The organism is Candidatus Eremiobacterota bacterium (assembly GCA_031082125.1).
Classification (GTDB): Bacteria; Vulcanimicrobiota; CADAWZ01; order CADAWZ01; family Ess09-12; genus Ess09-12.
The window spans coordinates 137,336-187,585 of sequence record JAVHLM010000012.1 but is presented as its reverse complement, the minus strand read 5'-3'; the positions used below and the strand labels follow the sequence as shown (position 1 = coordinate 187,585).

The 50,250-nt window shown below is 56.4% G+C and carries 41 protein-coding genes; 20 read left to right on the top strand and 21 right to left on the bottom strand.

Translation table 11 applies throughout. From position 1 onward, the window contains the following. Positions 1-164: 164 nt before the first annotated feature. The 4 genes from RDV48_15200 to RDV48_15185 all read right to left on the bottom strand — a co-directional run bounded on the left by RDV48_15200 (position 165) and on the right by RDV48_15185 (position 4,615). Entirely contained in the window at positions 165-1,223 is a 1,059-nt protein-coding gene (locus RDV48_15200) for a hypothetical protein (protein MDQ7824147.1), read from the bottom strand. Positions 1,224-1,273: 50 nt separating this feature from the next. Next, complete coding sequence (locus RDV48_15195; GenBank protein ID MDQ7824146.1) at positions 1,274-2,443, bottom strand: aldo/keto reductase; 1,170 nt, start codon at positions 2,441-2,443, stop codon at positions 1,274-1,276. 112 nt (positions 2,444-2,555) lie between these two features. Beyond that, the gene (locus RDV48_15190; protein ID MDQ7824145.1) at positions 2,556-3,272 is read right to left on the bottom strand and encodes an ankyrin repeat domain-containing protein; all 717 of its coding nucleotides are present in this window, start codon (positions 3,270-3,272) and stop codon (positions 2,556-2,558) included. Between the two features lie 188 nt (positions 3,273-3,460). Continuing rightward, positions 3,461-4,615 (bottom strand): DUF5009 domain-containing protein, encoded by a 1,155-nt coding sequence (locus tag RDV48_15185; GenBank protein ID MDQ7824144.1) that lies wholly within the window; start codon positions 4,613-4,615, stop codon positions 3,461-3,463. Positions 4,616-4,866: 251 nt separating this feature from the next. Here RDV48_15185 and RDV48_15180 point away from each other — a divergent pair, with 251 nt between their 5' ends. Together RDV48_15180 and RDV48_15175 are read left to right on the top strand one after the other, a co-directional pair. Beyond that, on the top strand, positions 4,867-6,369 hold the full coding sequence (locus tag RDV48_15180; protein ID MDQ7824143.1) for a D-alanyl-D-alanine carboxypeptidase family protein: 1,503 nt from the start codon (positions 4,867-4,869) through the stop codon (positions 6,367-6,369). A gap of 124 nt (positions 6,370-6,493) precedes the next feature. After that, a complete protein-coding gene (locus RDV48_15175; GenBank protein ID MDQ7824142.1) occupies positions 6,494-7,219 on the top strand; it encodes a hypothetical protein in 726 nt (241 codons plus the stop codon). Positions 7,220-7,292: 73 nt separating this feature from the next. On the opposite strand, the gene RDV48_15170 is transcribed toward RDV48_15175, so the two are convergent. Then, positions 7,293-8,147, bottom strand: a complete 855-nt coding sequence (locus RDV48_15170; protein MDQ7824141.1) for an ABC transporter permease subunit — start codon at positions 8,145-8,147, stop codon at positions 7,293-7,295. Next, a complete protein-coding gene (locus RDV48_15165; protein MDQ7824140.1) occupies positions 8,134-8,874 on the bottom strand; it encodes an ABC transporter ATP-binding protein in 741 nt (246 codons plus the stop codon). The genes RDV48_15170 and RDV48_15165 overlap by 14 nt, the downstream gene beginning before the upstream one ends. 293 nt (positions 8,875-9,167) lie before the next feature. Between RDV48_15165 and RDV48_15160 the strand changes: the two genes are divergently transcribed. Together RDV48_15160 and RDV48_15155 are read left to right on the top strand one after the other, a co-directional pair. Then, complete coding sequence (locus RDV48_15160; GenBank protein ID MDQ7824139.1) at positions 9,168-10,790, top strand: hypothetical protein; 1,623 nt, start codon at positions 9,168-9,170, stop codon at positions 10,788-10,790. 171 nt (positions 10,791-10,961) lie between these two features. Then, complete coding sequence (locus RDV48_15155; GenBank protein MDQ7824138.1) at positions 10,962-11,945, top strand: hypothetical protein; 984 nt, start codon at positions 10,962-10,964, stop codon at positions 11,943-11,945. Here the strand turns inward: RDV48_15155 and waaF are convergent. Continuing rightward, positions 11,923-13,029, bottom strand: a complete 1,107-nt coding sequence (gene waaF / locus RDV48_15150) for a lipopolysaccharide heptosyltransferase II (GenBank protein ID MDQ7824137.1) — start codon at positions 13,027-13,029, stop codon at positions 11,923-11,925. The genes RDV48_15155 and waaF overlap by 23 nt on opposite strands. Positions 13,030-13,262: 233 nt before the next feature. On the opposite strand from waaF, the gene RDV48_15145 reads away from it, so the two are divergent. The 3 genes from RDV48_15145 to RDV48_15135 all read left to right on the top strand — a co-directional run bounded on the left by RDV48_15145 (position 13,263) and on the right by RDV48_15135 (position 16,395). Continuing rightward, positions 13,263-13,871, top strand: a complete 609-nt coding sequence (locus RDV48_15145; GenBank protein MDQ7824136.1) for a DUF2490 domain-containing protein — start codon at positions 13,263-13,265, stop codon at positions 13,869-13,871. A gap of 76 nt (positions 13,872-13,947) precedes the next feature. Then, positions 13,948-14,892, top strand: coding sequence for an ankyrin repeat domain-containing protein (locus RDV48_15140; GenBank protein MDQ7824135.1), 945 nt, complete (start codon positions 13,948-13,950; stop codon positions 14,890-14,892). 135 nt (positions 14,893-15,027) lie between these two features. Further along, positions 15,028-16,395, top strand: coding sequence for an esterase-like activity of phytase family protein (locus tag RDV48_15135; GenBank protein MDQ7824134.1), 1,368 nt, complete (start codon positions 15,028-15,030; stop codon positions 16,393-16,395). A gap of 137 nt (positions 16,396-16,532) precedes the next feature. Here RDV48_15135 and RDV48_15130 read toward each other — a convergent pair whose 3' ends face one another. From RDV48_15130 to RDV48_15120, 3 genes are all read right to left on the bottom strand, one after another. Further along, positions 16,533-16,880 (bottom strand): hypothetical protein, encoded by a 348-nt coding sequence (locus RDV48_15130; protein ID MDQ7824133.1) that lies wholly within the window; start codon positions 16,878-16,880, stop codon positions 16,533-16,535. 40 nt (positions 16,881-16,920) lie between these two features. After that, positions 16,921-17,451, bottom strand: coding sequence for a hypothetical protein (locus tag RDV48_15125; GenBank protein MDQ7824132.1), 531 nt, complete (start codon positions 17,449-17,451; stop codon positions 16,921-16,923). Positions 17,452-17,545: 94 nt separating this feature from the next. Then, complete coding sequence (locus tag RDV48_15120; protein MDQ7824131.1) at positions 17,546-19,093, bottom strand: hypothetical protein; 1,548 nt, start codon at positions 19,091-19,093, stop codon at positions 17,546-17,548. Positions 19,094-19,338: 245 nt separating this feature from the next. On the opposite strand from RDV48_15120, the gene RDV48_15115 reads away from it, so the two are divergent. Next, a complete protein-coding gene (locus tag RDV48_15115; GenBank protein ID MDQ7824130.1) occupies positions 19,339-22,407 on the top strand; it encodes a DUF2339 domain-containing protein in 3,069 nt (1,022 codons plus the stop codon). Between the two features lie 7 nt (positions 22,408-22,414). Here RDV48_15115 and RDV48_15110 read toward each other — a convergent pair whose 3' ends face one another. Both RDV48_15110 and RDV48_15105 read right to left on the bottom strand, forming a co-directional pair. Continuing rightward, positions 22,415-25,687, bottom strand: a complete 3,273-nt coding sequence (locus RDV48_15110; protein ID MDQ7824129.1) for a hypothetical protein — start codon at positions 25,685-25,687, stop codon at positions 22,415-22,417. Positions 25,688-26,091: 404 nt separating this feature from the next. Continuing rightward, complete coding sequence (locus RDV48_15105) at positions 26,092-26,853, bottom strand: hypothetical protein (protein MDQ7824128.1); 762 nt, start codon at positions 26,851-26,853, stop codon at positions 26,092-26,094. A 290-nt stretch (positions 26,854-27,143) separates the two neighbouring features. Between RDV48_15105 and RDV48_15100 the strand changes: the two genes are divergently transcribed. From RDV48_15100 to RDV48_15070, 7 genes are all read left to right on the top strand, one after another. Then, the gene (locus RDV48_15100; GenBank protein ID MDQ7824127.1) at positions 27,144-28,889 is read left to right on the top strand and encodes a YkgJ family cysteine cluster protein; all 1,746 of its coding nucleotides are present in this window, start codon (positions 27,144-27,146) and stop codon (positions 28,887-28,889) included. After that, positions 28,889-30,511 carry a YkgJ family cysteine cluster protein gene (locus RDV48_15095; GenBank protein ID MDQ7824126.1) on the top strand — a complete coding sequence of 541 codons (1,623 nt, stop codon included), beginning with the start codon at positions 28,889-28,891 and terminating at the stop codon, positions 30,509-30,511. Before RDV48_15100 ends, RDV48_15095 begins: the two co-directional genes overlap by 1 nt. A 34-nt stretch (positions 30,512-30,545) precedes the next feature. After that, the gene (locus RDV48_15090) at positions 30,546-33,347 is read left to right on the top strand and encodes a response regulator (GenBank protein ID MDQ7824125.1); all 2,802 of its coding nucleotides are present in this window, start codon (positions 30,546-30,548) and stop codon (positions 33,345-33,347) included. Positions 33,348-33,370: 23 nt separating this feature from the next. Then, on the top strand, positions 33,371-33,745 hold the full coding sequence (locus RDV48_15085; protein MDQ7824124.1) for a response regulator: 375 nt from the start codon (positions 33,371-33,373) through the stop codon (positions 33,743-33,745). Then, positions 33,742-35,199 carry a SpoIIE family protein phosphatase gene (locus RDV48_15080; protein MDQ7824123.1) on the top strand — a complete coding sequence of 486 codons (1,458 nt, stop codon included), beginning with the start codon at positions 33,742-33,744 and terminating at the stop codon, positions 35,197-35,199. The genes RDV48_15085 and RDV48_15080 overlap by 4 nt, the downstream gene beginning before the upstream one ends. A gap of 81 nt (positions 35,200-35,280) precedes the next feature. After that, on the top strand, positions 35,281-36,162 hold the full coding sequence (locus RDV48_15075; protein ID MDQ7824122.1) for a hypothetical protein: 882 nt from the start codon (positions 35,281-35,283) through the stop codon (positions 36,160-36,162). Between the two features lie 11 nt (positions 36,163-36,173). Continuing rightward, positions 36,174-36,989 (top strand): hypothetical protein, encoded by an 816-nt coding sequence (locus RDV48_15070; GenBank protein ID MDQ7824121.1) that lies wholly within the window; start codon positions 36,174-36,176, stop codon positions 36,987-36,989. Here RDV48_15070 and RDV48_15065 read toward each other — a convergent pair. The 4 genes from RDV48_15065 to RDV48_15050 form a co-directional block, all read right to left on the bottom strand. Then, positions 36,986-38,212, bottom strand: coding sequence for a TIGR04013 family B12-binding domain/radical SAM domain-containing protein (locus tag RDV48_15065; protein MDQ7824120.1), 1,227 nt, complete (start codon positions 38,210-38,212; stop codon positions 36,986-36,988). The genes RDV48_15070 and RDV48_15065 overlap by 4 nt on opposite strands. 90 nt (positions 38,213-38,302) lie before the next feature. Next, the gene (locus RDV48_15060) at positions 38,303-39,811 is read right to left on the bottom strand and encodes a S41 family peptidase (GenBank protein ID MDQ7824119.1); all 1,509 of its coding nucleotides are present in this window, start codon (positions 39,809-39,811) and stop codon (positions 38,303-38,305) included. Positions 39,812-39,850: 39 nt separating this feature from the next. Further along, positions 39,851-40,951: a M56 family metallopeptidase gene (locus RDV48_15055; GenBank protein ID MDQ7824118.1), complete on the bottom strand. Its 1,101-nt coding sequence runs from the start codon at positions 40,949-40,951 to the stop codon at positions 39,851-39,853. Next, entirely contained in the window at positions 40,944-41,339 is a 396-nt protein-coding gene (locus RDV48_15050) for a BlaI/MecI/CopY family transcriptional regulator (GenBank protein ID MDQ7824117.1), read from the bottom strand. Before RDV48_15050 ends, RDV48_15055 begins: the two co-directional genes overlap by 8 nt. Before the next feature lie 225 nt (positions 41,340-41,564). On the opposite strand from RDV48_15050, the gene RDV48_15045 reads away from it, so the two are divergent. Further along, positions 41,565-41,765 carry a hypothetical protein gene (locus RDV48_15045; GenBank protein ID MDQ7824116.1) on the top strand — a complete coding sequence of 67 codons (201 nt, stop codon included), beginning with the start codon at positions 41,565-41,567 and terminating at the stop codon, positions 41,763-41,765. 15 nt (positions 41,766-41,780) lie between these two features. On the opposite strand, the gene RDV48_15040 is transcribed toward RDV48_15045, so the two are convergent. The 4 genes from RDV48_15040 to RDV48_15025 all read right to left on the bottom strand — a co-directional run bounded on the left by RDV48_15040 (position 41,781) and on the right by RDV48_15025 (position 44,609). Continuing rightward, complete coding sequence (locus tag RDV48_15040) at positions 41,781-42,098, bottom strand: hypothetical protein (GenBank protein MDQ7824115.1); 318 nt, start codon at positions 42,096-42,098, stop codon at positions 41,781-41,783. Positions 42,099-42,159: 61 nt separating this feature from the next. Further along, positions 42,160-42,381 (bottom strand): DUF5818 domain-containing protein, encoded by a 222-nt coding sequence (locus RDV48_15035; protein MDQ7824114.1) that lies wholly within the window; start codon positions 42,379-42,381, stop codon positions 42,160-42,162. Between the two features lie 25 nt (positions 42,382-42,406). Continuing rightward, on the bottom strand, positions 42,407-44,224 hold the full coding sequence (locus RDV48_15030) for a S8 family peptidase (GenBank protein MDQ7824113.1): 1,818 nt from the start codon (positions 44,222-44,224) through the stop codon (positions 42,407-42,409). A gap of 184 nt (positions 44,225-44,408) precedes the next feature. Beyond that, positions 44,409-44,609, bottom strand: a complete 201-nt coding sequence (locus RDV48_15025) for a hypothetical protein (protein ID MDQ7824112.1) — start codon at positions 44,607-44,609, stop codon at positions 44,409-44,411. Between the two features lie 242 nt (positions 44,610-44,851). Between RDV48_15025 and RDV48_15020 the strand changes: the two genes are divergently transcribed. The 4 genes from RDV48_15020 to rlmB all read left to right on the top strand — a co-directional run bounded on the left by RDV48_15020 (position 44,852) and on the right by rlmB (position 49,385). Beyond that, a complete protein-coding gene (locus RDV48_15020; protein ID MDQ7824111.1) occupies positions 44,852-46,450 on the top strand; it encodes an FHA domain-containing protein in 1,599 nt (532 codons plus the stop codon). Between the two features lie 164 nt (positions 46,451-46,614). Next, positions 46,615-47,178 (top strand): response regulator, encoded by a 564-nt coding sequence (locus RDV48_15015; GenBank protein MDQ7824110.1) that lies wholly within the window; start codon positions 46,615-46,617, stop codon positions 47,176-47,178. Between the two features lie 63 nt (positions 47,179-47,241). Then, positions 47,242-48,651 carry a cysteine--tRNA ligase gene (gene cysS, locus RDV48_15010; GenBank protein ID MDQ7824109.1) on the top strand — a complete coding sequence of 470 codons (1,410 nt, stop codon included), beginning with the start codon at positions 47,242-47,244 and terminating at the stop codon, positions 48,649-48,651. Then, positions 48,648-49,385, top strand: a complete 738-nt coding sequence (gene rlmB, locus RDV48_15005) for a 23S rRNA (guanosine(2251)-2'-O)-methyltransferase RlmB (protein MDQ7824108.1) — start codon at positions 48,648-48,650, stop codon at positions 49,383-49,385. Before cysS ends, rlmB begins: the two co-directional genes overlap by 4 nt. A gap of 5 nt (positions 49,386-49,390) precedes the next feature. Here rlmB and RDV48_15000 read toward each other — a convergent pair. Then, positions 49,391-50,250: hypothetical protein (locus tag RDV48_15000; protein MDQ7824107.1), on the bottom strand; the 860-nt coding region annotated here is incomplete at its 5' end.

The window sequence follows — 50,250 nt, the reverse complement described above, 5'->3', positions numbered from 1 at the left end:
CGGGTTTCAGACGTGGCTGCCGTTGGGCGGAATGTTTTTTGCGGGGGAAAGATTTTTAAGGCAGCATTCAAGGTGCCCGTCATCAACAGACGCGCGCTGTTACGCAGGTGAGCCCGGGCTGCTTCTGTTTGAGATTCTGCGTTTCAGCAGCGGTCTTGTTCACTTCACCGGTGACATCTGTTCACCTCATGGCGGGATCCTGCCAGGTTTCCCCGTCCAGAGCTTTCTTTCCCCATGGATCCCGGCCGGCGGGGGAGGAGGGAGGCCTTCGGGGCCGCCTTCACCATGCTGATAAAGCGGAGCCCCTCATCAAAGCTTTCGAGCATGAAGGCCCCCATGGTGAGGCTCCCCGAGGCATAGAGGCACAATCCCTCGTTGTACCTGGTTTTGCTATAGTAGGCAGTCCCGCCGGCTGCCGGTTTCTTTTTCAGGGACTTCCTGTCCAGGAGCCCCAGAAGCTTCTCAAAGAGCGCCAAGTTCTTCTTTTCATCAGGTGATGTGATGATGAAGCCTTTGAAGGTGTGGCCCTTATCCTTGTATTCAGCTTCAAGCGCCGCCGGGTGCTCATCGATGCCCAGGAACCCCTTCATCGTAAGTTTCTCTGAATGGGCGACCTTTCCAGCCGCCGGGAGCAGCGAGAGCTCCGCGGGGGGAGAGCGGTCGCCGGGAAGAGAGGCGAAAAGGCTTAGAGCGGCGGCGGTGACCGGGCTCTTGAGGGTTTTCAGTGAGGCGCAGTAGATGCGGACTACGAACTTCCCCTGGTAGCCGTAGAGCGATCCGGAATCTCCGAATGACTCCGTTCCCAGGGGATGGTATGCACTGCCGGAAGAGCGGTACGTCGAATAGAGGCCGAAAGCCATAAGTTTATCGGCCATCTCGAAGATATCCACGGTGAGGAGGCTGTCAGCCTCTCTTTTGTTGGTATAGATGCCTGAGGCGGCATTGAGAAAGCCGAACTGGAAATACTGCTCGGCCTCCCCGTCAATGAGCTCGAAGAGGTCATCCTTTCCATAGAGGCGGGGCTTCTGCGCCTGCACCCAGCCTTCGGAGAAATTGTCGGCCGGGAGGCTTCTGAGGAGGGCGTCGGCTTCCTCGGAAGCAAGGTGCGGGGGTCCTGAGAGGAAAGGCATTTCCTGGGCTGAAGACTCCAGAAGCTCAATGCTGCCCTCCAGCAGAACGAGCGATATAAGCAGCGAAGCAAGAAAGACCGCTGTTTTTTTCATTGCTTTACCTGTTTCTGAGAGCCCACCCCGCGCCGTCATCTCAGGAGAATCTAGGCAAGAAGCCGGTGAGCCTCCCTCATTCTTGACCTTATATCGAGGCTGTGGGCGCACTTTATCATGCACCTCCTGCAAGAGAGGCACCGGGATGCCTTTTCAGAGGCATGGAGCTCGGAATAGCTTTCCCGTGCGAGATCCATTTCGCGGTATCCCTCGGCATACATCAGGAATCTCAGGATATCGGTGCACTGCACGCCATGGGTGCAGCTCCCGTCGCAGCTCCCGCACGAGCTGCAATGAAGCGGGGCTATGTCATGGGCATAGCGGCTCAGCGCTTTCCTGTCGCTGAAGGTCATTTTCGAGCCCATGACGTCGAAGTTCTGGTTGAGCTGATCCATGCTTGTGACGCTCGGAATGGTCGTATCGATGTTTTTATCATTGAGAACCCACCTTAGAGCCGCCTGGAAAGGATTAAGCTTTGAAGATGCCCCCGCCTGATAGCCCCCGCACATGATCTTCATCGCGATAGTCGCCACGCCGGCCTTGCGGGCTTCCGCGACGGCTTCCTTCACGTCCTGGCCCACCTTGAAATTATAGGTCGTGAGCACCGCGTCATAGAACTTCGATTTTGTCACGGCCTTGAGCACCCCGGCCATGTTGCTGTGGGTGCTGACGCCGACGAACCTTGTTTTTCCCTGTTTTTTCAGCTTCGCGAGGAACTGCTGCCATTCTCTGTTCTGCACTTCCTCCTCGCTCTTGAGGGCATGGAGAAGCAGCAGATCAAGGTAGTCAGTTTTCAGGGAGACAAGGCTCTGCTCCACCGTCCTCTCCATCTCATCGATCCTGCCGGGAGGGACTTTCGTGCAGATGATCACGTTTTTTCTCTTTTTCCCCAGCAGATTGCCGATCATCTTCTCGTTGTTGCCCCCCTGGTAGCGGGCTGCCGTGTCGATGTAGTTGATCCCCATCTCGAGGGCCTGCGCCAGCACGGAGGAGTCATTGGTGATCATCGCGCCGAAGCCCACTTCCGAGACTTTCAGGCCTGTCTTTCCAAAGGCCCGGAATATCACCTCTTTCTTTACCGGAGCGGGCTTCGCACCTGATTCCCCGATGCTGCCGGCGGTGATACCGGCAAGGAAGCGGGGATCAGAGCACAGGCCTGCCACTATTCCTGCACCGACAACGCTTTTGCATGCCTCTGTGATAAAGTCTCTTCTGTCCATAGGGAATGCCTCGCTTTTTATCTGGAATTCTGGAGAGTTTTCCGCCAGTATCATAAGTATAGCAGAAAGGAGCCGGCCAGGACAAGAAAAAGGATAAAAATGGCCAGGGCTGTTATTCTTTGGCCCCGCGGGCACGGAGAAAGGCAATGAGCTCCTTCATCTTCTGCTCATCTTTGCTTCTGTCGACACGGTCTATGTGAAGGGACATGCTCTTCAATTTCTCCACCGCGGTGCCGAGCGGTGTTTTTCCCGAGGCGTCCCTTGCGTTGATGGGAGCGCCGTGGGAGATGAGGAGCTCCGCTGTCGCCTTTGCTCCCTCTTCCGCGGCATAGGAGAGGGGCGTTCTGCCTGACTTGTCCCTGGCGTTGACATCGGCGCCGCTTTTGACAAGGGCCGCCGCCAGCTCCCTGTTTCCCAGACCCGATGCCGCATAATGCAGGGAAGACTTTCCCTGCCTGTCCTTTGCGTTCACCGCTGCGCCCCTGGACAGGAAAAGCGCCGCCATCTCAGTTTTGCCGAAGGACGCCGCGTCTATAAGTAATGTTAAACCTTCATCGCTTACCGCGTTGATATCAGCTCCTTTTGAAAGCAGATAGAGGACTATGTCCTTATGGTCAGCCCTCGCTGCGGCCATCAGGGCGGTCCATCCGCCGCTGCTCTTTCCCTTTCCATTGACAAGCTTTGGATTTTTCGCTAGGAGAGCCTTCACTTTTGCCAGGTCCCCCTTGTAGGCCGCGCCAAAAAGATCTTCAGCCTGATCGGCTCCCGCGTGCGCCGTCACAAAGAGCATAAAACAAACAAGAGCCGCTGCCGCGATAAGGCTTTTCATGAGCCTGCCTCCCCTTCGCCTCTTCTCCGCTTTTAATCAATTGTAGCAAAAAGGAGCCCCTGTGGCAAGAATCGTTTTCAGCCGGGCTGCCCGGAAGCCCGGGCGGTCATCGGAGGCACTTTAAGCCACGCGGGCGACCCGGCAGTCACCGCCCTGCCTGCTGCGGGGGAAGATGATGGTGAGGCGGGTCATATCTTCAGGAAAATTCTTTTCTTGTAGAACACGGCCATGATGCCGTACCAGACCATCACAAAGGCAAGGGCATAGCCCAGCGATGCCGCCTTATCAGGCAGCCAGGAAGCAAAAAGGCCGCTGTAGATCACCGCCTTGAGGCTCAGCCCCGAAGCCAGGGGGACCTTTATGAAATCGAGGAAACGGGCAAAGATGCCGGAGAGGACAAAGACCGTGATCGCATTCGATCCATACACAATGAAAAAATGGAGCCCCCGCCTTGCGCCTCTCACATCCACAAGCCAGTAGCAGAAGGCCATTGAGAGAAGGGCGAGCCCCCCGGTGAAGAGCGTGTAGGAGCTTGACCAGATGTTTTTATTCAGCGGAACCCAGAAATTCATCAGGTACCCTGAGAGCGCCCCGAGGGCTCCCATGATGGCCATGCCCCTCACTTTCACCGCGGGGGGAATTTCCCTGAGGATCCAGTACCCGGCAAAGGCCCCGAAAAGTGTCGTGGCAATGGCCGGCAGGGTGCTCAGCACTCCCTCGGGGTCCCAAGGGGCGGAAACCTTCCATACATGGTTCCCGAGCAGGGAGGCATCGACCAGAGCTGCAAGGTTATGGTCTCTCAGCGGAATTCCTGCCTCCCAGATCACTGTGCCGTTCCTTTCCACGGGTACAAAGTTCATCGTGAGTGCATAGCCGAGGATTAGCAGCACGGAGGCGAGGACCTGGGCTTTGGGCTTCAGGTGCAGCACCATCAGGGAGGCAAAGAGGTAACAGATCGCGATCCGCTGCAGTACCCCGGGGATGCGGAGATCGGGCCAGATGGCAAAGGGAGACAGGGTCATTTTTGTCAGCATCACGTTGAGAGAATTCAGCAGGAGGCCCAGGGCAAAGAGGAGGAGGGCGCGCCGGAGTATCTGCAGGTGCAGCTTTTTCATGCCATCTGCCGAGGTTCTGCGGTTGCGAAAGGCAAGGGGGATGGCCATTCCCATGATAAAAAGGAAGAAGGGAAATATCAGGTCGGCGAAAGTGCACCCGTTCCATTCGGCATGCTCCAGCGGAGCGTAGATTGCGCTCCATGTGCCGGGATTGTTGACAAGCAGCATCCCTGCAATAGTCGCCCCGCGGAAGAGATCAAGTGAGATGAGCCGCTTTTTTTCCTCCACGAGGGAAGATTATTCGCCGTCCCCTGCTATTCCTCTCCAACAGGCAAAGCGGTGACAATGCTTTTTGCTTCATCCCGCCCTGGGCAGCTTCAATCCATCGATGATCACCCACCCGTCATCTTCCCGGGAGCCCTCAGGCACCTTGGAAAAAAGCACAGGATTTTTTTAGGAACTTTACCACTTTACTTGACTGTCCCATGTCGTTATATAATATGGGGTACTTTAAGTTCTCATTACCTGGAGGTGTACCTATGGATCCGCTTGCACAGCTCAGAATGACCAATATGATGGCCGTTGACAGCGCCATGTTCATGGCCGGCCCCCAGAGGGCGATAGGCCTGGGGAGCCTGGGAACCGAGATGGGATTGAGCCCCTTCGGCATGGACGGCTCGCTCTTCTCGCAGGATCTCGGCGAGCAGGGCGGCCCCGGCTCCCTTCCCGCCTTCGCGCAGGCAGGGCCCATGATGGGGTTCAATAACGGAATGGGCATGGTGCCGGGGTTCGGCGGCATGATGAACGGCATGGGCGGCAATCAGCAGATGATGCAGCAGATGATGCAGATGCTGATGATGATGATGCAGATGATGATGCAGATGATGGGGCAGAACGGGATGTGCCCCGGGATGGGCAATCCCATGCAGAACGGGGCCTTCGGCACTCCTCTTGGCATGAATCCGCAGTCACCGATGGGCATGGGCTCGCCGATGGGCGCGGGGAATCCCTTCATGCCGATGAGCGGGGGGAGCGGGGCACCCCAGGGCATGGCGAACCCCTATTCACCGATGAGCGGTGGACAGCCCTCCTATCCGTCCCACAGCGGGAACGCCCAGCAGGCTCCCCATGCCGGGGGAACGGAGACCGCTCCCGGCGATAAGGGACAGGGAGGGCCTGAGAGCGCCGACCAGAAGGTCAAAGAGCTCGAGCAGAAAGTAAAGCAGGACAAGCAGGACGTTCAGCAGGCCGATCAGAAGGTTCAGCAGGCCTCGCAGCAGGCCAAGCAGGCCGGCGAGAAGGTGAAGGCGGCGGGGCAGAAAGTCAAGTCAGCCGACAGCAAGGTGCAGAGCGCCGAGCAGAAAGTGCAGCAGGCCGAGCAGCAGAAAGCCCAGCAGTCGAAGGAGACCGGTGAGACGGCGTCTCCGCAGGCTCCTGACAACAGCGCCGTGGAAAGCGCCCAGAACGAGCTCCGGGCGGCCCAGGAGGAGCAGAAAGCCGCAAAGCAGGAGGAAGCCCAGGCCAAGCAGGAAGAGGCCAAGGCCAAGCAGGATGAAGCCCAGGCCAAGCAGGAGCAGGCCAAGGCCAAGGACCAGCTCCAGAAGGATCAGGCCGAGCTCCAGAAGGCAAAAGAAGAGGCCAAGAAGGAAAAAGAGGAGCGCCTCAAGGCCGAAAAGGAGCAGATGAAGGCTCCCGGCACCCCCTCCGGGAAGCTTGAGACCGTCTCGGGCGAAAAGGTCGATTCCAGCATCGCGCCGCGCCTCAGGCAGATGATAGAGGACGCGAAACAGGACGGCGTCAACCTGGACATCATCTCGGGATTCAGGTCAAATTCCGAGCAGTGGGCCCTTTACAACAAGTATGGGCCGGGCCGCGCCGCGTACCCCGGGACCAGCAATCATGAGAAAGGGGTAGCCGTGGATTTCGCCAACACGCCGGGCGCTTACCGGTGGCTCGCCAATAATGTCCAGGACTACGGCCTGAAGACCAATGTCCAGCATGGCGGCTGGGAGCAGTGGCATGTCTCCCCTTCGGGCGCCTGAGCAGAAATCCTCTCAGAAAGACCACAAGGAGCCCGGAGCACCCGGGCTTCTTCTTTTCCGGAAAGGAGTTCCTCTCCTCCCGAATAATATTACTCATCAGATATGAGCACCAGGAGGAGCGACCATGGAGTCACAATCATATGACCTTGAATACGCCTTCAGCCCCGGCTTGATGGCCTGTTACCACGGAGCCTCAAGAACGACGGTGACATCGACGCTGCCTGGCGTGAAAGCCCTGCCCGACCAGGCCCTGGAGATCTCCCTGACCCTCAAGATCCTTTACCAGGACAGGGGAGACCGCCTCCATGTCTTCATCAGCCCGATTCCCGTCAAATCAACAATGGATGACAGGGAGAGGACTCTGCCCCACCTGAAATGCACCTATGCCATGATAGACAGGAGGGGCACCATTCTTGAAGCCACTGACACCTCAATTCTGCTCATTCATCCATTTCCGTCAGAACCTGTTCCCCTCGGGCACAGGTGGGAGCGGGAGGAGTATCTGCAGCCTGCCGACACGGCAGAGCCCCTCCAGACCGCCACGTATTATACCCTTGAAAATGAATGCGAGATTGAGGGAGCGCCCCATCTTCAGATAGCTTTCCGCACGGCCGCCGTGAGCTACCCGGGGTACCCCGGATCGCCGGAGAAAAGAACCATCACCTACCGGAGAGAGGGCCTCCTGTTCTTTGATCCCGCGCTGGGCATCCTTTCAAGAATCGACCAGACTTCAACGTTCTACACGGAGCAGAGGGAAGGATTTGTAGAGACGACGTACTACACCACCACCGAGCTCGGGGAGATCCTTGAGGATCTCTCGATGCTGCCCATGGTGCCGTTATCACAATGACTCTGTCCCGGAGTGCCGCATGATACCCCGCAGCCGGTCAAATACATGGCTGGAGGGGCGGTCGTGCAGGGGCCTACGTGAGATCTTTTCCATTGAACTGCCTGATGGTAAGAAACAGCATTGCGGCGGCATAAAACAGGCCATAGGCACACCGTGCCGCGATGTCGAGAACTGAGAGCTCCGGGACGCTCGCGCCCACGGCGTGGGCCATGGTGTTCCAGAATGAGTGGACAGGAAAGGCAGAATAGTTGGGGAGCAGGTAGGAGAGGGCGACAAAGAGAGGGGACTGGCCGGTGATCCCCGCAAGGAACGCAAATATGTCACCGGAGATAAAGAACGCGAGGACACCGGCAAGTACCGGTGTCATGGCGACCGAGAGGCACATTGCCACCGATCCTCTCATGAGAAGCTTGCAGAAGAGAAAGGGAAAGGTATGGAGTGTATCACCGGTAATTCCCCCGGTGAGATAAAGGCTGCTGAGCGCCTGGAGTAGCGAGGTGCCTGCGCTGTAGCAAAGCAGCACCATGCACCCGGCAGTCCACTTGCCCGCTGCCACTTCGAGCCTGCTCACCGGTTTTGAGATGAGGAACTTGATCGAGCCTCTCTCTATTTCCGCGGGAATAAGGGTCCCGAACATGATGAGCGCGATGAGCGTGCCGAGCACTTCCATGACGAAGGAGAATACGCTTACGAGGATGCCGTATCCCTGTTTCCTGATCTGCATTGACAGCGCCGCGACCTGGTCGGGACTGAGATCCCTGCCGGAGGTCATCCTGTCCACCATCTTCTGCACAGAGGAGGGCTCCACCGCAATAGCGATGACATAGAGGAGCACCGTGAGCGCAACGGCAATCACTATGGCGAGGAGGACCTTCCTTTTTGAAAGCTCCAGAATAGTGTCTCTCGCGATGAGGTTAACTGCCCGCATCTGGTTCTCCTGTCACTGTTCTGTAGAAGAAGTCCTCGAGGGTCGATGAACTGTCGCCGATGAGCTCCGCGATGGTACCGCTCCTGATCAGCCTGCCTTCCTTGAGGATGGCAATCCTGTCGCAGAGCTGCTCGATGTCCGAGAGGATGTGGGAGCTGATGAATATGGTCTTTCGGTGTTCCTTGACATGCATCAGCAGATCCTTCACCTCTTTCCTGCCGATTGGATCCAGATTTGCCGTGGGCTCATCCAGGATGAGCAGATCGGGATCGTTGAGGAGCGCCTGGGCAATCCCGAGCCTCTGGAGCATACCCTTTGAATAGGTGGCAATGTTCTGGTCCATTGCCTTGCTGAGCCCCGCGAGCTCCAGGACCTTCCGGGCTCTCGTTTTCAGGTCCTCGCGGCGCATGTTGAGCAGGGCGCCGTAATAGTGCAGCAGCGACAGGCCTGAATGGTGGAGGTGCATGGTGGCCGATTCGGGAAGAAAGCCGATTCTCTCTTTCGCTTCATTGCTGCCCAGCGGATGCCCGAGAATTCTCCCCTCACCAGACGTGGGCCTGAGGATCCCGAGGAGCATGTAGATTGTCGTCGTCTTTCCGGCGCCGTTAGGGCCCAGGAAGCCGAAGACCTCGCCTGAGGGCACCTTCATCGTCTGATCATCAACGGCCTTCACCTTGCTGTTCCGGTAGATTTTTGTCAGTTTCTCGGTTTCAATCGCGTATTCCATGCATGGAGCATCCTTTCCAGCCCTGCCCGGTCTGTCTTCCCGAGCATCAATTCTGGTAATATTCATTGAGGTGCCAAAGGATTTCCTGCTGCGGGCTCATATGCTCTGAAAGATATTATTTCGCTGATAAGCCCCGGCGACAGGGTGAGAGTGAGGGACAGAAAAGGAAGGTGTCGAAATGTTAATATCTGAGGTCTGTCCCTCTTTAATGATTCTGTGCTATAATAGCATAAACCGGGGTGACAACTCATGGTGTTTCGGGCTGCCCGCGATCCTGAAGAAAGGGCTCACTTATGAGCGATTCGCTTCACAATATTGCCTCGCCTGCCATTCGCACCTTCCATGTGAAGCGTGATGCGGGCCTTTCTGCGCCTTCTCAGGATAAAGGGCCTGGAACGGAGGTGGAGGACGCTGTCACGCTGACCGGTTCCGGAGGCTCTTCGGCCCATACCATCTCTTTTTCGCCTGTTCCCGGCCTTCCCCATATTGCCATGGCGTCGCTCAACGGCACAAAGCCATCCGATGAAGCACAGTGCCGGGCGCTTGAAGAACAGATGACCGGCTATATGCGTGCCTGGCCTTCAGTGACCTCGGTCATCGCTGTCGAGCACACCGGTGAAAATGGATCTGCAGCCCTGGTGAAAAGCCGCCCTGATGCCGTTGCAGGCAGCACGCTCCAGGGGGTCTACGAAGTGGTGGAGCGTCTTTCCAGCAGCCCCTCCATCAAAGAGGCGGCCACGCGGTACCCGTCACAGTTCCACGTGGTGAAATGCCTCCATGAAGATAAGAGCGGGACGCTCCACGAGGTCCACCTTCCCGGAAGCCAGACTGCAGAGTCGGTGAGCCGGGCCCTCGGGGAAGGCGGAGTGCCCAACCGTCTCGACCAGGTGAAGGAGCTCATAGAGAGCCTCCCCAGGGGGAAGCGCGTTGCCCTCATTCTGGCCGGGCCTTCCAGCGGAGGCAAATCCTCCCTCATCGAGCAGGTCAAGGAGTTCGCCGAGCAAGCCGGCCGCAGGGCCGTGGAGCTTCAGGGCGACATGTATTTCAAGGACATTGACGATCCCAACTATCCCAGGACGCCCGACAATCGGTCCCTTTACTGGGACTCCATTGAAGCAGTGGACATAAACCGCTTCAAGGAGGATATCTCCGAGCTCATTCGCAGCGGATCTGCCGATGTGCCGGTATATAACTTCACCGACACAAGGCCGGGCGGGTGGCGCCTGCCCGATGTCAGATTCACCGGCTTCCGTGAAGAAAAGCCCCGGCATATGGAGATCGGAGACGATGACATCCTGGTCATCGATTCCCTCCATGCCGCCAACGAGGAAATCATCTCCCATCTCGACAGGCTTGGCCTTGCCCATGCCACCATATACCTCGACAGCGAGCGCGCTGAAGACCGTCTCCTGCGCCGCATGGTCCGCGACTATTCCAATCGCGGTGGAATTCTCCCCCGCGGCTCGCTTGAGGTGTGGGACAGAACCATATGGCCCGGTGAAAAGCAGTTTGTAAGGCCCACAATTCTGCAGATGGATCCTGCCAGGGACACTTTCCTGGTGACAAAGTTTCCCAAGGACCCGGGCCTTTCCAGGGAAGAGATCGATGCCAGGGTTGAGCTGCTTGACAAGTACGGCCTTGCGCCCACCTATGAAGCGTTGACGGCTCCGCCGGATAAACTTGGTGAGATGGCCCGCGCCGAGGAGCAGCGCCTGCAGGACCTGCTCGGCTCTGACAAAATGCCTGAGCCGCAGCGCGAGAAAGCGGTAAAAGAGCTGGAAAGGCTGCGCTCCGCACCTAATTATCAGGCAAAACAGGAAAGCTCTATAATAGATCTCGCTCCCAGGCTCGATGCACTGTTTCTCCCTCCGCCCCTGTCACTGGCGCTCAGCCACTCGGAGCCCCCGAGGAAATAACGAAATCCCTTCCATTCCCCTGTCACAGTATGCTCACGGAAAAAGAAAAGATGTGAAAGATTCGTGTCTCAATGTAAACAGGGGGCACACTCTCTGGTGCCGAACATGGACGAGCGTTTCATCATGGCAGTGACAGGTCTTTTCGCCGTATTATAAGAAGGGGGTGCCGTCTTGGAGAAGAAGCCGCCGGATTACCTGAAATCCGCTCTGTTCGTCATCCCCTTTCTGGTCCTGCTTATTTTCTTCAGCAGGGTCAGGCAGAAAGAGCAGGTGCCTGTGGAGCCCCCCCGCACGGCACACAGCCCTGTTCAGGCCATCAGCGTGGCAACGCCGCTGGTCCATCCATCGAAAAAGAGCCCTTCTCAGCAAGTTTTGCCCGTAGATCTGCCGCCTCACCTCAAGAAATCCCCCTCCTCCAGAGAGGAAAGAGATTCCCGGGATCTTCTTTTCTGCCAGGTAAACTGCAGGCAGATCAGCGAGGCCCTGGAGCTCTACTCTTCAGATTACAAGGGGCGCTATCCCCTCGAGCTGGGCGGTCTTGTCCCCGCTTATCTCAAGGCAGTGCCTTCATGTCCGTCGCAGGGGAAGGATACCTACAGCGGTTCTTACGAGGTAAGCACAATGCCGGACTTCTATTCATTCTGCTGCATGGGCAAAAATCACGCCGCCGTACCTTCAGACTACCCGAGGGCAGATGCCCGTTCCGGTTATCCCCTCCTCCCGGAAGAAAGCAGCAAGTATGCCCTGGAGAGAGCGCTTCTCCTGTCACAGATAACAGAGGCGCTTGGCAGGGAGCCTTCTCCCCGTGAGAAGGAGGCCTACACAGACTATTATCTCTGCCAGAGAAACTGCCGTCATCTGGCGACCGCCATTGAAATGTATTCCACTGACAACAGGGGGCACTGCCCGCCAGGGCTCGCCATACTCTGCCCCCGCTATCTCAAGTCAATTCCCCTCTGCCCCGCGGCAGGAAAGGATACTTACCGCAGCTCCTACGAGGCCTCCGCCAGCCAGGACTTCTATACCATTTACTGCCGCGGAGCCTCTCACAGAAGCATCGGAGCCGCGAAGAACACACCGGTTTACAATGCCACGGGGAATCTGTTCCTTCTGCCTCAGGCGATGGAGCGCTTCAGGGCTGACAGGAAGCCTTGAGGTGGTTTTCAATCTCGCGGTAAACCTCGGCGGGATCTATCTCTTCCATGCATTTCCATGCGGGGCAGTCCACGTTGAAGGGAGGGAAGCGGTCCTTGCTGAAGCAGGGGCTGCACAGAAACCCCTTTCTAATCACCTGTGAGTTCTCGCAGTAAGGGCCTGCGACATTCGGGTCGGTGGGGCCGAAGAGAGCTATCACAAAAGTACCCACGGAAGCGGCAAGATGCATGGGCCCTGAATCGTTGGTGACAAGGATATCGGCACCCTTTATTACTGCTGAAGCCGTAAGGATATCTGTTTTACCGGTCAGATCGATGCACTCCGGCCCTGCGATCTCGATGATTTTACCGGCCGCGGCCTTTTCTGCTTCTCCGCCTACTATCAGGACCTTTGCCCCAAGCTTTTCAATCACGAGCTTCGCGAGCCGGCCGTACTTCTCATCGGGCCACCTTCTCACGAGGGCGTCCGTTCCCAGGCGGTGAGCGGCAAGGTTGTTGCCTCCCGCGGGGGAGAGAGCCACTACCTTCTTTCCAGGCTCAAGGCCGTGCTCCCGGAAGATGAGCTCCTTTCTGGCCAGGGCCTCCTCGTCCAGAAAGAGCATTTTTTTTGTGAAAGAGGGCTCGACGCCCAGGGCCCTCAGCAGATCGAGATACTCTTCTATCTGGTGCCTTCCCGGGATGTTGGGCTTCACCCTGTGGGTATAGAGGAAGCCTTCCCTTCCCCTCTCAAACCCGGCTCTCACGGGAGCGCGGGCCAGAAAAGTGAAAAGGCTCATGATAAAGGGCCTGTGAAGACAGAAAATCATATCATATTTTTCACGCCGGAGAGCCAGGAGAAGTCTTGAAAGAGGCACCGCTCTGTGAGCAAGAAAGTCTTTTTCATCTGCGGCGATAACCTTATCTACATGAGGATTGTTTTTTATCACGTCCTTGATATAAGAGCCGGTAAGAACATGCAGAGAAGCCTCGGGGAAGGTTTCTTTGAGAGAAGCGATCAAAGGAGTGGCCATCAAAAGCTCTCCAATGGCAAAGAGCTTTATGATAAGAATTTTCCTGGTTCTGTCGATAAGCTTTCTATCGGGCATGACCTGGCATTTTGAGCTTTCTGATGATATGCATGATATCTCTATGATATCAGAAGAAGCGCCACCAATCAATACTCTCTGCTGAAGGGGTGAAGTATTCCTCTTACTTGCAAAATGGCTCAAAAAGTTTTACAATACATACCATTAAAGCCACAACAGGACGATGGGAAGCAATGAATATTCCTGCAAAGCCAGCACTATGCCGCCTGACGGTATTATTCGCGCTGCTCTCAATGTGCTCTCTGCCAGCGGTGGCCGGGGAATGGGAATACCGGTGGTCAACGGACTTCAAGCATAAATTCGACAACAGGCTCACGGCGAAGCTGGAAATTGAGTACCGTTACGCCAGCAGCCTGGAAGGCAATTTTTACCGACATACCGATGTCGGCCTGGAGCGGAAGTGCTCCCCTTCTTTCGCCATGAGCCTCAACCTCCGCAAGATAGTGGAGCAGGCAAAGGGTCTCGCCTTCTGGGAAGACAGGCCCTATGTGAACGGGACCTTCAAGTGGAACTGGGGGAATATGGAATTTTCAGACAGGAACAGGTTTGAATGCCGGAGCTTTTCCACGGGGGAGAGCAACTGGAGATACAGGAACTCCCTGAAGATAACCTTTCTTCCTCGCGAGAGAACGGCAGTCCAGATTGTTCCCTTTGTCATCGACGAGGTCTTTTACGACCTGAGCAGAGGGGAGTTCAACAGAAACCGCCTGTACCTGGGCCTGGAGTCCCTCTCTCAAAAGGATCTGAACTGGGAAGTCTCCTACCTGATGCAGAATTCAAAAGCCCCTTCGCAATGGAAGGAAGTGAACGCCCTCGTCACCCGGCTTCATATCCGGTTCTGAGGCATTGCCGGTGCTGAGGGCGGCCCCGGTTCTCCGTGGCGAAGGAGAACCCTGAAGCCGCAGCGAAAGTAAAATCATGACCGCTCTGTCTTTCTCCAAAGCTTGTGTTCTTATTGTTTTCGTGCTGCTGGTGCTTCACTTCCCCGCAGCGGCCTCCGACCTCGACAGCCTGGTAGATGCAGTAAATGCCGGAAATGCCGAGAAGGTGCGGCTCATACTGCGAAAAAGCCCCGGGATTGTCAACCTCTTCGTCATCAACGGCAACAGGCCTCTTCACTACGCGGTGCAGCAGAACCGCCTCGAGATCGTGAAGATTCTCGTCCAGAACGGGGCCGATGTGAATGCAAAAAACCATATCGGCGTCACGCCCTGGGAGACTGCAGCGGCACAGGGCTTCGGGGGAATTGCCGAGTATCTGGCGGGGAAGGGGGCGAGAACTTACAACAGGGAGCTGCAGGCCGCCGTCTTCGAAAACAAGCTTGAAAAGACTGAAGAGCTGCTGAAGCTCCACCCGGGGCAGGTGAACCAGGGAGACGGCGAGGGAACGAGGCTGCTCCAGGTGGCGGCCTGTAACGGTTATGACGAAATGGTGAGGCTCCTCATTGCCCGCGGTGCCGACGTGAATGCCCACAACGACTCGGGGACCACCGCGCTCCAGGAGGCTGTCTATAAGAAAAACCGTCCCATGATCGACCTTCTCCTCTCTGAGAGAGCCGATCCCGACGGGAAGGACTGCCGCGGCTACACCTCGCTCCACCTGGCAGTGGAGCTGGGCGATTATGATGTCGCGAGCCGGATACTCTCGGCAGGGGCGAAGATCAATGTGAGAGGAATGGGAGGCCTTACGCCCCTTCATCTTGCCGCCATGCAGGGCAGGCTCAGGATAATGGAGCTGCTTCTCTCAAAGGGCGCCGCCGTCAACGCAAGGACAGAGGAAGGGAAAACGCCCCTGAAGCTTGCCCTGGAGCATAAAAGAACCGAGGCGGCCAAGCTCCTGAAAAGCAAAGGCGGAACAAGATAAAGGCCCCCTGCAGGGTCTCGAGGACTTTCCTGTCGCCTTCGTAGAGAGCCGCATGGGTGAAATGGGAGCAGGATTGACCTTGTGATGTTTTGCCTGTATAATCACCTGTACCATGATGAAAGGATATCACAAGGGATGAACAAAAGGATATGCAGCCTGCTTTCTGTTTTGCTCTTTGCAGCGTTTCTGGCACTTTGTTCGACGTACACACCCGCCGCGGAGATGGCCGTATCGATCACCGCGGTGAAGGTGAAGCTCGAGGGAAAGGACAACCTCCCCTATTCAGGGAAGTTCGCCGCGGACTTTCCCGCAGGCATCCCCATATCCCCCGGCTCAGGTCTCAGCTTCAGGGGAAAAGCTGAAGACGGATCATGGCTTTTCTGGGGAGTGACAGACCGCGGCCCCGGTTTCGGGGTGCCTGACAGCCCCGAGGGAGTAAGGCAGAAGGTCTACCTTTCCCCCTCATTCAGCCCCTCCATTATCGGGCTCCGCTATGTACCCGGCAGCAGTGAGCTCACCATTGACAAGTCAATCTCCCTCTCCTGGAAAGAGGGCAAGGCCTCTGGACTGCCCCTTCCCCCCCCTGAGGGTAAAAAGGCCGAGGAGATAGCCCTTGATGAGAACTTCAAAGCCCTTGGCCATGATCCGCGCGGCATCGATTCAGAGGGGATAAGCGCCTCTCCTGACGGCTCTTTCTGGATCTGCGACGAGTACAGGCCTTCGCTGCTCAAGGCCGATTCGTCGGGCACTATTGTCAAGTGCCTTGAGCCCTCCCGGGGCCTTCCCTCCTTCCTCGCCGGGCGGGGAAGGAACCGCGGCTTCGAGGGGGTGGCCGCCCTGCCGGGGGGCCAGGTGCTGGCGGCGCTGCAGAGCCCTCTCTCCCCGGGAGGAAAACCCGAGGATTTTGTGCGGTTCGTGCTCCATGATGAGGGCACAGGCGTCTGTAAAACCCTGGCTTATCCCCTTGAGCCCGGACTTTACAAGGACCTCAAGGCCGTCCGCATAAGTGATCTTGCCGCTGTTGGTGAAGGCCATGTGCTGGTCCTTGAGCATGGCCCCCTGGCCATCGGGCCCCGTAAGCGCCATACCGCCATCTATCTGGTGGAATGGGGGGGAGCCTCCGATATTGCTGCGGGCCATGACGAGAAGCAGGCTGAGGTCCTGAGCCTGAAGACTCTCGAGGAACGGGGGCTGAAGTCCCTGACAAAAAAGAAGCTCTGCGAGCTTCCCGGGCTCTCGGAACTTCATGAGAGCTATGCGGAAGGAATGACCCTTGTTGACGAGAGGACCTTAGTGGTGATAGATGACAGCGATTTCGGCGCTGAGAGCTGCATAATCACGGAGGACGGCAGGAGGATCAAGGGCGACCACAAGGCTTACACCCTCAGCAACGGCATAATCTCCCACGGCGGAACGCCTTCAAAAGACCGTTTCGCCATAGTGCCGGCGATACCTCATCCCACCGTCCTGGTGCTGAAGTTCTCAAGCCCGCTGCGGAAATAGGATGCCCGTCAGGCGGCGCAGGCTCTGCCTAGTTGCTTATACTCCAGAGCATAAGTAATTGCAGCACTCTAAATTGCCAAATGAGCATGGGTACTTTACTCTGGAAACTCTGATACTGCAATTTATAATGCGCATTACTATATCCTGTACCAGTAGGCGGGGCTGCCGGGATTGCCTGAGTTGATGTCCTCGATCCTGTTGGGATTCGACGGGTCAAGGGTGGCGGTGTGCTTTGAGCCCTGCTTGTCGGTCCAGGTGAATTCCCTGCCGACGGTGACCCACTGGGCCGGGTGCGTGATCTTCTCCCCTTTGAAGCTCTCAAAGAGCAGGGTGAAACTCCCGGACCCGTCGGGAATATACACGGTATAACCGCTCGAAGCCTTCCATTTGCCTGCCATGGTATTGGCTCCGAAGGCCGGGCAGGCGATGAGCAATGCCAGTGCCAGCACGGCCATTATAAGCACAGGTATGATTGTCCGTTTCATCGGGCTTTCTCCTTTAACTCGCGGTTATCTGCAATGATGGTCAGTGAGCGTCCCTTTCGGTGCACAGCAGGGCAGGAATGAGTCCTTCATAGTTCACGTTCTGTCCCTGGGGGCTCTCGTAGGCGTGAAGCCAGACGCTGCTGTTTGAGCCGCTTCCCACGGTGCCGCTGAAGCTTGCGCTTCCCGAGTTATGGCTCCCGTAGATATTCACATATTTTGTCCCGACCCACCCGCTCATGGAGATCTGATTTCCCGTCTCGGACTGGCGCACGTTCACATGCTCATTTCCCACGGAGCCCGATATGCTTTTGCTGCCGCCGAAATTATTCACCCAGAGGCTCACGTTCTTATAGCCTGAAGAGCCCCACACGCTTCCCGAAATGTTTCCGGAGCTGCCGCTTATGGTTTCGTGGACATTGACCCTGTTGACGCCTACGGAACCGGAGATGTCCACGCGGTCATTCTGCTGGTTCAGGGTCAGGTTTGCCTGGTTTTCACCTATTCTGCCGCTGATGTGCGAATAGACCGGACTTTTCGGCTGCGGCGCCGCGGAACCCACGTTACCTATCATTGTCATACCCCCCTTTATTGGCTTTTCATTGATCCTCCATTATTATAATCCTTGAGAGGGCAGAAGGTATGTAGAGAAATTGTAAACAATTCACTTACCTGCCCATGCGGGCGTCGAAGAACTCCCTGTTCACGTCAAGGGGAATGAGGCCGTGTTTCTCTCCGTCAAAGTTGTGGTAATTGGCTCCCTGGCCTTCGATGATCCTGCGGCCGTCCCTGTTGAGGCCGTCACTGTCAGAAGTGTACACCGATCCGCCTTCTATGCCGCTCACCCAGTCCTGCTGGCCCCGTATCATTGACGACCTTTTGTAGTCTATGTAATCGCCGCTTCTCATCCTCTCCTGGAAGGCGGCAGTGTTTGCCTGCCTTATCTCCTCGGCATACCGCCTCGATTTCGCAATGGTATCGGCGGCGAGGCGCTTCAGGTTCTCCACGCCCTGCCGCACATACTCGGCAGCCCACTCCTCGTTGATGCTGAAGCTCTCCCACATATCCACGAGGGTCAGGAGGTAACGGTTGTACTGGGATCGGGGAGCCCAGATGCCCTCGTACATGACGCCCCACTGTCCCGACGCGAGGGGTTTCATCGTGGTGATATCAAAGAAGCCCTCGGTATTTACCCCTTTCTTGCTCGTATAGGTCATCACGGCATACTCGGATTCGGCCTCTCGTCTCAGTAAGGCTGATACGGTGGCGGCCTGGGCATTGTTGGAATATCTGCTGTACCTGATGTTGCTTGAGCCGAAAAGCCCGAGCACCAGGGACATCGATTCCGCGGGCCCTCTGTAGGAATAATGAAGGCCCGGGAGGCTCCCGGAGTCCAGGTAGGGCACGTTACCCTGGCCGATGAAATTTGTTGTCGAGAAGGCGAAGCCTGAGCCGCCGTCAGGCGATGTGACGAGCATTGCTCCCTTGCCGGCCGTCACTTTCCATCCATTGGGAATGGAGATCCTGCATGATCCGTCCTGTGAGGTGTACGGCACCATTTCGTAAAGGAAGGGCGCATCGGGATTGTTTCTGATATCTGGCTTTGCCGGTGCTGCCGCCGCCTGAGGGGGGGACATGAGCTTTATCTTTGAAAGCATCGATATCAGGAGGGGCTTCTGTTTCTTGAACTCTGCCGCGGTGGCGCTGCATTCCATCACGAGGGCGCTGGTGCCCTCGGTGGTCACATAGTACCGGCATTTGTCGAGCTCCTTTGACCCGTAGGTGTATTGAAACTCAAGGGTGACTCTCTTGCGGTCTTTCGTCGCGAAGGCCTCGGTAATTTTTATGTCGGAAAAGTACTTGGTGCTTGTGCTGAGGATGGCCTTGGAAAAAGCGACGGCGTCAAACTCCGCGGTGATGGTGCAGGAGTAAAATACTATGCAGGGCAGGCCGCATGGCGCGCTCGCAGTGATGAGCTTGCCGTTCTTGTTGTCGTCTGATGTGACGGTCCAGCCCCTGGGAATATAGAGGGAATAGGTCTTGTCCCTGGAGAGGTAGTACTGGAGGTCCTGAGATTTCCGGGCCTCGGGCTTTGCCGGCACCTGTTTCGCTGTGGTCTTCTCTTTTGGCTTTGTCGGCGCACCCCATAAAAGTCCGCCATGGAGTCCCGCAAGGATAAGAACGATAAGCAGTGCACGAAAAAGTCCTGGTTTCATGTCATAACCTCCCGGGTCAGCCTTTCACTCATTTTCTCAAGGCTATTCTACTATTCCTCCCTCTGGAAGTATGTGAAGGATAATACAAGGAGAAAGGGAGGACGAGGGGGAGCTCATCCCATTCGGCAAAGGCCCCTGGGGATTTTGAGGGATCAGAGAGGGCCTTCTTTTTCACAATAGCCTGTCTATCATCCCGCCTTCCAGGGAATAAATTACAGAGAAGCCTTTTTAAGGGAGGAGAGCCCATGATTATCTGGATTGCCGTCGTGATAGTGTTCTTCTTGGCATGCACTGCCCTCGGGCGCGTCTATGAGGAAAAGGAGCGGATTGACAGGATTGAAGGCGCCCTTGCCACTATGAAGAAAAGCCTGGAGAAGCGGGCGGAGCCGGCAAAGCTTCGCGAGGCAAGGCCCGGGAAGAGGGGGGCTGGAGGCAGTGGATCCAGCCCTGCGGTCATCCCGCATGGATTTCTGGAAGAGAGGGCTCCGGCTCCGAGGGAACTCCCTGCCGGTGGATCAGTGGTGAATGCACCGGCCCTGCCGAAGGAAAAGCCATCCGCCATGAGCGCAGTATACCCCCCGCCCTCATCGCAGAGCAAGGAATACACGGAAAAGGCTCCCCGGTGGGAGATGGCCTTCGCGGGATCATACCTGAACTTCTTCGGCATTCTCTTTCTTCTGATAGGAATAGCCACGTACCTCACAGTCACTCTCTCAACGTGCCTTGCGGGCGGCGTACTCCAGTGCGGTGCCGCTGTTGCGCTGGGGCTTGTCATGATAGCTGGTGGCAATCACCTGTACCTCAGGAACATGGAGAAATTTGCATGCCCTCTCGTCGCGGGAGGCTTTACCATCATCTTCTTTGCCGTCTGCGCCTCCTATTTCCGTTACGGCCTCATCAGCACACCCCTTCTCTTCGCAGCCATATTCACTGTCGTGGCCTCGTCAGGGCTTGCAATTTTCCGTTATGACTCAAAATTTATCGGCGCCACGATGCTTGTCACCGTGTTCCTGGCGCCCTTCCTCATGAGGTTCAGTTTCACGGGCCCCGGCCTCATTGCCCTCTACCTGGTGGCGATAAACCTGGGCGTGGCCTACGTGGCATACTACAAGAAATGGGACTCCTACCTCACCCTTTCATTTCTTGCCACCTATGGCCTCTACCTTCATTTTTTCCGCTCATGCGATCCCCTCATCACGCTGTGCTTCCTGACCGCCATCTACCTTATCTATCTCTTTTCAAACAACATACTCCACTTCGTGCGGAAAACCAGCAGCGATTACCACCTTGTCATCTCCTATGTGAACCCCATAGCCTTTGCTGTGGCCTCATGCTTCACGCTGATGAGGATGGCTGCGCCTTGGCCGATTCTCATCTACCTTGGCATGGCAGGAATCCATCTTGCCCTCGCGGTGAAGGCCCATGGCCTCAGGGAGGAGTCGCACGGCTTCGCTGAAATAGTGGAGAACAACGCCGTGATGGGCCTCCTTTTCCTCACCGCATCGATAAGCTTTGTTTCCTTCCTGTCGAAGGGCACTGCATGGTTTTCACTTGTGACAGGCCTCTGGGGTATCGAGGCCTTCGCGCTTATGGCCGCAAGCTTCAGGATTGGGAGCAGGGACTACAGAAAGCTTCTCAGGAGGTTCTCATACTTTGCGCTGCTCCTTGACGCGATGCAGCTTTTCCTTGTCATACCTTCCATGGAGGGGAGTGCGGATCTTGCCGTCACGAGGCTCTCAGTGTTCATCGCGTCAGCGGCAGCTTATTTCCTTTATTTCCGAATGCTCTATGCAAAGCGTGACTTAATCGAGGATGAGGACCAGGCCGCCGAAGGCCTTGTGCTCCTCACCGCGATGGCCATCTCTGGCTTCATAATTATCCGTTATGCTCCTTCTCCCCTGGCGCTTCCCCTGCTTTCCGGGCTTGCTTCTCTCATCGCCTTTGCGGTGAGCCTCGGCTCCTTCAGAGAATATTCCTGGCTCTTCAGGGGATATGGCGCCATGGCAGCAGCCTTCACGGCAGTGATCCTTTTCTACACGATGCCGGTGAGGGACAGCGTGATGCTGGAGCCATTGTCGGGCTTTGCTCTCTACCTCGCCTCATCGCTCATATTCCTCGCGAGCTTCGCGCTGATGTATGCCCGGAAGGCTGAAGGCGGCGATACGGCCGGCATGATAATGCGAAGCCTCGTGGTAATGGCCTGCGCGGCATTTTACTGCGCCGTCCTGGTATATGTACCCCCGTCGCTCTCCGCTGCCGTCACCCTTGCCCTGCTGGCCGCTTTGAGCCTTAAATATCAAGATATTCTCATATCCCTCCACAGGATCGCCATTGCAGGGATGGCCATAACATCCCTTGCGCTCGTTGCCGGCCGGCCGCTCTCCTTCTGCGTGGGTGCTGCGCCGCATATCCTCCCCGGCGGTCACTTCGGAGCCCTCATTTGTATTGCAGGCATATTTGCCCTTTCATATTGGATGCTGATGGCCCGCGAGGATAAAATTCCCTGCCACGAGAGATGGATGACAGGAGCCATCCCTTATATGGTCATTGCCATAGTGATGAAGAGCTTTTTTGCCGTATCCACCGGCGCCCTCTCCACCATAGCCTGGGCTCTCATTGCAATGGCCCTTCTCATCTATTCCATGAAAAAAGGAGGCACCGATACCTTCAGCTCGGTAATGGCCCCCATGGCGCTCCAGTCCCTGCGCAGCTATTCGGGCGGGGATTCGCGCTCGAGGAACTACACCACCCTTGCCCTTGTCATTTTTTTCGTCACTTTTCTGAAGTCCATCGTGCTTGACGCCAACTTCATGATCGCAGGGGGAAGGATGACCATAGCCGCTTCCGGGCATATTGAGCTCCAGGAAGTCGCTTTCATAGCGGTCCTCGTCGCGGTATACTCCATGGCGGCCCTCATGGTATGGCGCGTTTACGACGTGCGCAACCTCATTGTGACACTGGCGCTTTTCATCTTCTGCTTCCAGTTCACCTTCGTGCTTTACAAGCTTTACGGCATGCTCGACAGTTTCCAGGTAGTCCTGTCGGTTTTCTGGAGCGTCTCTGCCTTTGCCTTTATCTCTTACGGCGTGATGATGGAGCTCAAGGTGTTCAGGCAGTTCGGTCTCCTGCTACTCTGCGCGTCAATGCTCAAGATTGGTTTCGTGGACATGGCAGTGCTCAATGCATACAACAGGGTGACGACCACCATCATCATGGGGGTCCTGCTCCTGATAACCTCTTTCCTCTACCAGAGGAAAAGGCATGTTCTCTCTGAGAGAGCAAGACACGGCAGGATGGCCGCCGAAGGGGCATGAGGGGCATCTATGCTTCCGCATCATTCCCCGGCGGAGAGAGCTCCCACATGTTATGGGCGTTTTTCACCGTGTCCAGGAATGCCCTGCATTTTGCACGGTTTCCGCTTAAAAGCTCCACGAGCGCGAAGGAGAGCGCGTAGAGCCTTTTCCCCAAATCGCGCCGCTCGAGGTACACGTAATCTCCCGCCGCGGGCCGCCGCGCGAAATTGATTCTGAGCGCGTAGGCGTCGAAATAGTAGCTGAAGCCCAGGTCGGCAGTGTGGATCTTTTTTACCGGCCCTGCCGCCCTGGCCTGCCTGAAATTCCCGTCCAGGTAGTCTCTTGCAAACTCCGTAATTCCCGCGTAGACTCTGCTGAAACGGCCCTTCCGCGCCACGTCCAGGACGGCCTTGACGGCTTCGGGCATGAGCTCATCAAGGTGTTTTGCCCCCTCGTTATTGAACTCAAAGCTGTTCACGGTGAGGACGGGGGTGTCCCCCTCGAGGGCGGCAATCATCCATACCTGTCCCCTCTGCTGGTATTTCTGCTGTGAGCCCCTGTAATGGATATCGCCCAGCATGACTGAATCGTCGCAAAGAAGGGGGGGCAATGTCCATGAAATGGCGTGGTTGAGCGCAATACAGTTGCCGACCTCCTCGCCGGAGGTGAGAAAGCCCACGGCCCCCTCGAGGGTCCTCTTGTCATGGATGACTATCCTGACACCCTTTTCTCTGTTCTCGTAAACCCTCCCCTGCCCGAACTCCCCCGTGTCTATTCCAGAACGGGCCATTGCCTGCTGCACGGCGGAAACCTGGAAGTCTTTCCGGAACACTCTTCCCATGTACTCTCCTGTCCTTCGGTAGGTGAGAATCCCCGGTGCCACGGGGAGGCGCGTGGTGATGAAATAGGAGGCCCCTATGGAGGGGAGGGCGAAGATGATGAGGCACCAGGGGATGCTCAGGGGAGCCCCGGAAACGCTCTCTATCAGGCTTATCAGAGACGGGAACAGGAGGAGATAGAGAAGGGGGACAAAGAGCGTGGCGAGAGGCCGCGGCGTTTTCCAGAGGCCTTTCAGGATCCTTGTGTTTATCAGGGTCATTTCCACGGCCTGCTCAACGTCAAGCCTCATTGCCCGCGAGACCCTGAGAATTGACCCTATCGTGCCGCTGTCAATATCCTTTATCTTTGCCATTTTCTGCAAGATCCTCGCCCTGCGTACCACTTCCTGCTTGAGAGCTTCCCTTGCTTCCTTTTCCTCCGAGAGCGCCCTCTCAAGCGCCCCGCAGTCTCTCTTCCTCCAGAAAAGGGAGAAGGCCTCGTCGAGGGCCTTTCTCCGCTTTCCCTGGAGCGGCGGGAGGAACTTGAGCATGTTCTCCAGGTCTGAATCCTTTATTGATACGTTGTAGAGCACTTCCTCGAAGAAATAGCGGAGAGCGCGACGAGGGGAAGGGAAGATCTTCAGGAGTTCCCCTGCCTTTGCGAGAGCCCTGGGGCCATATCCCATCTTTGCCGCCAGGGGATTCTGATTGATTTTTTCCAGGATTTCCGTGATGAACTCAGGCATCGGCATAGATGCGCTCTTGTCATCCTTCACCCGCAGGGCTCTTCTGTGGTATACGGCATCATAGGCAAGAAGGGCGGCCATCACTGCAAGGTAAAGATAAAGCGGCTCGGTGAGCCCGCTTCTGTACATCATGAAGGCACCGAAGGCTATGGCGGCATAGGTGAGTGCATGGAGGAGGCCTTTCCTGAGAAACTCCCCTGCAAAAAGCCCTGCCCTTGACGGCACTTTTTTCTCTCTCTGCACCTGGTCGTCAAGATCGACGGCATATCCCAGAACCTTGCCTCGAGGGAAGGCATACTCGTAAGGCTCGAAGGGGAGGCCGAAGGCATCAAGGTATTCGCGTGTTGAGGAATCTGCATAGGAGAGGGTGATCTCCTCCAGGAGGTGGCCGCACCCCGCGACATGGCGCACGAACCTCTCGGGCACCTTGTTGAGGGGGTACCTGTAGTAGCATACGGTCCTGAAGCCGCATCGCAGGGCATAATCCTCTATGGCCTTCTTGATGAGCGAAGGCTTCACGCTTGCCCTTCCCTCGACGCCGTCCACGAAAAGAAGGGCCTGTTCCCCGCCGGCGGCATCGCGGTATAGGCATGCAGCAAGGCGCGCCCGGGCCTTCCTCCCCTCCTTTGTGCTGAAATCCAGCGCCGAAATTGATTTGTTGCGCATGTAGCCGAAGGGGCCCAGCATCCCCTTGGTCCTGCGCTGCAGGGTATCCTTCAGCGACCCCGTTCTCAGCGAGGCCGAGGAGTAAAAGTCCTTCTGCCTCGTGAGATCCTTCCAGGGATCCCTTTCCCAGGCGCTTGCCTTGATAAAGCCCTCCGGTACCGAGTCATCGTTCTCCAGGGCTGATATGATAGCGCTCAAGTAAGTGAAACCTTCGGACCCGGCTTTCATGAAGCAGTCTCTCAAATGTTTCAGAAGCTCGATTCCTTCCCCGGCAGGCAGCCCGCCCTTCTTGTTGAGTTCAATCTTTTCCTGGTGTGAATCGATAAATTCAGTCACCGATTCTTTTTTGTCCTTGAGGCTCTCTATGTACCTCCCCGGGTGAAACCTTTTCTGCTTCTTGAACCCCAGCACGTCCCTGAGAGCTTTCTGCACCAGGGAGGGGCCGGGCTCAAGGACGGCAAGGTCATCGCCCTCCTCGTAAAAGACGCAGTATGAGGGGTTATCCCAGTATTCATTGATTCCCAGGCTTTTCAGCGTGCCGAGGGTTTTCTCTGTCCTGCCGCAGCCTTCAAACCACCTGCGGTAGTTCTCCAAGGTCACCATGAAGCCGAAATCAAGCGCCGAGATCATGCGCCATGGAAAAAGCACCGTGCGATGGAGGGCGATTATCGCGACACAGGCAATGAAGGCAATGCCAAGCCCTGTGGAGAGGTCAAACCACAGGTCGGCCGACGGGATGAAAGCATCTCTGAAGGGATCGGGTGAGCCTGTGCAGAGGAGAAAGAGTGAGAAAGGCACACCTGGCGCAAAATGCGAGAGGCAGAAGGCGATAAACCCTATAAGCAGCGCAACGCCGTAGAGAAGGGCGGGATGGTCAACGAGGAGGTTCTTATGGGCCCTCTGGAGCTTTTCAATGCGCTCATTGGAGAGATCCTTCACCTTGAGGCGCTTGAACTCGTCCCAGAGGAACCGGAGCTCCTCATAGCCTGAGGCGGTCATCCTTGTATCGACGGCTCCATAGAGTACACCATGTCCCGTATCCCCGCCTCCTGCGGGAGGCCCGCTGCTCATGGCTTCCCCCCGGTCCCGGGAGGAGAGACCCTTTTTTTAATGCATGGCACGGCCTTTTTCATACAGGCAATTTCTACCATCAATCAGTGATACCCTTTCCTGGAGCTGGAAAGGCGGCTCCTAGGGAGGGGAGCCGCTGCGGAGCGAAGGGAGGGACTGTCCGGGGCCGGGTCGTCACTCTTTTGCGCCGTGCTTCCGGAGGAGGTCAACCGCTTCCTTGTAGATGGCTATCAGAGCTTTAGTGGTCTCTTCATGGTCCGGAGCGGAGCTCCAGTAATTCAGATATTGCTTTTTTCGTTGAGGGCTTCTTTCGCGAGCTTCAGGGGGGGTCTTCACGCATCCCTCCAGGGCGAGGAGCAGAAGCGCACCCAACACCAGTCCTCTCCGGTATCCTGTCACCACGTTCATGAGAGCCAGGGATGCAGAGCCTTGAGCGGTGGGCCGGTGATGAGGTCCATGCTTTTGTTCACCTTCAGCTTCACGCCACCTATATCGACAAATCCGTCTTCATCCTTGATTGCCTCGCCACCAGCGCCGCTTCCTGAAGCGGCATCGACAAGGGCCTGGTTGTCGGAGGCGACCTTTTTCACCAGCTCCTCTTCCTGAGCCTTCTTTTTCTCTATGGCCTGCTCCAGCTCGCCCTTCTGGTATTCAAAGCATTTAATAGCGAGCTCGTCCCTCATCGCCGGGCCTTTTTTCTTCTCGGCGAGATGGAGATAGAGCCTCGAGACACCCGTTCCCAGTCCCAGGAAGGCAGGGAAGGAGAGAGAAAGGGGAGTCGATATGGCTGCGCCCATCACCGCCGCCGTCACGGTGCCTATGGCCACGGCGGCGCCGGCGAGCCAGGTTCCCGCGCATATCCTGAAGGCCGTGGAATTGAGCTTATTATAAACTGACTTGCCGATCTCATCATAAAGGGTGGGATTGCTGCTCTTGAGAATCTCTAGGCGCTCATCGCGTGATAGGGTGAGGACCTGATAGAGGGCTTCCTTCTTCCCGGTGAGCTCCACGACCTCCTGGTGAAGCCGCTTCACTCCGGGGTGCTCCCCGGCGGTCTCCCGGGCCATCCTGGCGGCCACGTCCTGCGCGGGGCCTGCCTGGGCGTCCCCGGGCTGCGGCATGGAGTCTGGTGCAGAGGTGATGCGGTGAAAGGCTGGATTTATCATGGCAGTGGTCCCCTTCCCCATTGAGTACATCATAATAATACAACAAATCGGCCACCTATGCAACAGGTATTTGGAAAAGCCCGAAGCGCGGCTCCCTTTCCTCCATGAAGTCATTGTCAGGAGATGAAAGCCCCTCCGTCGATGCTGCCGGGGCCTGTGATAAAAAGAGCTTTTGTTAAGTATGTTGCCGGCTCGTAAACTATGTTTACAGGATTATTCCCCGCCACCGGTGAATCCAGAGAGATGTGATAATGGGCCTCAGGTCCGGACCCCTGCGGCAGGAAGGCTTCATGGATATCCGTCAGGACACCGTCATTGAGCTCTCCGTTGACAGCCTCACTGTGGTCACCCCGTCGCCGGGAGAGGGCCAGAGCCGGCGCCAGGTCAGCTATATCGAATATACGGCGCTGAGAGATGCCGTGAGGGCTGTCGTCAACATTGTGGCGGACCGCTTCGGCAGGGAAATCTTCGCCGATATCTGCGGACGCTGCGGACGCTGCTGCATGGGGGAGATGCCCCTTGTCACCTCGAGGGATATTCAGCGTATCTCCCAGCACAGGGGAGAGTTTTTCGAAGATCCGTTCAGGTCTTCATATATAGAGCCCTCGTTGACGTGGAACAGCCGCGACGGCGTCCTGCGCCGCCATGAGGGAAGATGTGTCTTCCTGGAGCAGAACCCGGCAGGAACCTTTGCCTGCACCGTGCATTCCGTAAAGCCCCTGGCCTGCGCCTCTCTCGAGCCCGCCATGGAGATATGCCTGAAATCGCCGGGGAAGCTCATCACCCACATCGGGAAGATCACGATCCTGGCGGGAAAAGTGGAGATTACCCGCAGGGAGGGGCAGTCCTTCGAAAAGGATCCTTCCCTGGAGCTTGAGCTCACTGAAGCCATTGACGCACTGAGAGACCTTCTCTCGGGCATCCCTGATGAGGAGCCCGACCCTCTCTGGAAGATGCTCGGTGACGCCAACGGCGTTCTTGACAGGATCCGTTATGTATTCTTCACGGAGGGAATGACGGTGGAGTGCGCGGTGCTGCTTGAGGAGCTTGCCGAAAAAATGGAGGCCCTGGGCAATGCGGCACCGCCCGAGAGCGAGTCCCTCAGATTTCTCTTCGCCAAGGTGAGCAGGATGACAGCCTTCATCGCCGAGGAGACGGCGAGAATGGAGCGCGGCGGGGAAGAGCCCCCCCGGCTCATCGAGAGCCTCACTCTCTATCCCGAGTTCCTCTCGGTGCTCACCCCGGTAAACGGCACAGAGGTGCCCCGCTCCTTTTCCTACCGCGACAACCCCGGCCTTCTTTCCCTGGTGCGCCAGCTTGTGGCACTCATAGGGCAGTCCCAGGACCCTGTCGTCCAGGAGTCCCTCTGGAACACCGATGCCACGTGCTTTCTCTGCGGCGAATGCTGCTGCTGCTACGGGGTGGAGATCAGCCCGTACGATATTGAGCGTATCTCCTGCCACCTCGAAATCTCCCTTGAGGAGACATGGAAGAGATATCTCAAAAAAGGCCCTTACTCCTGGAACGAGCACATCGGCCTGCTCTTGAAGGCCGATCCCTCGGGGAAGTCTGACTACTGGAGCTCCCTGTATGAGAATGTTTTCGAAAGATCGAGTGAAACGGAAGGGGCCGTCGAGCCTCCCCGGCCCCCGGAAGAACTATGCGCCCCGCGCTTTGCCTGCGTTTTTCTGAAGTCTCAGGGCGTCAGGGAATATTGCTCCATTTATCAGGCAAGGCCCTCTACATGCTCGAATTATTCGCCTTACAACAAGCCCTGCCAGAGGGTGGGCCTCAGCGAGAGACCAGATATCCACGCGGGAAACATCGTCTCACTTACCGTGAAGGGCAAGGTCCTGTCCCTCACGTCGCTCCACATCCTCCGATGGAAGCTTGCCCCCCTGCAGATCTATCTCCCGGAGAATATGCAGATTCAGGAACTATGCCGCCGGATTGACGGTGCAGTCGCCGCCCTTGTCCTCAGAGACGATGACGCAGGCGGCGGATCATCAGCAGAAAAGCCGGCAAGGAGAGACTGATGCTCATCAATGAAGAGACATCCTTTGCCTGCACCGTCAACAGGATCCACGTGTCCTCTCCCCTCGGCGACGGCACCTTTGAGGAAGCAGCTTTCCTGTATGCCGACTACCCGGCGCTCCGCACCCCCGTGAGAGCCATTACCGAGTATGTCGTGGAGCGCTTCAGGCAGGAGCTCTTCGGGGACATCTGCACCCGGTGCGGCAACTGCTGCAGGTCACGGCCCGTGCCTGTCACTGCGGGGGAAATCAGGAATATCTGCCTTTTTTTCCATGAAGATGATGAGGAGGCCTTCCGCCACCGCTTCATAGACCGCGCCTTTACCTGGTGTGAATCTGACGGCACGCTCAGGCGCATCGAGGGGCAGTGCGCCTTTCTTTCCAAAGGGACTACCGAAGCTTACCGCTGCGAGATTTACCCCTCCAGGCCCTCGGTCTGCCGTGATCTTGAGCCCTCGATGGCCTGCTGCGCCAAGGAGACGGGGAAGCTCATTTTTCACCTTGCAATGATCGAGATAGGGAACGATGGCCTTGAAGCCACCTCGAGCTCTGGAAGGTCTGTAAAATTCCCATGGAATGAAGATTCTCTGCTGCAATCGCAGGTGGCAGAGCTCCGGGAGGCGGCAGGCGCCTTCCAGATCCCCGATACCTCATTCGAGGTTGCCGTAAATGATCTTGATGGCGACCTTGCCGGGTTACGGCGCTTGGCCCTTGAAGGCGGCAAGGTAACCGGGGAAAAGCTCGGCGAGCTTGCCGGGAAAATCTCGTCGATGGCGGCGCCGGAGAAAAAATACGAGAGGCTCCTTGTGATCATCCGCGAGAAGCTCGCCCGCCTCGTGGAGCTTGCCAGGGCTACCCCCCGGCAGGCCCGCCCTTATGAGGGCGGGCTCACCTTCACGGCATTAACTCTTTACCCCGAAAGGCTCGAGGCCAGGGGTACATTGAAGGGGCAGCCTGCAAGGGCTCTGATGAAATACGGCAGCCATCAGGCGCTCCAGGACAAGGTGCAGGCTTTCATGGAAAGACTCACCGCATCGACCGATCCCGCCCTGTGGGAAGCCCTCTGGCATGCCGACCTGAAGTGCTTTCTCTGCGGTGAGTGCTGCCGGCGTTTCAAGGTGGAGATCAACCCCCACGACATTGACAAGATTGCAGGCCGTCTCGGCATCACCGAGGAGGAGGCCCGTGACAGATATCTTCATCCAGGCATTTTCTCCTGGAACAGGGCTGACGCCCTCCTCGCAAAGAAGGATGGCACGAAGCTTGACCTCATCCACAGCCTGGCCGACTGCATATTCCTGGAAGACTCCCGGGGGGGAGCGGCCCTCTGCGCCATGTACGGCACGCGCCCCCATGTGTGCGAGAGCTATACCCCTCTTGACACGCTCTGCCTGGAAATGAGCATCATCACCAGGAAGGACAGCTTCCTGGAGAACATCCTCTCTGTTGAGTGCGGGGATGGGCTTGTGAAGATGACCACAAAGACCACCAGGGCCTGTGAAGTGCCTCCCTATGAGATCCACCTCAATGAGGACCGCATGCTGGGGACTCTTTATGACGCCCTGGAGGAGGAGGCGGCGCGGTGCATGAGAGGAATAGGCTCACACTCTCTCGAACATTGCTGAAAACTTTTACGACAGGACGCAGGCCCTCCTGAATATGAAGCCGGGATTTTTCGCACCACGCTCCGTCGCACAGAAGCTCTGCCTTTACATCGGCCTGGCCCTCAGCCTCATCTTTATTTTCTCGGCTACGATCAATTATACCAAAAACAAGTTCACCGTCATTGATCAGACCAATGCAGAGGCCCAGAAGCAGGTAAAGGCTTTCGCCTCCCAGATTGATGAAGAGGTGCGCCGCGTGGCCACCGTGACTGAGAGCATTGCGGCTCAGCAGCAGGCTGCAGGCCTGGAGCCCACTTCCCAGACCGTGCCCTTCCTTGTGGGGCTTCTCCAGAAAATGCCCCGGAATGAGGTCTATGGGGTTTACATCGCTTATGACCGCAAGGATTACAGGAAAAAGGACGCCTGCCTTGCCGTGCACCGGAAGGGCTGGCCCAGCCTCACGCCGGTAGATTATGATTTCCATGAAGAGAAACAGGAATGGTACGTCGGCCCCAGGAACACCGGGAAGCTCTACATTACGGAACCTTACTATGACAAGGGCGCGGGCGCTATCACCATGGTAAGCATCACCACGCCTCTCTTCGACAATGAAAAAAAGTTTTTTGGTGTCGCCGGCTGTGACATGTCCCTCGAGGAGATCCAGAATGAAATTAGGCACTTCAGCCTGCGCACCTCTGATAAGAGCATTTCGGAAGGCCAGGATAAGGAGTACGCGTACCTCGTGAGCCGCCATGGGAAGGTAATCGCCCATTCCACCGATGACCGCCTCATGCTCCGCGAGGGCTATGAAGGCGAAGATGTAAGAAACCTGGAGGGAGGGAACGAGATCGCCGGGTCCCGTGAAGGGAAGATGCGCTTCAGGAAGGGCTCGCACTACTGGTGGATCTACTGGGCCGAAGCGCCCTTTACCGGGGGGAAGGTAGTGCTCAACGTGCCGGAGGCCGTCATGTTCCGCACGGTGACGGAGCTTACCCATCTCTGGATGATTTTTCTCCCCGTCACGCTTGTGCTTATGCTGGTATTTCTCACGATCATCGCGCAGCGGGTGATGAAGCCCGTGGCTACTCTCACCAAAGCGGCCTCGGAGCTTGAGGCCGGCCGCTTTGACCTCTCATTTCTCGAGGAGGCGTCAAAAAAGCGCGACGAGCTGGGCCAGCTTGCGCGGACCTTTCAGAAAATGGCATCGGAAATCGAGTCCCGCGAGAGGCGCCTCCAGGAGTGGAGCCAGACCCTGGAGCGCACCGTCGAGGAGCGCACCGCCGAGCTGGCGAAGTCAATGCGCGAAGCACAGGACGCCCGCGCCGAGGCAGAGGCGGCAAACCGCACCAAGAGCACCTTCCTGGCGAGCATGAGCCATGAGCTCCGCACGCCCATGAATGCCATAATAGGCTACAGCGAGATGCTCATGGAGGATGCCGAGGACTCGGGGGAGACCGGGACCCTTGCCGATCTCAGGAAGATCCACGCCGCCGGGAAGCACCTGCTGTCGCTCATCAACGACATCCTGGACCTCTCCAAGATAGAAGCGGGAAAGATGGAGCTCTTCATCGAGACCTTCAGCATCCGCGACATGATTAGTGATGTCGTGACCACCATCCAGCCCCTCGTGGAGAAGAACAGCAACACCCTCAGGCAGGAGATCCAGGAAGGCATCGACACCATGCAGAGTGATCTCACCAAGGTGCGCCAGGGTCTCTTCAACCTCCTCTCCAATGCCTGCAAGTTCACCCATGAGGGGCAGATCTCCCTTGCGGTGGAGCATGAGAAGGAGCAGGGCAGGGAGTGGATACTCTTCCGCGTGAGCGACACCGGTATCGGGATCACCGGGGAGCAGATAAACAAGCTCTTCCAGGCTTTCACGCAGGCCGACAACTCCACGACGCGGCAGTACGGCGGAACGGGCCTGGGCCTCTCCATCACGAAGAAATTCTGCCAGATGATGGGGGGCGACGTCACCGTCACCAGCGAGCAAGGGAAGGGCTCGGTATTTACCATAAAGCTCCCTGCCAGGACGCCCGATCCCAAGGCGACCGCTCCCGGTGAAGAGGTGAAGGAGGAAGAGCCTCTCCAGCAAGGCCTTACGACGGTGCTCATCATAGATGATGATCCCACGGCCCGTGAAATCATCATACGCCACCTTGTCAAGGAGGGATACCAGTACAGGACCGCTTCCAACGGCAAGGAAGGCCTGGCCCTAGCAAAGGAGATCAAGCCTGCCGTCATCACCCTCGATGTGATGATGCCAGAGATGGACGGGTGGGCCGTCCTTGCGGCCCTCAAGGAGGATGAGGAGCTCCGCTCCATACCTGTCATCATGCATACCATCCTGGATCAGAAGGAGATGGCCTATGCCCTGGGAGTGACGGACTACCTCACCAAGCCCGTGGACAGGGAGCGTCTCATAGAGATAATGGAAAAGTACCGTATGGACAGGGACTTGAAGACGGTGCTTGTCGTGGAGGATGACCTGACCACGAGGCACATGGTGGCGCAGATCCTCAGGCGGAGCGGTTATAGTGTCCTTGAGGCCGAGAATGGAATAAAAGCTCTTGAGCGAATTGGTGAAAAGCTCCCGGACTTCATCTTTCTCGATCTGATGATGCCCGAGATGGACGGCTTTGAATTCATCGAGGAATTCAGGAGCAGGCCTGAGTGGAGCAGGGTTCCCATCGTGGTCCTCACGGCGAAAGAGCTCACCGCCGGGGAGCGCAGCCGCCTCAGTGCCGTGGTGGAAAAGATTGTGAGCAAGGGCTCGGTGAGCAATGACGAGTTGGTTCAGATTGTAAGGGCTTACATGGAAAGGGGGCCAGCCAGAACGGCCCCTGATGATCTTTGACAGCAGAGCGGAAGGAGGAAAGTATGGCAAAGATTCTCCTCGTGGAGGACAATGAAATGAACAGGGACATGCTCTCGCGGCGCCTCGCGAAGAAGGGCTACGAGGTGATTATCGCCTTTGACGGCGCCCAGGGCGTGGCAATGGCGAAGAGTGAGGCTCCCGATATCATCCTGATGGACATGAGCCTTCCCGTGCTTGACGGGTGGGAGGCCACGAAGCAGATCAAGGCCGATGACGGCGTGAAGGCCATTCCTGTCATCGCCCTTACGGCCCATGCCATGTCAGATGATCGTGAAAAGGCAATGGCGGCCGGCTGCAATGATTATGACACGAAGCCCATCGAGTTCCCGCGCCTTCTGGGGAAAATAGAGGCGCTGATAGCGGGGAAAAGCCAATGAGTGACAATCCCGCCATGATTCCCAAGGCTTCACTCTCGTGGATCCGCCATGAGCTGAGGAACCCTCTCAACCTGATCCTGGGCTACAGCGAGATGCTCCAGGAAGAAGCCGAGGAAGAGGGCCTTACGGGCTTCCTTGGTGATCTTCAGAAGATCCAGATGGCGGGACGCACGATGCTCTCCCTCATCAATGAGCATCTTGTCATTCCCGCCGATGAAATCGACGGCGCCGCAGTGCCAGTCAAGCATGAGAGCACCCCCCGGAAGGTCATGGAGCGCCATGACCTTCAGCCCGATCATGGCAGCCTGCTGCTTGTCGATGACAACGAGGGGAACAGGGACATCCTCTCACGGCAGCTGGAAAAGCAGGGCTACACGGTCTCGACGGCCGAGGACGGCTTTAAGGCCCTGGAAAAGATCAAGGGAGCCCCCTTTGACCTTGTGCTGCTGGACATCATCATGCCGGGGATGGACGGCTACCAGGTCCTGGAGCATCTCAAGGAGGACAGGGAGCTCCGCCATATCCCCGTCATCATGATCTCGGCCCTTGACGAGCTTGAGAGCGTCATAAGGTGCATCGAGCGCGGCGCCGATGACTACCTGCCCAAGCCCTTCGATCCCGTCCTGCTGAGGGCCAGGATCGGCGCCTCCCTTGAGAAGAAACGCCTCCGCGATCAGGAGCAGCTCTCCCATAAGGCACTCGTGGAGACGCAGAACCTGCTTAACAGGGAGCTCTCCGAAGCGGCGGACTATGTGAGATCCCTTCTCCCCCCCATGCTCACCGGCGATATTGAGACTGACTGGCGTTTTATTCCCTCCACGTCGCTCGGGGGAGATGCCTTCGGCTACCACTGGCTCGACAGCGACCATTTCGTAATGTACCTGCTTGATGTGTGCGGCCATGGCGTAGGCGCCGCCCTCCTTTCAATATCGGTAATGAATGTCCTCAGGTCCCAGAGCCTCCCGTCCTGCGACTTCCTTGACCCCGCCGCCGTGCTTGGCGCTTTGAACCTGGCGTTCCAGATGGAGCAGCAGAATAATATGTACTTCACCATCTGGTACGGTGTCTATGACAGAAGGGAGCGCCGACTGGTCTATGCGAGCGGCGGCCATCCCCCCGCCGTTTTCATCCAGGGCCCTGACGAGAAGCAGGCTGAGGCCGCGAGCCTCGAGTCCACGGGATCCGTCATCGGGTGGGACACCGACAATACCTTTGAGAACAGGGCCCTCGAGGTGCAGCCCTTCAACAGGCTCCTGGTCTTCAGCGACGGGACCTATGAGCTCACCCGCGAGGACGGCTCCATGCTCACCTTCGAGGAATACCTCCGCGAGCTTTCAAGGCCCTCAGAGCCTGGTAAGAATGACCTGGACAGGGTCGTGGAATATGCCGTGGCAGTGAACGGCTCTGCCGCTTTTGCCGATGATTTTTCCCTTTTCCAGGTGAAGTTCCGGTAAGGACAGCCCCTGCAGGATTTCCCTCTTCCCGCGGGGAACATACTCCTGAGAATGACAACATATTCTCCTTTGGAGTGAACAATGCCCTCTGGCAAATGCCATGCCTTTTCATTGATTCTTCTGGCCTTTGCTGTTCTGCTGGCGGCGGCAGGGTGCTCCAGTGAGTCGCGACCGGCCTCTTCCAGGAATTTCTTCTACTCCCTCTTCATCAAGGGCAGGCCCGAGGGAACCCTTGTCATCAAGCCCCAGGCGGCCCTCTTCGAGAAGGAGTCAAACGGCGAGTACACCCTCAAGCTCACGTCGCCCAAAACAAGCTCCCTCACTTACAGCTTCACCCTCGACGAGGTACCCGGCGAGTACTATATGCTCAATGACTGGATGAGCTCCCCCTCGGAGGCCGAGATGAACATATTCATCAACGGCAGGGAGTTCATCCCGTCGATGAAAAACAGGATCAACCATTACATCTCCCAGGGCTTCGAGATATCCCGGGAGCTCAGGAAAGGGGAGAACACCGTCGCCATCACGCTTGAATCGGGAGACCAGCTCTGGATCAGGGGCACCATATTCGCCGATAATCCCTCTCTGGCAAAAAATGTGAGCAACCTTCCCGATCTGATTCCCAAGTACGGCAAAACCGCCGCCCTGGTGCTGGGAATTCTGGTGATCCTCTACTTCATATGGTTTTTCTTCAACAGGACTCTTTACAGCAACATGGATGCCTATTCGGCATCCTTCGCCCTCATCGGCATCATGATTGCCGGCTTTGCGGCAGGTTACTGCTGGCTTGTCATTCCCCGCATGCAGAAATGGTCGCTGGTATACCTGGCCTGCACCGTGGTCCTGGCCCTCATCTCTATGCTTTCCGCGAAGAAGGGCGAGGATGCCTTCCAGAAGAGCGTGGCCATCGAAGGCGAGGCGCGGCAGGAGGACAAGCCTTCGGGCACAGATTTTAACTTTTAGGAGCGTGGCGCTTGGGCATAGGACTGGTTTCTCAATGGGGCAGGAAAGGGGCCGGGATCTTGATCCTGGTGCTGATGCTGGCGCTGTTCTCGGCTGCGGCGCTGGCCAAGGATTTCGAGTCCTTCACCATCTCTTTTTCCTCGGGCTCCCCGATGGGAACAATAGCCGTGAGCTGCCAGAATGCCACTGTCGAGCGCGAGGGGGGGGGGCTCTCCCACCTGCTCATGGACAAGCCGGGCTCAAGCACTCTCAAGGGCACCTTCACGCTGGACAGGATGCCCCAGCAGCTTTACCTCCAGATAAACCACCGCACCTCGACGCTTGCCGAGCTCACCAAGAATCCCACCTACTCCATCACGGTGAACGGATCTCCTGTCACGACAATGGAGCTCTATTTCGACATTTACACCATCCTGGGGTACGATATAGGAAAATACTGCCACACGGGCAACAACGACTTTGAAATCAAGCTCGAGCCCACCGCTAAAACCAGCCTTTACGTGAGGCAGGTGGACATCTCTCCCGTCGTCTCCTTCGTCGAGGGGTACAAGGAAAAGGGCATGAGCATCAGCAACTGGTGGCTCTACATCCCCCTCTACATTGCATATTTCCTTCTGATAGCCGTCACCATCAGCTACCTGCTCTTCGTGATCATGTGGCGGAACCGCATCGAGCCCACCCTTGCCACCTTTGTGGCGCTTTTCCTTTGCGGCGTGGGATTCTTCGTGCTCCCCTTCCTGATGTTCGGCCTGGGCTGGTACCAGCTCCTCTTCTCTTTCCTGGGCCTCATCGGGGGGATTGTGTGGATCACCTCCATGCACCGCTAAACGGTAATATACCCCCTGGCTTTCCACTCCTGAATCTCCATTGAGAGCTTTTCCTGCTCTTTCCACCAGCCGTCAAGGCGGCCGTCCTCCTCGAACCTCGCCAGGGCTGAGCGCGTCCTGTCATCGAGCGGCTCAGGCTTCCCGCCCCACAGCGGCGTGCCGGGGAGAGGGAGGAAGTAATGGAAGTGGATCCGCGCCCCGAATTTTTTCGTGATGAGCTCCATCAGCTCCAGGCTCGCTTTCACATCGTCGCCTGTCTCGCCTGGGAAGCCGAAGATAAAGTCGCAGTGGGCCATGAGCCCCATGGATCTGATGAGGGCTACCGTTTCGACGGCCTGGGCCACCGTGTGGCCCCTCCGCAGCCTCCTGAGAAGCGAGTCGCTCCCCGTCTGTATGCCTACGGCGATCTTCCTGTTGGTGCAGTATTTCTTTATGAGGGCCAGGGCCTCTTCTGAAACATATTCAGGCCGGACCTCCGAGGGGAAGTAGGCAAGGTCAATATACTTTGTTCCTGTGGCCTTGATGGCCGAGAGAAGGCCGCCAAGGGCCGCCAGGTTTACCGTGCCCTTCCCTTCAGAGCCATAGGAGAGCGCATTGGGGGAGATGAAAAAGGTTCTCTTCTGGCCCCCCTTCATCGCCTTGCTGATGCCCGCCACCACTGACTCCACCGAGCGGTGCCTCAGGGGCGGGGCGAAGATGCGCCTGGTCTGGCAGAAGGCGCAGTGGTGAAGGCATCCCCTCGAGATTTCCATGGGCCCGTAAAGGCCCAGTGTCTCCGATATGGGGAAATAGTCGTCGATAGAGAGCCTTGGAATGTCGGTATCGTTAAAAGACTGACCCTGCACCGCCCCGGGGCCTTCTTTTATCACGCGCTCCACTGCCTCGGGAAATATTCTCTCCGCCTCCCCTGTGAAGACGGCGTCAAAGCCAGCCTTGAGAGTTCCCTCCGGGTCGGCAGTGGGATGGGGTCCCCCCCCAAGGAGCAACACCCTGCTGCCATAGTGCTCCCTGATGAAGGAGACCTCCCTGAGGACGGTGCCGAGCTGGGTGGTCATAAAGGAATAGCATAGAATGGTCAACGGGAAATGGCGGGCGAAGTCTTTCAGGTGGAGATGATCATCAAGGAGATAGACATTGGCACCGGCGAGGTGCTTCTCCAGGGCCCCTATGAGTACAGGGAGCGAGTACCTGTTGCAGGCGGTGCGCCTGAAAACGACAGGCAGGGTGGCCCGTCTGAGGCCTTTATCAATATACAGTCGCCGTGCTCCTTCTCGGAACCTGGTCCGCTTCTCTCCAATCGGCCACTCTTCTCTCTACCTCGGGCTTTTCCGCTCCTCCTCGATCTGAGTGGTCGTGCTCCCCTTTTCGGGAGTGATCCCTTTCAGGATCTGGAGGGCTGTGTCAAGCTGGGGGTCCTTGTCCTTGCCTACGTCTTTTGGCTCCATCTCCACCTTGTAGTCGGGCTCCAGGCCGTTCTTGTCTATATCGCTCCCATTGGGTGTGTAGTAATGGGACACGGTGACCTTGAGGGCCGAGCCGTCGGGGAAGGGCATGACCTGCTGCACCGAGCCCTTGCCGAAGGTCTTGGTGCCCACAAGGGCGCCTCTCTTGTAGTCCTTTATGGCACCGGCAGTTATCTCCGAGGCGCTCGCCGAGTATTTGTTCACCAGCACGGCGAGGGGGAGGCTCAACTTATAGTCGCCCTTGGAGTTGTGGCTCTTCGAGTTGCCCATCTTGTCCTTCACGGTGACGATGGACTCGCCCTTGCCCAGGAATATGCCCGATATTGATACGGCGGCATTGATGTAACCCCCGCCGTTATTGCGGAGATCCATCACCACTCCCTTGATGCCCTTTCCTTCCATCTCCCTGAGGGCCGCTTCCAGCTCGTGGCTCGTCTCCTCCCCGAAGTTCCTGAGCTTCACATAGCCGTAAGTGTTATTGAGAATCTTGTAAGTCACCGATTTCACCTGTATCTTTTCCCTGAGAAGGGTGAACTTGAGGGTGCCCTTCGTTCCCTTTCTCATGATGGTGAGCGTCACAGGCGTTCCTTTGGGCCCGCGGAGCCTGGTCACCGCTAAATCAATGGACAGGCCTTTCGTGGACTTCCCGTCAATCTCGGAGATCACGTCGCCTGTCTTGATCCCCGCGTTCCAGGCCGGCGTTCCCTCCATGGGCTCTATCACGGTGAGCCAGTTGTCGTTATCCTTGTCGACCTCGATGTACGTGCCGATGCCGCCGAAGGAGGCTGACTGCATCTGCTCCATGAGCTGGCCGTATTCCTTCGGGGTGAGATAGACCGTATAAGGGTCATCGGTGCCTTTCAGCAGGCCACAGAGCGCCGAGTAGAGGATGAGGTCCTTGCTGACCTTGCTGTTTGCCTGGGCCACGGCGGCGTTCAGGAAATCCTCAGGCGAGGAGAAGCTCTTATCCTTGAAGGGAGGGGCCTCGGCCTGCGCCTCCTTGAAGAGGCGCTCCACTTCCTGCTTTGCGCCGTCTGTGAGCTTCTCCTCGGTTACCTTTCCATAAAACTGGGTGTTCAGGAGGCTGTGGATCGCTCCAAAGAGCCTGGGATTGGGGGAGAATCCCAGCTCCTCCGAACTGTCCAGGTACTTCTTGTAATTGGGGAAGTTCCTGTTCTTTGCCTTGTCATCTTTCTCTACAGGCGCCGGAGTGCCGGGTGTCTTGGGATCGACCGAAAGGCTTTTTCCGGGGGCTGCCGGGGGGGCAGTATGGGCCCTCAGGGTAAGGGGCAGGAACAGAATGAGGATCATTGCCGCAATGAGCGGGAGGATAAGGTTACGGAGCTTCATTGATTTCATAGCGTACCTCCTGTGGAACGAATCTGATCAGGCACCCCGTTATGCACTTACCACTATCCTCATGGCCACCTCGGTGCAGATCCTCGCGGCACCCTCCGAGGTGAAGAATGAGACACCGATAAGCAGTTTGAGGAGCGCGAGCGTCACCAGTATATATGCCCATCTCTGCTGAAATATTCCCTTTTTCCCGGGCTTGCAGGAGAGCAGGTACGTGACCCGGCCCATCAGGCCCTCCTCGGCTTTGCGGGGAAAAAGGGCAAACCCGCAGGCATGAGTGATGAGGGAGGGGCCTTCCCTGAGGCTGGACGCCGCCAGCTTCACCAGGGTCTTACAGAGGTCAAGAGCTTTTTCCCCGTGGTCTCCTGCGGCCATCAGATCGCAGATCTTTTCCTTCTCTTCGTTGATTTTGCTTATGAGAAAAGCTACTGGAGGGAGGAAGAAGAATATATCGCCTGTCATGCCAAGCAGGAAGTTGAGCACGTTGTCCATTCTCCTGATGTGGCTGATTTCATGGTCCAGGACCATTTCAAGCTCCTTTTCCTCGAGGGTCTCCGGGAGCCTGACCGGGAGTAGTATGGCGGGATTTACCATCCCGGCCACCATGGGGGTTTTGGCAAGAGGCGACAGGTACAGCGGCCTCTTGAGAGCATCTGCCAGGGGCTTGAGCCTCTCATCCTCGTAAGCCGATGCGAAGAGCTTTCTGGTATAGAAGAGATAGCCCAGGACCCTGTAAAGGATGAGCAAAGCCGCCGCAGACAGCCACAGGGCCGCAAGCGTCTGGGAAAGCCCGTGGCCTGTCGCGCATAGTATGAGGTCACCGATGGAATAAGTATGCTGCGAGATGATGCAGGAGCATATGAGGGACCAGAGCGAGAGACCCGAAGATCCGAGCCCTGCTGAAAGGCAGAGGTCAAACACGCCGCCCGCCTTGAGCGGGAATGGCCCAGGGAACCCGTGCCCCGAGGAGAAGCGCGTCCCCATATCAAACCAGAGCTTGATAAGGGGCAGGAGGAAGAGGGAAAAGCGCAGCGCCGGGCTCTTGATGTTGAAAATCCTCACGAAGAGCATCACCACAAGCAGGCAGAAGATGAAATTGACCGAGCTGTTGAGAGCGGCTTTGAATATGACGATGCTATCCATCGGTCTGGCGCTCCTTCTCCTCGATGAGGAGCTTTATCCTGAGAAGATCGTCCGAGGTGAGGGAACTGCTGGCGATGATGTAGGAAAAAAGCTCTGCCGGTCTTCCCCTGAATATCTTCTCCTTGATCCTGTCGAAAAAGGTGTGAGCTATCTGCGTCCTGGAGTATTTTGGCCTGTACACATAAGTGCGGCCGGATTGCGACCGCTTCAGCATTCCTTTCTCTGCGAGCCTCGTCATCACGGTCATTACCGTCGTATAGGCGATGTCGCGCTTTTTGACCAGTGTCTCATGGATATCCTTCACCGTGGCAAAATCGAAATCCCAGAGCACATCCATTATCTCCAGCTCCAGCTCCCCCAGGTGGGAATACCTTGACTCGATGCTCATCTGAAAACTCCTGTGCTCATCTTGAGCCCATACTGGACTTCTCCTCCATAATACTACAACCGTAGTATTATGTCAAGAGCCCCTGAAAATAAAGATCTCTGTACACAATAATTTTACAGGATTTTCACTAATATTACAAATTCGTAACAATTGATGCCTAGATGGAGAGCACCGATGCGTGATGTAGTACTGTAAGAAGAGGGGGGCACAAGGGAGGGTCATTCTATGAATAAGCAGGGTGGGGGAGAAAGCGGTGCGATCCGGGAGAGCCTGGCACAGGGCGGGAGAGTGAAAGCGCTTGAGCTTCAGCCTCTTTTTATTGATATTCTGGACGTCATGACCCAGGGGGACATCAAGAAAAGCCATGAGCCCGGCATTGAACTTTACAGTTCCTTCAGATCCTTTGTGACCCAGTGGTTCTCGTAAGAACGAGGCCCATCATCAGCTTCGCGGCGAGGCTTTGAAGTCCCCTTCATCAATCTTTCCCGGTGCCATTCCGTAAAGCTCCTTCGCCATGGCAATGTACTGGGTTTTTGAAATCATTATCATCCCCTGGAAGAAGGACTTCTTGAAGAGCTGGTAGGAAGGGAACTTTTCCAGGAAGTGATCCCTGCATATCTCCACCGCAATAAGGTGCTTCTGTTTCTCAAAGGACTCAGACCCAGGCTGTATGCCAAGCACTTTCAGCATGTTGACTCCCACACGCTGCAGGGGCTCGTGTGGACAATTAACCACGTAGCATTTCCTTTTCGTTTTCACTCTGTTTCACCCCGAAAGATAGTCTTACCCCGTTCCTGGGAAGGCGGGAATGCCTTCAAAATTACCTGAGAATCTCGTATTTTTTCACTTTGAAGAGAGGTCCCATCATGCCGATTCCCATCATATCCCTTTGTTCCGTGCCTGTCACCGAGACTTTTCTTCCCTGTATGTAGAGCTCCCTGTCACCGCCGTCGAGCTGGTATTGCTCGCCCTTGTCGGTGACAAGGACCCAGATGCCGCCTTCCAGTTCGCTTTTCTCAATTTTTCCCTTGATGGTTTTCATATGGTCTCCTTCTTTCCTTGAGTGCTCACTCGCCGGGAATACGGTCTTTCAGAGCCTTTTCCGGGATGAACCTGATGAAAAGGTATGCCGCGTAAAGGCAAAGGGCTATATTCGCCAGAAGCCAGATCCTGTCAATGAAAAGGAAGCTCGGGATGAATTGAATCGGGGCGGGCTTTGCGAGGAGCATGAAGAGAAGATGGCCTGCCACGCCGGTGGAAAATCCTGCCGCCATGCGGCGGAGGGTGATGTTCGGGAAGAACAGAAAAGAGAGGGCTATGGGGAAAAGGGCGCTGTAGAAAAGAACGTTCCCATGGTGCTCGGCTCCCATGAGAACTATGTCCCACTGCGGGAACCCCCTGAGAAGGAGGTTCTTTGCCGGGAGCCCTTCAATCCCGAGTGACGGGAGAAAGAAAAGGCCGCAGGCCCCGAATATCAGTCCCACAAGGTAGTGGGGTGATATGACCGAGTAAGGGGCCCTGGGGAACCTTCTGAGCGATGAGAGGAGGAAAAGGGCTCCCAGAAGCCCGAATACGAGCTTGGCAAGGCCGTCAAGGAAGCCCGCCGTGTAGACTGCCTTTTCGGCATCGAGAATACCTGCCCCATAGCCTTTCTTGAGATCGAGCCCCTTTGAGCGGGCGCTCTTTTTCAGGATCGCTCTCACCATCGCGGGGTTGCTGTAGCCAAGGGAGACGAGGAGAGCTGCAGCGCCCGCCACGTGGGGCGAGGCCATGGAAGTCCCCTGGAAGAGGCTGTAGTCCTCCTGCTCGGGGTTTCTCACCTTGATCGTGTTCTGAAGGACTCCATCCTTGTAGCCGTCACCGTTCTGATCGACGTTCAGATCGCCGCCGGGGGCTGCAATCTCTATATCCTTGCCCTTGTTGGTGTAAAAAGTGAGCTCGTCATCGTCGCGGATGGCCGAGACCGCGATACACTCATCATAGGCCGCGGGATATGATATTCTTTCCGAGCGCTCGTTGCCTGCCGCGCAGACTATTGTCACGCCTTTCTGGTAAGCGTACTTGCAGGCATCATGCATCACGGAGCTTGAGAACCTCCCGCCAAGGCTCATATTGATTACTTTCGCGCCGTGGTCGGCTGCGTATTTGATGGCATCGGCGATATCGGAGGTCTTCCCCATACCCGCGGAGCTGAGGACCTTGAGGGGCATGATTTTGCAGTTGTAGGCGATGCCTGCCACGCCTTTCTTATTGTTCGTGGTCTGGGCAATGGTCCCCGCCACGTGGGAGCCATGGGCATGGTCATCATTCGCATGGGTATCTTTGCTCACAAAGTTATAGGGCGAAACGAACTGCGTCTTCTCCAGGTCCTCGAGGCGGTGAAAGTTTTTGTAATCCTCGTAGGCTACCCCGGTGTCGATGACGGCGACAATGACGTTCTGGCCCGTGGCATATTTCCATGCCCCCCGCACCTTGATTTTTTCCATGTGCCACTGGTATTTGTAGAGGGGATCATCGGGGTAGGAGAGGATCTGGTATACGTAATTAGGCTCGGCATACTCCACACGGCTGTCATGAACAAGCTGCTCCAGGAGGCCGGCGATATGCTCCTCCTCTACATCGGCCACCATGAGCCTGTATTTTGCAGAGAAGGGGCTGTTGTAGTCCATTGTGATGCCGTATTGCTTCATCATCTGCGCTATTTCGGCATCGGTGGTGCCGTCTTTCAGGTCAATTACTATCTCGCCCTTCACATGGCCGGACATGACCTCCATGGTCTCCATGGTCTCTCTGCCCCTTGAATCAACCTCAAGAGCTGACACAAAGGGGGAGCACAGCAGTGCCATTACGAAAAACAGGAAAACAATGATGAGGCATTTTCTCATGGCGCGACCTCCCCTCTCTCTAGTGAGATTCGTGAAATCACCGGACTTTCCTCCAGTTATTTCATCTTGTGTATTTCATCTCTGCTGCCAGGCCCCTCCTGTCGAGGAGGGCGGGAAAAACGAAGAGGCCAGAAATCCGATACCATTCCAGCCTCTTGGATAAGACTTTTTCAGCTTGCGCTTTTTAGCCCGCTTCGGTCTGGCATTCTCTCTTTGCCTTCATCATCGCCATGAGCTTGAGGGTGACCTCCCTGATTGTCTCCTTGGAGTGGTCAGTCTTTCTGGACTGATCCACCAGGCACTCTCTCCGGTGGTTTTTCCTTGTGCTCCCGGAGTTTCTCGAGCCCTGAGCGGTTTTTCTGCTTCCTGATCCGTAGTAAGGCATTTCTGTGGCCTCCTTCTATTCTGAATGTATTCAAGACTTTTTTTTATGGAGCGAGGGTAACACCTCTTCTATATTCAGGATATCATATCCTCCATGGGCCATTCAAGCAAATATTGTTACCATATTGTTAATAACACACCACCCGGATGATGCCTCATGGAGGGCATCAAAAGCTCATGCGTAGGAATTCCCCGGGCATCCGTAGAATGATACCTTACTTCTTACCGATGCAGGATTGTTTCATGATATTCAACTCAGGCTATCAGCTTGAAATCCTCGAGGGACTTGACCAGGGCAAAAAGTTTCCCTTAAGAAGCAGGGAGGTTACCCTTGGAAGAAAGCTCATTGCCAACGAAAAGATAACCAATTGGATCCTTTTTAATGAGCTCACTGTTTCGAGGATTCATGCCCTCCTGGTATGGGAGCCCCACTCAGGTACCTATGAGATTCATCATAAGTCCCGCACCAATCCCACGCTGGTGAATGCCATGCCCGTCCAGAAACTGCTTCTTGCGCCTGGCGATCTTATTCAGATGGGCTACCTTATCGCCGAGTTCCGGGAAGATGCCTCCTCAATGGATGGCCAGTCCCATTCAGAAAAGGAGGAGCCCTCATTCTTCGCTGGTATCCCCAGGCATGACCGGATCCCCGAGAGCTCCTTTTCCCTGAGGGTCATTGAGGGAGATGACAGGGGAATGCTCTTCCCTCTCTCGGAAAACCTGATGATTCTTGGGAGGCGTGAGAAGACAGAGATGACAATGGGCTCCAACGAGATTCTGCTCCATGACATGGCCCTCCCTGCAGAGCACCTGCTCTTCGCATGGAATGTGAAGGAGAAGAAGTTTTCTGTCATCAAGGTGGAGAGCTCCATACTTCTCTCGAAGGTTCAGAGAAAAAGCGCGGATTTTGAAACCATTCTTGATATTGATTCAGAGGGACACACCCTGCTGGAGGAGGGCGATCTCATAAGCACGGGCTCATCGCTGTTGAGATATGAAAAATCCAGAGAAGCCCCCCCTTCTGAGCCTCCGGCCCCTGAGCCCTCCAGCGGGGAGCCCCCGTCCCTCCATATATCCATAGACCTGGCCGATTCAAAAAAAGCCCGTTCCATTGCCCTTGCTCTACCCAGAAAGTCGCCCTTCACCGCGGAGAGGAGCGGAGAAGGCCCGGCCAGGGGGCCTGAGCTTGATGCTGACTGCCAGATAGAGGTACTGGAAGGTCCCGACAGGGGAACGCTCTATACCCTGATAAGCGCCGACCTCAGGGAAGGCCGGTATCTCTCGGTGGGTTACAGAGAGGGTCCCAGGGTCAATGACCTCCCTCTCTCCGACAGGGCTGCTGACAACATCCAGGCTTCCTTTGTCAAGAGAAACGGGATTCTTCACCTCAGGAACGAGAGCGAAGAGGTGGCTCTCATTCTGAACGGAGAGCCCCAGAAGGGGAATCACTTCTTCCCCCTTCAGGCCGGCGATGAGATAAGGATCGGTGAAACAAGGCTCATCATGAAGGAATACCGCACCGGGGGTGCCAGGGCGGCATACCGGATAGAGGTAAGAGAGGGAGTGGAGAGCGACAGGGGAAAGACCTGCGGCCTTGAAAGCTGCCCCTTGAGAATAGGAACTGAGGGAGGATGCGAGATAAGGCTTTCTGACGATACGGTGTCCCCGCTCCATGCAAGAATCACCTCAAGGGAGGGAAAATTTTTCATTGAGCATCTTTGTGCCACGGGGCAGACCCTTGTAAACGGCCTCTCGATGGTGAAGGGATCGGAAAGGCTGCTGCGCTCTGATGACTGCATAAGGCTTTCAGGGAAAAGCCTGCTGCTTTTCATTAAAAAGTGACATTCTTTTTCCCTGACCGGCGATTGAAGGAATATCTCCGGAAGGGTCAAATTTAAGAAGGTTGAAGTAAATGCGAAGGGGAAGAGCTTGACAAATCGAAAAAAATATGCAGAATAACACCTGCGGGGTGCCTCCACAGGAGAGAAAGGATCGCCGGCCGGATTATGAAAAAGGTGCTCGTGGCAGAGAATGACGTCATAACCAAGAAGATTATCGATGTCATTCTCATGGATGATGAATTCCAGGTCTTCCACGCCGAGAATGGACCACAGGCCCTGGAAATTGCACAGGCAGAGCTGCCTGATGTGATCATTACGAGGATCTCCCTTTCAGAGGTGAACGGGCTTGAGATTATCAGCAGCCTCAAAAGCGAGGAAAGCACCGCCAATATCCCGGTCATCATTCTTGCTTCAATTGAAGAGGCCAAGGAAGTCGAGAAAGGGCTTCAACAGGGTGCCAGAGCCCATATCCTGAAGCCTTTCAGCCCCATGAAGCTTTATACCCACATTGATCTGGCAGTGAAAGGTGAGTATTCAAACGGTTCGAGACCCTCAATGAATACGGGATTACCACGGGAGGACAGAGAGCAGGAGGCTTTCCCCGCCGGGGAGCAGGAGGCTTCCCCCGCCGGGGAGCAGGTCTTCCCCCAGGAGGAATCTGGCGAGCTCTCCCTTGACAGCAATGAGCTTCAGGCTATTGACAGCCTCTTCAAGACCGACGAATCCTGACCCGACCCACAGGACAAGCCCCGCGCTGCTCTCCAGGAAATACTGATGGAAAGGTGAATTCTCATGGCACTGTTCTTTTACAACACCCTCACAAGAACAAAGGAAGAATTTATCCCCCTCATCGCCGGAACGGCAAAGATATACACCTGCGGCCCTACAGTCTATGACTATGCCCATATCGGGAATTTCAGGGCATACTGTGTAGAGGATCTCCTCAGGAGAATCCTTCAGTACAAAGGCTGTAAAGTGACTCAGGTCATGAACATCACCGATATCGATGACAAGATAATCAAGGCCTGCATAAGGGAAAAGACCACACTCAGAGATTTTACCGAAGAGTATGTGAAGGCCTTTTTCGAGGATATCGAGGCCCTCAATATAGAGAGGGCCGAGAGGTACCCCAGGGCCACCGATCATATTCCGGAAATGGTGGCCATCATCAGTGCCCTCACGGAGAAGGGCGTCGCCTACAAGGGGGAAGACGGCTCCTTTTATTTCTCCCTCTCTCAATTCAGTGACTACGGGAAGCTTGCCCGCCTGAATTTTGAGGAGCTCAAGGTGGGCGTGAGGATCAAGCATGACGAGTATGACAAGGAGCGGGTCTCGGATTTTGCCCTCTGGAAATCCTGGGACGAAAAGGACGGCGAGATTTTCTGGGACACGGAGCTCGGGCGCGGGCGACCGGGGTGGCACATTGAATGCACCGCCATGAGCATGAAATACCTCGGCGAGCAGTTTGATATCCACATGGGCGGCGTGGACAACATCTTCCCCCACCATGAGAATGAGATTGCCCAGTCAGAGGCGTACACGGGAAAGAAATTCGTGAACTACTGGATCCACTGCGAGCACCTGCTTGTCGATCACCGGAAGATGGCCAAGCGCCTCGGGAATTTCTATACCCTCAGGGATCTTGTGTCCCGAGGCTTCAATCCCCTGGCCCTCAGGTACCTTTACATCTCCAATCATTACCGCTCGAAGCTTAACTTTACCCTTGAGGCTCTCAAGGGCGCCCAGAACACCCTTGAGGGCCTCTGCGATTTTCTCAGGCGCCTCTCTCGCGTCACCTCAAAAGCTCCTTTTACCGCTGAGCTGGAAGAGCTTATAAAGTCCGCCGCCCGCGACTTCGATGAGAAGATGTGCGACGATATGAATATGCCCCTGGCCCTCTCGAGCCTTTTTACCTTTATCTCGGAAATCAACAGGATGATTGACAGGGAGGCTCTCCCTCCCGAAGGTGCGGCTCTTGTCCGCGATTTTCTCCTCTCTCTCGATGCGGTCCTGGGCCTCAGGCTGAAGGATGCCCTCGAGAAGAAGGGCCTCGCCTCCGATATTGACGGCCTCATTGCCGAGCGCGAGGCCGCCCGAAGGGCAAGGGATTTCAGAAGGGCTGACGAGATAAGAGATATGCTCAAGGCACAGGGAGTGGTGCTCCAGGATACCCCCCAGGGCGTGGTATGGAAAAAGCTATGAGAGATGTCATCTACGGCAGAAACCCTGTGAGGGAGGCCCTGGAATCCTCAAAGGTGCCACTGGAGAAGATCTATTTCCAGGAGGGGAGCCCCGACGAGGTGGCGGTGCGCCTCAGGAAGCTGGCCCAGGAAAAGAAGGTCCCCTTCACCTTTGTCACGAAAAGCCGTCTTGACGGCCTTACCGGCAGAGGAAACCACCAGGGCGTCGTGGCGAAGACGGCGGCCCGCGATTACATGGACTTTTCCCGTCTTCTTTCCCTTCCCCTCGAAAAGAAAGAGCCGGCCTTTTTTCTCGCCCTCTTCCAGGTCCAGGATCCCCACAACCTGGGGGCCCTTCTCAGGACCGGTGAATGCGCGGGCCTCCACGGGATAATAATTCCCCGCGCCAGGTCCGTGGGCCTCACGGCCACCGTGAGCAAGGTCTCGTCGGGGGCTGACAGTTACGTGCCCGTGGCAAAGGTCTCCAATCTCTCGGAATCCCTGGCACTTATGAAGCGAGAGGAAATCGCCGTTATCGGGGCCCACTCCCACGAAGGGACAGACTACCGCCTGGCTGATTACCGCCGCCCTCTCTGTCTCGTGCTGGGCGGAGAGGGGAGAGGGCTCGACGGCAGGATCCTTTCCCTCTGCGACACCGTCGTGAGAATCCCCCTCAAAGGCATGATCTCCTCGCTGAATGTGAGCGTGGCAGGAGGCCTCCTTCTCTACGAGGTCCTGCGCCAGAGGAGTGCCTGATCCTCTTATTCCCCTTCCTTGCCGTATGCAGCCTTTACCTGGCTCTCGTACGTAGCTTTCATTTTGTTGAGGGCGCTCCTGGCGATGCTCATCTGGGCCCTGGCCCTGTCAATGAAAGTTTTCTGCTGGGCGGGATTGGTGAAAATGAGGTATTGTCGGTAATCCTGGAGGGCCATCTTGAGGGCCCTGAACCCGTCCTGGAACTGGCTGTCACAGACCATGGCGTTGATGGTTCCCACGATGGAGTCAAGCTGGCCGAATTCCGACTGGGGGATTGCGCCGTAATTTTTCGCTTTGTATGATTCAATGGTTTCTACAAGATCCATAAAGGAGGCAATGTTCCTGGAGAGCTTTTCTATCTGGTTTTTCTTCGCTATGAGCTTCTTGCCGGCGGGAGTCTCCGGGGGTGCCGACAGGGCCCCTGAAGAAACGTTGCTGGTGAGCACCGAAGAGTCCTTAAGGCCCGCCCTTTTCGCTGCGTTGTCGAGGTATGCCGAGAATTTCCTGAGCTCGCTCCTTGCGGCATCCAGGCGGGCATTCCCATTGCTGAGGTACATTTTCTGGTGGGAGGGATCTGTTGAGAGAAGGTACTGGGCAAGCCAGTGGTATGCCGACAGCAGGTCCCTCCGGCCCTGCTGGAACTGCTCATGGGGTACCATGGCGCCGGTGCGTTCCATAATGGCCCAGAGCTGCATGAACTCTGCCTCGGGAACTGCGCCATAATGGCCTTTTTTGTAGGATTCGATGGCGCTGAAGAGGTCTTCAAAGGAGGCCATCTGACTCGTGAAGGCGTCAATCTCTGATTTTATCCCGGAAAGCTCCTCGAGGACCCTGGGATCGGGGGCCGGGGAAGGGGCAGGGGATG

Coding starts and splice junctions, on each gene's coding strand:
- RDV48_15200 (MDQ7824147.1), bottom strand. CDS start 1,223: ATGAAAAAAACAGCGGTCTTTCTTGCTTCGCTGCTTATATCGCTCGTT.
- RDV48_15195 (MDQ7824146.1), bottom strand. CDS start 2,443: ATGGACAGAAGAGACTTTATCACAGAGGCATGCAAAAGCGTTGTCGGT.
- RDV48_15190 (MDQ7824145.1), bottom strand. CDS start 3,272: ATGAAAAGCCTTATCGCGGCAGCGGCTCTTGTTTGTTTTATGCTCTTT.
- RDV48_15180 (MDQ7824143.1), top strand. CDS start 4,867: ATGGATCCGCTTGCACAGCTCAGAATGACCAATATGATGGCCGTTGAC.
- RDV48_15175 (MDQ7824142.1), top strand. CDS start 6,494: ATGGAGTCACAATCATATGACCTTGAATACGCCTTCAGCCCCGGCTTG.
- RDV48_15170 (MDQ7824141.1), bottom strand. CDS start 8,147: ATGCGGGCAGTTAACCTCATCGCGAGAGACACTATTCTGGAGCTTTCA.
- RDV48_15165 (MDQ7824140.1), bottom strand. CDS start 8,874: ATGGAATACGCGATTGAAACCGAGAAACTGACAAAAATCTACCGGAAC.
- RDV48_15160 (MDQ7824139.1), top strand. CDS start 9,168: ATGAGCGATTCGCTTCACAATATTGCCTCGCCTGCCATTCGCACCTTC.
- waaF (MDQ7824137.1), bottom strand. CDS start 13,029: ATGCCCGATAGAAAGCTTATCGACAGAACCAGGAAAATTCTTATCATA.
- RDV48_15145 (MDQ7824136.1), top strand. CDS start 13,263: ATGTGCTCTCTGCCAGCGGTGGCCGGGGAATGGGAATACCGGTGGTCA.
- RDV48_15140 (MDQ7824135.1), top strand. CDS start 13,948: ATGACCGCTCTGTCTTTCTCCAAAGCTTGTGTTCTTATTGTTTTCGTG.
- RDV48_15135 (MDQ7824134.1), top strand. CDS start 15,028: ATGAACAAAAGGATATGCAGCCTGCTTTCTGTTTTGCTCTTTGCAGCG.
- RDV48_15130 (MDQ7824133.1), bottom strand. CDS start 16,880: ATGAAACGGACAATCATACCTGTGCTTATAATGGCCGTGCTGGCACTG.
- RDV48_15125 (MDQ7824132.1), bottom strand. CDS start 17,451: ATGATAGGTAACGTGGGTTCCGCGGCGCCGCAGCCGAAAAGTCCGGTC.
- RDV48_15120 (MDQ7824131.1), bottom strand. CDS start 19,093: ATGAAACCAGGACTTTTTCGTGCACTGCTTATCGTTCTTATCCTTGCG.
- RDV48_15115 (MDQ7824130.1), top strand. CDS start 19,339: ATGATTATCTGGATTGCCGTCGTGATAGTGTTCTTCTTGGCATGCACT.
- RDV48_15110 (MDQ7824129.1), bottom strand. CDS start 25,687: ATGAGCAGCGGGCCTCCCGCAGGAGGCGGGGATACGGGACATGGTGTA.
- RDV48_15105 (MDQ7824128.1), bottom strand. CDS start 26,853: ATGATAAATCCAGCCTTTCACCGCATCACCTCTGCACCAGACTCCATG.
- RDV48_15100 (MDQ7824127.1), top strand. CDS start 27,144: ATGGATATCCGTCAGGACACCGTCATTGAGCTCTCCGTTGACAGCCTC.
- RDV48_15095 (MDQ7824126.1), top strand. CDS start 28,889: ATGCTCATCAATGAAGAGACATCCTTTGCCTGCACCGTCAACAGGATC.
- RDV48_15090 (MDQ7824125.1), top strand. CDS start 30,546: ATGAAGCCGGGATTTTTCGCACCACGCTCCGTCGCACAGAAGCTCTGC.
- RDV48_15085 (MDQ7824124.1), top strand. CDS start 33,371: ATGGCAAAGATTCTCCTCGTGGAGGACAATGAAATGAACAGGGACATG.
- RDV48_15080 (MDQ7824123.1), top strand. CDS start 33,742: ATGAGTGACAATCCCGCCATGATTCCCAAGGCTTCACTCTCGTGGATC.
- RDV48_15075 (MDQ7824122.1), top strand. CDS start 35,281: ATGCCCTCTGGCAAATGCCATGCCTTTTCATTGATTCTTCTGGCCTTT.
- RDV48_15060 (MDQ7824119.1), bottom strand. CDS start 39,811: ATGAAATCAATGAAGCTCCGTAACCTTATCCTCCCGCTCATTGCGGCA.
- RDV48_15055 (MDQ7824118.1), bottom strand. CDS start 40,951: ATGGATAGCATCGTCATATTCAAAGCCGCTCTCAACAGCTCGGTCAAT.
- RDV48_15050 (MDQ7824117.1), bottom strand. CDS start 41,339: ATGAGCATCGAGTCAAGGTATTCCCACCTGGGGGAGCTGGAGCTGGAG.
- RDV48_15045 (MDQ7824116.1), top strand. CDS start 41,565: ATGAATAAGCAGGGTGGGGGAGAAAGCGGTGCGATCCGGGAGAGCCTG.
- RDV48_15035 (MDQ7824114.1), bottom strand. CDS start 42,381: ATGAAAACCATCAAGGGAAAAATTGAGAAAAGCGAACTGGAAGGCGGC.
- RDV48_15030 (MDQ7824113.1), bottom strand. CDS start 44,224: ATGAGAAAATGCCTCATCATTGTTTTCCTGTTTTTCGTAATGGCACTG.
- RDV48_15025 (MDQ7824112.1), bottom strand. CDS start 44,609: ATGCCTTACTACGGATCAGGAAGCAGAAAAACCGCTCAGGGCTCGAGA.
- RDV48_15020 (MDQ7824111.1), top strand. CDS start 44,852: ATGATATTCAACTCAGGCTATCAGCTTGAAATCCTCGAGGGACTTGAC.
- RDV48_15015 (MDQ7824110.1), top strand. CDS start 46,615: ATGAAAAAGGTGCTCGTGGCAGAGAATGACGTCATAACCAAGAAGATT.
- cysS (MDQ7824109.1), top strand. CDS start 47,242: ATGGCACTGTTCTTTTACAACACCCTCACAAGAACAAAGGAAGAATTT.
- rlmB (MDQ7824108.1), top strand. CDS start 48,648: ATGAGAGATGTCATCTACGGCAGAAACCCTGTGAGGGAGGCCCTGGAA.